Raw genomic sequence first — 55,014 nt, forward strand, 5'->3', positions numbered from 1 at the left:
CCCCGAGCGCGCCGCCGCCTCCGCCCAGCGGCCCGACCGCCGACAACCCGGCGGGCATCCGCTTCTAGCCGTTCGCGCTTCTCAGCCGAAATTGAGCGTCTCGACGCCCGACGATGTGCCCAGCAGGCACACGTGAGCACGCTGCAATGCGAACACGCCGACGGTGACCACGCCGGGCCACTGGCTCACTTCCAGCTCGAAGGCCTTCGGATCGGTGATGCGCAGGCCGCTCACGTCGATGATGTGCTGGCCGTTGTCGGTCACCAGCGGGGCGCCATCCTTTTCCCGCACCTGGGCCACGCCGCCCATGGCGGCGAACTGGCGCATGATGCGCTGCGCCGCCATCGGGATCACCTCGACCGGCAGCGGAAACGCGCCCAGCACCTCCACGCGCTTGGACGCATCGGCAATGCACACGAACTGACGGGATTGCGCCGCCACGATCTTCTCGCGGGTGAGCGCCGCGCCGCCGCCCTTGATCATGTGGCCGCGGCCGTCGATCTCATCGGCACCGTCGATGTAGACAGCCAGTTCTTCAACCTCGTTGCTGTCGAACACCGGAATGCCCAGGGCCTTGAGCCTCTCGGTGGAAGCCACCGAACTGGACACGGCGCCCTTGATCTGGTCCTTCATGCCGGCCAGCGCGTCGATGAACTTGTTGACCGTGGAGCCGGTCCCCACGCCAACGATGGTGCCGGGCTGCACGTAGGCCAGTGCAGCGCGTCCGACTTGCGCCTTGAGTTCGTCCTGGGTCGGGGGGGTGCTGCTCATCGGGGAAAATCCTTGGTTGCTTTCGAACACTGAGAATTATCCGATGTCACTCGTTCCTTACGGCCTCGCTCGCCCTTTCCTCTTCGGCCTGGACGCCGAACAGGCCCACGAGATCACGCTGGAGGCACTGGCGCGCACGCAGAACACGCCGCTTGCCTGCTTCTATTCGCAAACGCGCGTCGACGATCCGGTGACGCTGGCGGGCCTGAAGTTTCCCAACCGCGTGGGCCTGGCCGCGGGCCTGGACAAGAACGCGCGCTGCATCGACGCGTTCGACGCCATGGGCTTCGGATTTGTCGAGGTCGGCACGGTGACACCCAAGGCGCAGCCGGGCAACCCCAAGCCGCGCATCTTCCGCATTCCGGAGCGCGACGCGCTCATCAACCGGCTGGGCTTCAACAACGAGGGGCTGGACGCCTTCGTTCGCAACGTGCAGCGGGCGCGCTTTCGCCGCCCGGGCAACACCCGGCCGGCGCTGCTCGGGCTGAACATCGGCAAGAACGCCGCCACGCCCATCGAGAACGCGGTCGACGACTACCTGATCGGGCTGGCCGGGGTGTATCCGCACGCGGACTACGTCACGGTCAACATCTCCAGTCCGAACACCGCCAACCTGCGCAGCCTGCAAAGCGACGAGGCGCTGGACGGCCTGCTGGCCGCCATCGCGCAGCGCCGCGAGGCGCTGGCGGCGGAACATGGCAAGCGGGTGCCGATCTTCGTGAAGATCGCCCCGGACCTGGACGAAGCCCAGGTGCAGCTGATTGCCGCCACCTTGAAGCGCCATGGCATCGACGGCGTGATTGCCACCAACACCACCCTGGCCCGCGACGCCGTCGCAGGCCTGGCCCATGCGCAGGAAACCGGCGGCCTGTCGGGGCGGCCAGTGCTGGCAGCCAGCAACCGGGTCATCGCGCAGCTTCGCGCGGCGCTGGGCGCGGGCTATCCGATCATCGGGGCGGGTGGCGTGCTGAGCGCGGAAGATGCCCGCTCGAAGATCGCGGCGGGCGCCGATGTGGTGCAGATCTACACCGGCCTCATCTATCGGGGGCCCGCGCTGGTGCGCGAGGTGGCGCGCGCGCTGGCTGCGCGCGCGCCGCGCTGAACCGGGCCCAGGCTGCGGCGGCTCAGCGCCGCAGTTTCCAGACGATGGGCAGCGCCCACGTCGCGACCCGCAGCAGCCGCTTGGGCCCCACCGCCGCCACCACACCGGCGGCCACCGCCGCGGTGGCCAGCGGATGCTCGCGCACGGTCTGCGTCACGAGCGTGCTCAGCGGCGGCTGCCCGGGCGAGGCCGCGCCGGAGCCGCGCGGCGGGTTCTGCAGGGTCATGATGCGCTCGCGCTGACGCTCCATCCGGGCCAGCAGTTCGTCGCGCGTGGCCGGACGCGGCTCGCGCAGCGCCGGATCGCGCGGCCTGGAGCCGATCTGCGCCTGGAACCAGTGCCAGTCGCGGGCGAACTCGCGGCGCGCCATCTCGATGCCCTCGGTCTTGCTGCGCAGCGTGTTGAGCAGCCAGACCACGAAACCGAGCCAGACCACGGCCCAGACGATGGCCACCGTCCATGCGGCAGCCACACGCTGGGGCGTGTCCCAGAAGTGAACCACCACGGCCACCGACAGCAGGGCACACGCCACGGTCGTCAGCCCCATGACGGCCACGACCAGCAGCGTGATCAGGTGCAGGCGGCGCTTTTCCTCTTCCCAGGCCAGGCGCAGCAGCTGCGCCCGGTCTTCGGCCGCCAGCGCGCCTTCGCCCGCCGCCACGCGGATATTTCGCAGCTTGCGATCCAGGCCGGTGAACGCCAGGATGCGCTGGGTCAGCGCGCCGGTCATTCAGGCGCCCCGCCGATCAGGCCGGCCGGCTTCAAGGCCGGCCGCAGGTTCTCAACGGCGGCCAAGCGCCAAGCCCACCAGAATGCCCACGGCCAGGGCCGCTCCGGCAATCTGCCACGGTTCGTCGTGGGCGTAGGCATTGGCCTGGCCGGCAGCTTCGCGCGCCTTCTTGGCGGCGAGCTTGCCCTTTTCGGCAGCCAGTTCGCGGGCGATGGCCAGCTTGGCATCGACGCGCTGGCGCAGCGCCTTGATGTGCGGCACCGACTCCAGTTCCTTGCTCGAGAGCACGCCGCGCACATCGCTGGCGAGGTCTTCGACCACCTGGTTGGCTGCTGCTTCGAGATTGGCGGTAGAAGTGGACATTACTGACGATCCTCCAGGAAAACCTTGATCGGCCACACGCCGACGATGTCACGCGCCACACGTGGCGCATGGCCGCATGTTACAGGCTGGCCGCTTGGCTACGCCAGCATTTCAGCCACGCGCGCGCCAATCGCCAGGCTGCTGGTCAGGCCCGGCGACTCGATGCCGAACAGATTCATCAGCCCTGCGACGCCATGCTCCTCCGGGCCCTGGATCATGAAGTCGGCGGCGGGCTGGCCGGGGCCGGATATCTTGGGGCGCATGCCGGCATAGCCAGGAATCAGCGCTTCATCCTGCAGGCCCGGCCAGTACTTGCGCACCTCGGCATAGAAGGCCTTCCCGCGCGCCGGATTCACTACCAGATCCTCCGGACGGTCGACCCACTGCACGTCGGGGCCGAACTTGGCCTGGCCGCCCAGGTCGAGCGTGAGGTGCACGCCGAGCCCGCCCGGCTCCGGCACCGGATAGACCAGGCGGCTGAACGGCGCCCGGCCACTCAAGGTGAAGTAGTTGCCCTTGGCGAAGTAGGCCGTGGGCACCGCATCGTCCTTCAAGCCCGCAAAGCGGCGCGCCAGCGCAGGCGCATGCAGGCCCGCCGCATTCACCACGCTGGCGCAGCGAAGCTGCGTGCCGTCTTCCATGAAGAGGTCGATCCCTTCGCCCACGCATTCGGCCCGGGCCACGGGCGACTTCAGCGCCACCATGCCGCCGGCGTTTTCCAGATCGCCCTGCAGGCTCAGCATCAGCGCATGGCTGTCGACGATGCCGGTGCTGGGCGAATGCACCGCGGCCACGCATTGCAGCTGCGGCTCCATGGCGAGCGCCTGCTGGCGGGTGAGCACGACCAGGTCATGCACGCCATTGGCCCGGGCCTTGGCGACGATGCCTTCCAGTTCGCCCACCTGTTCCTGCGACGTGGCGACGATGAGCTTGCCGCAGCGGCGGTACGGAACCGCTCGCTCGTCGGCATAGGCATACAGCATCTCCTTGCCCTGCACGCACAGCTGCGCCTTGAGCGAACCCTGCGGGTAGTAGATGCCGGCATGGATCACTTCGCTGTTGCGCGAGCTGGTGCCAGTGCCGATGCCGCCCTCGCTCTCCAGGACCATCACCTCGCGCCCGGCCAATGCCAGGGCCCGCGCCACCGCCAGGCCCACCACACCGGCGCCGATCACGGCGCAATCGATCTTTTCTGCTTCCATGCGCGAAGCTTAGCCGCACGTGCGCACGTGCCACGCTGCTCAATGCGGCGGCGCGATGGGCTCCGCAGGATCGTCGGGCTGGGTAGGCGAAGGCACCGGGCCCTCGTCGGGTTCCACCGGCATCTCGCCCGGGTCCGCCGGACCGGGCTTGTGCGGCGTATGAAGTGGGGCGTTCATGGCCATGCGCTGCTCCTGGCCTGCAAGTGTGCGCCGCTGTGCCCTCGAAGGCAAAGCCTGGGAAACACCGCAAAACGCCGAGGCAGAAAACAAAAAAGGCGGCCTGGATATCCAGGTCGCCTTCTTGTTGGGGAATCTTGGTGGGCGGTGGAGGTTTCGAACCTCCGACCCCAGCAGTGTGAATGCTGTGCTCTACCCCTGAGCTAACCGCCCTCTTTCACATCAATCGCGTTTTTATTTGCGTTTGCTGCGAAGCCTCAGATTATAGCAACATTTTCAGCGCCAACTTGGCGGAACAAAGTTTTTCCATTGCTGGCCTTGTCCAGTTGCAGCAACACCTCTTCGTGAATCGCCAGTTCCTGCTCCGAAGCGGTAAGCACCGGCAGCTGGAATTGCCGCAGGTCGATGGTGGTCACCTGGCCCTGCTGCGGCTCATCGCTCGCCACGTCGATCAGCAGCGCATCCTGCCCGCGGGTGAGGTTGATGTAGACGTCGGCCAGCAGCTGCGCGTCGAGCTTGGCGCCGTGGAAGGTGCGGTTGGAGCGGTCGACGCCGAAGCGGTCGCACAGCGCGTCGAGCGAATTGCGCTTGCCGGGGAACAGCGCCTTGGCCATGGCCAGCGTGTCGGTCACCTCGCCCGCGCATTCGCGCAGCGGCGGCAGGCCGGCACGCTCGAACTCCTTGTTCAGGAAGCCGACGTCGAAGGCCGCGTTGTGGATGATGATTTCCGCATCGCGCAGGTACTCGACGATCTCCTGCGCCATGACGCCGAACTTCGGCTTGTCGCGCAGGAATTCCGTGGTCAGGCCGTGCACCTTGAGCGCGTCCTCATGGCTTTCGCGCTCGGGGTTGAAGTAGATGTGCAGGTCGTTGCCGGTGAGCTTTCGGTTGAACAGCTCCACACAACCCAGTTCGATGATGCGGTCGCCGTCTTCGGCGGACAGGCCAGTGGTTTCGGTGTCGAGGACGATTTGCCGGGTCATTCAGGCTCGCGCTGCGGTTTCTTCTATTTGATCAGTGGTTTTCCTTGGCGTGGTTGATCGAGTACTTGGGGATCTCGATCGTCACGTCCTGCTGCGCAAGGATAGCCTGACAGCTCAGGCGCGATTGCGGCTCCAGGCCCCAGGCGCGATCCAGCAGGTCGTCTTCGCTTTCGTCCGATTCGTTGAGCGACTCGAATCCCTTGCGCACGACCACGTGGCAGGTGGTGCAGGCGCAGCTCATCTCGCAGGCATGCTCGATGTGGATGTCGTTGTCCAGCAGGGCCTCGCAGATGGAGGTGCCCGCCGGCGCGCTGATTTCTGCGCCCTCGGGACAGTACTCGGCGTGCGGAAGGATCTTGATGGTGGGCATGTCGTTGTTTTCGTGATTCAGATGGATTCGATCGTGCGGCCGGCCAGTGCGCGCGCAATGCCCTGGTTCATGCGGCGTGCGGCAAAGGCTTCGGTGCCGTCGGCCAGCGCCTTGGTGGCCGCCTCCACCGTGGCGGCATCGCGGGCGTCCTTGGCCTGGCGCAGCGCTTCCATCAGTGCATCGATGTGCTGGCGTTCCGTTGCGTCGAGCAACGCGCCGTCGGCATCCAGCGCGCTTTGCGTGGCCAGCAGCATGCGATCGGCATCGACGCGGGCCTCGACCAGCGCGCGCGCCTGCATGTCCTGCTGCGCGGTGGCGAAGCTGTCCTGCAGCATGGTGGCGATCTGGTCGTCCGACAGGCCGTACGAGGGCTTGACCTTGACGCTGGCTTCGACACCGCTCGCCTGCTCCTTGGCGCTGACGCTCAGCAGGCCGTCGGCATCCACCGTGAAGGTGACGCGGATGCGTGCCGCACCGGCGGCCATGGGCGGAATGCCGCGCAACTCGAAGCGCGCGAGGCTTCGGCAGTCCTGCACCAGGTCGCGCTCGCCCTGCACCACGTGCAGCGCCAGGGCCGTCTGGCCGTCCTGGTAGGTGGTGAAGTCCTGCGCCATGGCGGTGGGAATGGTCTGGTTGCGCGGCACGATGCGCTCCACCAGGCCGCCCATGGTCTCGATGCCCAGCGACAGCGGAATCACGTCGAGCAGCAGCAGATCGCCGCTGCCGGAATTGCCGGCCAGCTGGTTGGCCTGCACGGCGGCGCCCAGCGCCACCACTTCGTCGGGGTTCAGATCAACGAAGGGGGCGCGGCCGAAGTACTCGGCCACGGCGCGGCGGATCACCGGCATGCGGGTGGCGCCGCCGACCAGTACCACGCCCTGCAGTTCGTCCGGCTTCAACCGGGCATCGCGCAGGGCCTTGCGCACGGCCGCCAGGGTGCGCTCCGTCAGGCCCGCAGAGGCCTTCTCGAACTGTTCGCGCGTGACGTCGACCGTTACGGCACGCCCGCCAATCTCGGCGCTGAAACGAGTCGACTCGGAATCCGTCAGCGCTTCCTTGGCGGCGCGGGCGGCAATCATCCACGCGGCCTTGTCGGCATCGCTTTGCAGGTTGATGCCGCTGCGGGCCAGCACGTCGTCGGCCAGCGCATGGTCGTAGTCGTCGCCGCCCAGGGCCGAGTCGCCGCCGGTGGCGATCACCTCGAACACGCCTTGCGTGAGGCGCAGGATGGAAATGTCGAAGGTGCCGCCGCCCAGGTCATACACGGCGTAGACGCCTTCGGCTGCGTTGTCCAGGCCGTAGGCGATGGCTGCGGCGGTGGGTTCGCTGATCAGGCGCAGGACGTTGATGCCGGCCAGCTGCGCCGCATCCTTGGTCGCCTGGCGCTGGCCTTCGTCGAAGTACGCCGGCACGGTGATGACGGCGCCGTACAGTTCGTCGTCGAAGGTGTCTTCCGCGCGAAAGCGCAGCGTGGCCAGGATCTCGGCGCTGACTTCCACCGGCGACTTGTTGCCGGCCCGGGTCTGCACCTGCACCATGCCGCCCTCGCCCGCCAGCTGATACGGCAGCGATTCGCGGCGGCCGATGTCCGCCAGGCCGCGCCCCATGAGGCGCTTGACCGAGGTGATGGTGTTGGCCGGGTCTTGCGCGCGGGCCGCCAGCGCGTCGTAGCCGATCTGGCGGCGCTCGCCCTCGAGGTAGCGCACCGCCGAGGGCAGCAGCACGCGGCCCTGCTCGTCGGGCAGGCATTCGGCCACGCCGTTGCGCACCGAAGCCACCAGCGAATGGGTGGTGCCGAGGTCGATGCCGACAGCGATACGACGCTGATGCGGGTCCGGGGCCTGGCCGGGCTCTGAAATTTGTAGGAGTGCCATCTTGTTATTGTCCCAAGCGGTCGAGTTTCGTCTCGACGTCCTTGGCAAAGCGCTCAATGAACATGAGGGCTCTGACTTGCGCGGCGGCCTCGGCATAGGCGCCCTTCTCGTCGATCAGCCAATCCAGCGACGACAGCGCACGGCGGCGTGCACCGTCGACCTCGTCGTGCAGCGCCTCCAGCGACCTGGCGTCGTGCGCATCGTCCAGCGACTCGCGCCACTCCATCTGCTGCATCAGGAATTCCGCCGGCATCGCGGTGTTGTGCTCGGCATCGATCGGCGCACCGTTGAGGGTGCACAGATAGGTCGCGCGCTTGACCGGATCCTTCAGCCGCTGGTAGGCCTCATTGATGCGGACCGACCACTGCATGGCCACCCGCTGGGCGACCGCGCCCTGGGCGGCAAAGCGGTCGGGATGCGCCTCGCGCTGCAGTTCCTTCCAGCGGGCGTCGAGCGAGGCGCGGTCCTGCGCAAAGGTGGCAGGCACGTCGAACAGTTCGAAATCGGTGGCGTCGAGCTTCATGAGCAGAAAAAAGCCGCCTGTACGTGACACGGCGGCGCGAGGTCTTCATGCGAGGAACACCGCGGAACCGGCTTTGCCGGGCCGCTGGTGTTTCCCCCTGCAAGGGGTTGGCGAAGCGACACGAAGTGGCGCGCAGCCTGGGGGATGTACCTAAATCCTGAAGCTTTCGCCGCAGCCGCAGCGGTCGCGTTCGTTCGGGTTGTTGAACTTGAAGCCTTCGTTCAGGCCCTCGCGCACGAAGTCCAGCTGCGTGCCGTCGATGTAGGCCAGGCTCTTGGGATCCACCAGCACCTTCACGCCGTGGTCTTCGAAGACCACGTCTTCCGGCGACAACTCGTCCACGTACTCGAGCTTGTAGGCCAGGCCCGAGCACCCCGTCGTCTTCACGCCCAGGCGCACGCCCAGGCCCTTGCCTCGCTTGCCGAGGTAACGGTTGACGTGGCGCGCGGCGGCCTCCGTGAGCGTAACGGCCATGTTCAGTGCGCAGCCTCGGCAGGCGCGGTGGCGCCGTGCTTCTGCTTGTAGTCGTTGACCGCTGCCTTGATGGCGTCTTCCGCCAGGATGGAGCAGTGGATCTTCACCGGCGGCAGCGCCAGTTCCTCGGCGATCTGCGCGTTCTTCAGCGCGGCCGCTTCGTCCAGCGTCTTGCCCTTGACCCATTCGGTCACGAGCGAGGACGAGGCGATGGCCGAGCCGCAGCCGTAGGTCTTGAAGCGTGCGTCTTCGATCACGCCGGTTTCCGGGTTGACCTTGATCTGCAGCTTCATGACGTCGCCGCAGGCCGGGGCGCCGACCATGCCGGTGCCCACCGTTTCGTCGCCCTTGTCGAAGGAGCCGACGTTGCGCGGATTTTCGTAGTGGTCGATGACCTTGGAGGAGTAAGCCATGGGGTACCTCTATCTATCTGTTCGTCTCTTGTGTCTTGATCAGTGCGCCGACCATTGGATGGTGTTCAGGTCGACACCGTCCTTGAACATTTCCCATAGGGGGCTCAGTTCGCGCAGCTTGGCCACGTTGTGCTTGATGGTCGAGACGGCGTAGTCGATTTCTTCCTCGGTCGTGAAGCGGCCGATGGTCATGCGCAGGCTGCTGTGGGCGAGTTCGTCGCTGCGGCCCAGGGCGCGCAGCACATAGCTGGGCTCCAGGCTGGCCGAGGTGCAGGCGGAGCCGCTGGAAACGGCCAGGCCCTTGATGCCCATGATGAGCGACTCGCCTTCGACGTAGTTGAAGCTCATGTTCAGGTTGTGCGGCACGCGGTGCTCGAGGTCGCCGTTGATGAACACCTGCTCCACGTCCTTCAGGCCGTCCAGCAGGCGCTTTTGCAGCTTGCGGGCCTTTTCGATGTCTTGCGCCATTTCGAGCCTGGCCAGGCGGAAGGCCTCGCCCATGCCCACGATCTGGTGCGTGGGCAGCGTGCCAGAACGCATGCCGCGCTCGTGGCCGCCGCCGTGCATCTGCGCCTCCAGTCGCACGCGCGGCTTGCGGCGCACGTACAGGGCGCCGATGCCCTTGGGGCCGTAGGTCTTGTGCGAAGCCAGGCTCATCAGGTCGATGGGCAGCTTGGTGACGTCGATGTCGAGCTTGCCGGTGGCCTGCGCCGCGTCGACGTGGAAGATCACACCCTTCTCGCGGCAGGCATTGCCCAGCGCGACCACGTCCTGCACCACGCCGATCTCGTTGTTCACGAACATGACGCTGGCCAGGATGGTGTCGGGGCGGATGGCTGCCTTGAACTTGTCCAGGTCGAGCAGGCCGTTTTCCTCGACGTCGAGGTAGGTGACTTCGAAGCCCTGGCGCTCCAGCTCGCGCATGGTGTCGAGCACGGCCTTGTGCTCGGTCTTCACCGTGATCAGGTGCTTGCCCTTGCCCTTGTAGAAGTTGGCCGCGCCCTTCAGGGCGAGGTTGTTCGACTCGGTGGCGCCGGAGGTCCAGACGATTTCGCGCGGGTCGGCGCCGATCAGTTCGGCCACGTAGCCACGGGCTTTTTCCACCGCCTCTTCCGCTTCCCAGCCCCAGGCATGGCTGCGCGACGCCGGGTTGCCGAAATGCTCACGCAACCAGGGAATCATCGCGTCGACCACGCGGGGGTCGACCGGCGTCGTGGCGCCGTAGTCGAGATAGATCGGGAAATGAGGGGTGACGTCCATGGCTCTGGCTCGGTGTTATTCGTGAATATCGTGGGGTTCGATCTCGCACGCTCCGAGGCGCCAGGCCCCGGAGCGCCGTGTACGCAGGTTCAGGACTTGGCGAAGGCGTTGCCCAGCGCAAAGACCGAGTTCGGCGCGTTCACGCGGATCGGCTTGACCACCGGCTGCGCCGAGATGGCGCGCTTGACCGCCGGCTTGTTCTCGACCGTGACGCCCTTGGCCAGTTGGTCGTCCACGAGCTTTTGCAGCGTGACGGAATCGAGAAACTCGACCATGCGCTGGTTCAGCGACGCCCACAGCTCGTGCGTCATGCAGCGGCCGGCCTCGCCCAGGCAGTTTTCCTTGCCGCCGCACTGGGTAGCATCGATCGGCTCGTCGACCGACACGATGATGTCGGCCACCGTGATCTCGGAAGCCTTGCGGCCCAGCGAATAGCCGCCCCCGGGGCCACGGGTCGACTCGACCAGCTCGTGGCGGCGCAGCTTGCCGAACAGCTGCTCGAGATAGGAAAGAGAAATCTGCTGACGCTGGCTGATAGCAGCCAACGTGACGGGACCGCTGTTCTGGCGCAGCGCCAGATCGATCATTGCCGTGACCGCAAAACGGCCCTTGGTAGTGAGACGCATCGCAAGCTCCTTATGTGCTTACCGTTGAAACCACACCGGAATTTGTGACTCCGGTGGCTCGTCTCCGCCCTAACCGGCTTCCCGCGGCACTGGAGACCCAGTGAGTTGGAGCCGGCCCTTCATCGCGAAGTTCTTTTGTTGTTGAGTAATTGAGTCAAGTATACCAGAAACCCCGGGGCGCTCGGGGTAAACACCGATGGGAAAGGCCCAATCGGCCCAATTGACCGATTCGGGCACTTTCAATGGCGACTATTTCCCAGGCGTGAGCACGGCGATGTTGTCGCCGCCGGCGCCGCCAAAAGCCTGCTCCCGCAACAGCGCCAGCTGGTCGCGCACCCGCGCCGCCTTCTCGAATTCGAGGTTGCGGGCGTGCTCCATCATGAGCTTCTCGAGCCGCTTGATCTCGCGCGAGATGTCCTTCTCGCTCATGTCCTCGACCTTGGCGCGCTGCAGCTCGAGCTTCTCGGCTTCCTTGCCGCTCTTTTCGCTGTAGACGCCGTCGATGAGGTCGCGCACCTGCTTGACGATGCTGCGCGGCGTGATGCCGTGCGCCTCGTTGTGGGCCAGCTGCTTCTCGCGGCGGCGCTCCGTCTCGCCGATGGCCTTCTTCATCGAGTCGGTCATCTTGTCGGCGTAGAGGATCGCCTTGCCGTTGAGGTTGCGCGCCGCCCGCCCGATGGTCTGGATCAGCGAGCGCTCGGCGCGCAGGAAGCCTTCCTTGTCGGCGTCCAGGATGGCCACCAGCGACACCTCCGGAATGTCCAGCCCCTCGCGCAGCAGGTTGATGCCCACCAGCACGTCGAAGGTGCCCAGGCGCAGGTCGCGCAGGATCTCCACCCGCTCCACCGTGTCGACGTCGCTGTGCAGGTAGCGCACCTTCACACCGTTGTCGGTGAGGTAGTCGGTGAGCTGCTCGGCCATGCGCTTGGTCAGCGTGGTGATGAGCACGCGCTCGTTCTTGTCGACGCGGATGCGGATTTCCTGGAGCACGTCGTCCACCTGGTGGGTGGCCGGCCGCACTTCGACTTCAGGATCGACCAGGCCGGTGGGACGCACCACCTGCTCCACCACCTGGCCGGCGTGCTCCTTCTCGTAGTCGGCCGGCGTGGCCGAGACGAAGATGCACTGGCGCATGCGGCGCTCGAATTCCGCGAACTTGAGCGGCCGGTTGTCCAGCGCCGAAGGCAGGCGGAAGCCGTACTCCACCAGCGTGGTCTTGCGCGCCCGGTCGCCGTTGTACATGGCGCTGAGCTGGCCGATCATCTGGTGGCTCTCGTCCAGGAACATCAGCGCGTCCTTGGGCATGTAATCGGTCAGCGTGGCCGGCGGCTCGCCCGGTGCGGCACCCGACAAGTGGCGCGTGTAGTTCTCGATGCCCTTGCAGTGGCCGATTTCCGCCAGCATCTCCAGGTCGAAGCGGGTGCGCTGCTCCAGCCGCTGCGCTTCCACCAGCTTGCCGTCGGCCAGCAGTTCCTTCAGGCGGCCGTCCAGCTCGAGCTTGATGGTCTCGACTGCGTTCAGCACCTTGTCGCGCGGCGTCACATAGTGGCTGGACGGGTAGATGGTGAAGCGCGGAATCTTCTGCCGGATGCGCCCCGTGAGCGGGTCGAACAGCTGCAGCGAATCCACCTCGTCGTCGAACAGCTCGATGCGGATCGCCAGCTCGCTGTGCTCGGCCGGAAACACGTCGATGGTGTCGCCGCGCACGCGGAAGGTGCCGCGCGAGAAATCCTGCTCGTTGCGCGTGTACTGCATGCGGATCAGCCGGCCGATCACGTCGCGCTGGCCGATCTTGTCGCCGTGGCGCAGGATGAACCGCATCTCGGTGTAGTCCTCGGGCGTGCCGATGCCGTAGATGGCGCTCACCGTGGCCACGATGATGGTGTCGCGCCGCTCCAGCACGCTCTTGGTGGCCGACAGTCGCATCTGCTCGATGTGCTCGTTGATGGACGAGTCCTTCTCGATGAACAGGTCGCGCTGCGGCACGTAGGCCTCGGGCTGGTAGTAGTCGTAGTAGCTGACGAAGTACTCGACCGCGTTCTTGGGAAAGAACTCGCGAAACTCGCTGTACAGCTGCGCCGCCAGCGTCTTGTTGGGCGCGAACACGATGGCCGGGCGCCCCAGGCGGGCGATCACGTTGGCCATGGTGTAGGTCTTGCCCGAGCCGGTCACGCCCAGCAGCGTCTGGAACACCTCGCCGTCGCGCACCCCTTCCACCAGCTGCTCGATGGCCGTGGGCTGGTCGCCAGCGGGCGGATAGGGCTGGAAAAGCTCGAAGGGGGAGTCGGGAAATTGGACGAACTCCCCCTGCTTGGCGGGGCCCACGGAACCGGTGGCGGGCGAGGCGGGCAGGACTTCAGGCAGTTCGGACATAGGGTGTTCCCGCATCAGGTAGGTGGCAAACAGTAAAATTCAAGGGAACTGGATAGGTTAAACCCAGACCGCCAGTTGCAAGAAAGCCCGGCCACCGGCCCGGGTGCCCTCCATCCCAACCGACTTTTTCACCATGTCCATGTTCAACGCCGTCGAAATGGCGCCGCGCGACCCGATTCTTGGCCTCAACGAGCAATTTGCTGCCGACACCAATCCGAACAAGGTCAACCTGGGCGTGGGCGTGTACTACGACGACAACGGCAAGCTGCCCCTGCTGGAGTGCGTCAAGGCGGCCGAGGCGGACATGCTCAAGGCCCCCACCGCCCGCGGCTACCTGCCCATCGACGGCATCGCGGCCTACGACAGCGCGGTGAAGAACCTGGTGTTCGGCGCCGACAGCGAACCCGTGGCCACCGGCCGCATCGCCACCATCCAGGCCATCGGCGGCACCGGCGGCCTGAAGGTCGGTGCCGACTTCCTCAAGAAGATCAACCCGAACGCCAAGGTGCTGATCAGCGACCCGAGCTGGGAAAACCACCGCGCGCTGTTCACCAACGCCGGCTTCCCGGTCGAGACCTACCCCTACTACAACGCCGAAAAGCTGGGCGTGAACTTCGACGGCATGCTCGAGGCCCTGGGCGCCGCCCCGGCCGGCACCATCGTCGTGCTGCACGCCTGCTGCCACAACCCGACCGGCTACGACCTCACCCCGGCCCAGTGGGACCAGGTGATCGGCGTGGTGCGGGCCAAGCACCTGGTGCCCTTTCTGGACATGGCCTACCAGGGCTTCGGCTTCGGCATTGCCGAAGACGGCGCGGTCATCGGCAAGTTCGTGGCGGCCGGCCTGACCTTCTTCGTGTCCACCTCCTTCTCCAAGAGCTTCAGCCTGTACGGCGAGCGCGTGGGCGCCCTGTCGGTGCTGTGCGAGAACAAGGAAGAAGCGGCGCGCGTGCTGTCGCAGCTGAAGATCGCCATCCGCACCAACTACAGCAACCCGCCGATCCACGGCGGCGCCGTGGTGGCGGCCGTGCTGAACAACCCCGAGCGCCGCGCCCTCTGGGAAAAGGAGCTGGCCGAAATGCGCGTGCGCATCAAGGCCATGCGCCAGAAGCTGGTCGACGGCCTCAAGGCCGCCGGCGTGAGCCGCGACATGGGCTTCATCACCCAGCAGATCGGCATGTTCAGCTATTCGGGCCTGACCAAGGACCAGATGGTGAAGCTGCGCAACGAATTCGGCGTGTACGGCACCGACACCGGCCGCATGTGCGTGGCCGCCCTGAACAGCAAGAACATCGACTACGTCTGCCAGAGCATCGCCAAGGTCCTCTGATTTCGTGAACAAGTGAACGCGCCCCCGGCGCGTTCACTTGGTGAGACGTTGGTACCCAGTCACATAGGGAACTTTCGCCTGCAAGCGGCATTCGGCCACTGATATATTGCACTGCAGCGAAGAAGAACCGAGGTCTCCCCGATGCTCTACCAACTCTACGAAGCGCAACGCTCCCTCATGGAGCCGTTTGCAGACTTCGCCCAAGCCGCCTCCAAGCTCTTTGGCGCAGGCACCGGCTTCAGCCAGATGCCCATGGCGCAGCGCGTTTCCGCCGGCTACGACCTGCTCTACCGGCTCGGCAAGGACTACGTCAAGCCCGAGTTCGAGATCAAGACCGTCAAGGTCGAAGACAACGATGTCGTGATCCAGGAAATCGTGGAGCTCGACAAGCCTTTTTGCGAGCTGCGCCGCTTCAAGCGCTTCACAGACGACACGCACACGCTGTCCATCCTCAAGTCGCAACCGGTGGTGCTGATCGTGGCGCCCCTGTCGGGCCACTACGCCACGCTGCTGCGCGACACGGTGCGCACCATGCTGCAGGACCACAAGGTCTACATCACCGACTGGAAGAATGCCCGCATGGTGCCGCTGTCCGAGGGCGAATTCCGCCTGGACGACTACATCAACTACGTGCAGGACTTCATCCGCCACCTGCAGTCCGAATACGGCCACTGCCACGTGATGAGCGTGTGCCAGCCCACGGTGCCGGTGCTGGCCGCCGTCTCGCTCATGGCCAGCCGGGGAGAGCAGCTCCCGCTGTCGCTCACCATGATGGGCGGCCCCATCGACGCCCGCAAGTCGCCCACCGCGGTGAACAACCTGGCGATGAACAAGAGCTTCGAGTGGTTCGAGAACAACGTCATCCACCGCGTGCCGCACGGCTTCCCGGGTGAAGGACGCCGCGTGTATCCGGGCTTCCTGCAGCACACGGGCTTCGTGGCGATGAACCCCGACCGCCACGCCAAGAGCCACTACGACTACTTCAAGGACCTGATCAAGGGCGACGACGCCAGCGCCGAGGCGCACCGCAAGTTCTACGACGAGTACAACGCCGTGCTTGACATGGACGCGGACTACTACCTCGACACCATCCGCACCGTGTTCCAGAAGTTCGAGCTGGTGCACGGCACCTGGGACGTGAGGAGCCCCGAAGGCGCCATCGAGCGCGTGCGCCCACAGGACATCCGCACCAGCGCCCTGCTCACCATCGAGGGCGAACTCGACGACATTTCCGGCTCGGGCCAGACCGAGGCCGCGCACGATCTGTGCACGGGCGTGAAGGCCGACAGCCGCAAGCATATCGAGGTCAAGGGCGCCGGACACTACGGCATCTTCAGCGGCCGGCGCTGGCGCGACCTGGTGTATCCGCAGGTCAAGGAATTCATCACCGCGCACGACCAGCCGCAGAAGCACCGCAGCGCCCGTGCCTCGGCCAGTTCCGAAGACTCCATCCGCGCCGGCAGCCGGCCAGCGGCCCGCAAGAGCTCGACAGCCACCCCTCGCAAGAAGGTGGCAGCGGCGCGGCGCTGAGCGCCGAGATGACTTCCTTTGCCGCACGCATCGACGACGCACTGCCGCAAACGCAGTGCACCCGCTGCGGCTATCCGGACTGCGCCGGCTACGCCCAGGCCATCGCCGGCGGCGAGGCGGACATCCATCAATGCCCGCCCGGCGGGGCCGAAGGCATTGCCCGGCTGGCCCGCATCACCGGCCGCCCGGCCAAGCCGCTGGGCAGCGAGTTCGGCGTGGAAGGCCCCCGCGCCCTGGCCGTGATCGACGAGCACTGGTGCATCGGTTGCACCCTGTGCCTGGATGCCTGCCCCACCGACGCCATCGTCGGCATCAACAAGCGCATGCACACCGTGATCGATGCGCATTGCACCGGCTGCGAGCTGTGCATTCCGGTCTGTCCGGTCGATTGCATCTCGCTCGAGGTTGCCACGCCCGGACGAAGCGGCTGGCAGGCCTGGTCGGCCGAGCAGGCGCAGGCGGCGCGGGCGCGCTACGGCATTCACAAGGCACGGCTTGGAGCTGCTGGCGCCACCGCTTCGGCGCCCTCACAATCCGGCAATGCTGACGCCAAGGCGTCGCCGGCTGCCGCCGACGATGCGGCTGCACGCAAGCGCGCCGTGATCGAGGCCGCCTTGGCCAAGGCCCGGGCGCGCCTGCCTGCCTCCGGAGACAAGAATTGAACACCGACACCCTGCTGATCTTCACGGCCGCCTCCTTCGTGCTGGCGGTCACCCCGGGCCCCACCATGCTGCTGGCTCTGTCCAACGGCATCTCGGGCGGCATGCGCCGTGCGCGCTGGGGCATCGTGGGCGCCTCGCTGGGAAGCACGGTGGTGATCGCCACCGTGGCGCTGGGGCTGGGCTCGCTGCTGGCGGCCTCCGAGTGGCTTTTCAACGCGCTGCGCGTGGCCGGCGTCGTCTACCTGGCCTGGCTGGGCATCAAGCTGTGGCGCAGCCCGCCGTCCGATGTGGCGACCGCCATGGCCACGCCCGACACCGAACCGCAGGGCCGCGCGGCCTTGCTGCGCAGCCTGACGGTGGCGCTCTCCAACCCGAAGTCGGTGCTGTTCTTCGCGGCCTTCCTGCCGCAGTTCATCGACACGGCCCAGCCGCAAGGCCCGCAGTACCTGGTGCTGGGCGCCATCTTCGTGCTGCTGGACACCTGCATCATGCTGGCCTACGCCGGTGCCGGCACGCAGGCCGTGCGCTGGCTGTCGCGCCGCAGCCTGCGCAACCTCAATCGCGGCTGCGCAGCCGGCATGTGGGCGCTGGCGGCCACCCTCGCCTTCTGGCGCCGCCCCGGCGCCTGAGCCTGCTTGCTCAGCTTCGGCGCTGCCACAAAAGCAGCAGCACGCCGGCCAGCACCACGGCCACCGCATACCACTCGAAGCGCGTCACCGTTTCGCCCGCCACCCCGACGCCCAGCAGCATCGCGATCACCGGGTTGACGAAGGTGTAGCTGGCCGCGAGCGAGGCCGGTGCCCGTGCGAGCAACACCATGTAGGCGTTGAAGGCGATGAGCGAACCGAACACCACCAGGTAGAGCCAGGCGGCCGCCGCCACCGGCTGGGGCGGCCAGGCCCAGTCCTCGCCCGCCAGGACCGACAGCAGCATCAGCACCACGCCGCCGCAGATCATCTCGCTGGCGAAGCCCATGGCACCCGGCGCCAGGGGCAGGCTGCGCTGGCTGAGCACGCTGCCCAGGGACCAGCTCAGGCAGGCCACGGCGATGGCGACCAGGCCCGCGGGCGACGCCTGGAAGCCGCTGCCCTGCGTCAGCATCAGCACGCCCGCCAGGCCCAGTGCAATGCCGGCGGACTCCCACTTCCCCGGCGAGATGTCCCAGAACAGGTTGAGCAGCGTGATCATCAGCGGCACCACGGCGATGAAGGCCACCACGAGGCCGGAACCGACCGTCAGCTCGGCATGCGCAACGCCGCCCATGCCGCCGCCGAGCATCAGGCCGCCCACCACCAGCGCGTTGCGCCATTGAACGCGGCCGGGCCACGGCGCGCCGCGCCAGCGCATCCACGCGGCCAGGACGAGGCCAGCCACCAGAAAGCGCGAGCCCATCTGCACGAAGGGCGGGAAGCTCAGCAGGGCGTACTTGATGGCGAGGTAGGTCGAGCCCCACACCACCCAGGTGGCCAGCAGGCACAGCAGCACCAGGGGCGGCAAGGTGCGCCCGGGCCAGCGTGGAGAAGCGCGATCGATGGCGGTGTTCATGGCCGGAAATGGTATGAAGGCGATGCGAACCAAGCCATGCAGAGTCAACGGTTGTGGCCGCAAAATGCCTTCGATTCAAAGGAAATTTATGACCAACGCCTTGAATGCCGAACTGGACGCCCACGACACCCGCATCCTGGCCGAACTGCAGGCCGATGCGCGCCTGAGCATGGCCGAACTCGGCCGCCGCGTGCACCTGAGCCAGCCGGCCGTGACCGAGCGCGTTCGCAAGCTGGAGGCCGCCGGCATCATCAGCGGCTACCGCGCGACCGTCGACCTGACCCGGCTGGGCTACGGCATACGCGCGCTCATCCGCGTCGGCCGCGCCGACTACGACCGGGTCGTCAAGCTGGTGCAGCAGACGCCCGAATGCGTCAATGCCTACAACGTGACGGGAGAAGACAGCTGGGTGCTCGAGATCGCGGTGGAAGACGTCGCCCACCTGGACGCGGTGGTCAGCAAGTTCTGCCTGCTGACCGAGACCGCGACATCGATCATCCTGAACGTGGTGCGCGAGCACCAGCCGATGCTGCCGCCGCAGCCGCCGCCATCATCCGGCGGCAAGGCGGCCCGGCGCAAACCGATCAAGGCCTGAGCGCCAGGGCCTTGAAGGCTGCGGTGACTTCAGGCGGCGCCTGCACCAGCTCGATCAGCACGCCCTCGCCCGCGATCGGAAACTCCTCGCTGGCCTTGGGATGCAGGAAGCAGATGTCGAAGCCTGCCGCACCCTTGCGGATGCCGCCCGGCGCAAAGCGCACGCCCTGGTCCGTCAGCCACTGCACGGCCGCCGGCAGATCGTCGATCCACAGGCCGATGTGATTGAGCGGCGTGGCATGCACCGCCGGCTTCTTGTCGGCGTCCAGCGGCTGCATCAGGTCGACTTCCACCTTGAAGGGGCCTTGGCCGATGGCGCAGATGTCCTCGTCGACATTCTCGCGCTCGCTCCTGAAGGTGCCGGTGATTTCCAGGCCGAGCATGTCGACCCAGAGGCGGCGAAGATGCAGCTTGTCCAGCCCGCCGATGGCGATCTGCTGGACGCCCAGCACCTGGAAGGGACGATTCGTGGTGGTGGTGGTGGTGGTCATGCGCATGGCTCCTCGACTTGCTGCGTCCGGCGCGCCTGCAGGCCCAGCTTGCGCAGCAGCTGCACGTCGGCCTCCACGTCCGGGTTGCCGGTCACCAGCAGCTTGTCGCCATAGAAGATGGAATTGGCGCCGGCCATGAAGCACAGTGCCTGCACGGCCTCGCCCAGCTGCTGGCGGCCTGCCGACAGGCGCACCCGTGCCTTGGGCATGGTGATGCGGGCCACCGCGATCATGCGCACGAACTCGAAGGGATCGACCGGCTCTGAATCGGCCAGCGGCGTACCCGGCACGCGCACCAGGCTGTTGATGGGCACCGACTCCGGATACGGATCGAGATTGGCCAGCTGCGCGATCAGCCCGGCCCGATGCACCGGCTGCTCGCCCATGCCGACGATGCCGCCGCAGCAGACATTGATGCCGGCGGCGCGCACCGCCGCCAGAGTGTCGAGCCGGTCCTGGTACTGGCGGGTCTGCACCACGTCGGTGTAGTACTCGGGCGCGGTGTCCAGGTTGTGGTTGTAGTAGTCCAGCCCCGCGCTCTTGAGCGCCTGGGCCTGGTGCGGCTCCAGCATGCCCAGCGTGGCGCAGGTCTGCATGCCCAGACCCTTCACGGCCTCGATGAGGGCCGCCACCTTCTCCACGTCGCGGTCCTTGGGCGCGCGCCACGCGGCGCCCATGCAAAAGCGCGTGGCGCCGGCGTCCTGCGCGGCCTTGGCGGCACGCAACACCTCGTCGACTTCCATCAGCTTCTGCGCCTTCACGCCGGTGTCGAACTCGGCCGACTGCGGGCAGTAGCCGCAGTTCTCCGGGCAGCCGCCGGTCTTCACCGACAGCAGCGTCGCCAGTTCGATGTCGCCTTCGGGAAAGTGCTGGCGATGCACCGTCTGCGCCTGGTGCACAAGGTCCATGAACGGCATGTCGAGCAAGGCCTGCACGGCCTCCACCGACCACGGGCCTTCGGCGCGGGCAGTCTTCACCGGCCGGTGCAGGGTCACTTCGCTGGCCACCGTCATCAAGCAAACTCCAGGATCACCTGGTCCACCGCGAGCGATTCGCCCTTGCCGGCCGAGACCTTGCTCACCACGCCGTCGCGCGCGGCAAACAGGACGTTCTCCATCTTCATGGCCTCGATCACCGCCAGCTTCTCGCCGGCCTGCACCTGCTGGCCCGGCTGAACCGACACTTCGACCAGCAGGCCGGGCATGGGCGACATGAGGAACTTGCTGAGGTCCGGCGGTGCCTTGTAGGGCATCAGCTTCATCAGGCGGGCGCCCAGCGGCGACAGCACCATGGCTTCCACCTGCGTGCCGTTGTGCGCCACGCGCAGGGCCAGCGGGTTCTTGCCCGCGCCGCGCTCCACCTGTGCGGTGAAGGGCTGGTCATTGACCAGGCCGGTGACCACCACCGCGCCCAGCGACGCGTCGCTGCTCATGCGGTAGGTCTTGCCATTCAGCGTCACGGCGCTGGAGCCGGTGCCGTTCTGGAAGTCGGTGACCGACACGTCGGTGTGATGCTGCTGGCCCTGCGCATCGACGGTGACCACGACGAACTTCTCGCCGATCTTCACGCCGTGGCCTTCCAGCTGGCCGCTGATGCGCGAAGCGCGGGCACGGTAGCGCCGGTGCATGAAGGCGGCCAGCGCCAGCAGGAAATCGGGCTGGCTGTGCGGCACGTCTTCCGCATGGAAGCCCTTGGCGTAATGCTCGGCGATGAAGCCGGTGTTGAACTCGCCCGACACGAACTTGGGATGCGCCAGCAGCGCCGCCTGGAACGGGATGTTGCTGCTCACGCCGCGAATCACGAAGCCGTTGAGCGCCTCGCGCATCTTCGCGATGGCGTCGTTGCGGTCCTTGCCGTGCACGATGAGCTTGGCGATCATCGAGTCGTAGTACATGGGGATCTCGCCGCCGTCGTACACGCCGGTGTCGACGCGCACGCCGCCCAGGTGCTGCGTGTCGGCCGCGAACATGTCGGCCTTGGGCGGCTGGAACTTCACCAGCCGGCCGGTGGAAGGCAGAAAGTTGCGGAACGGGTCTTCGGCGTTGATGCGGCACTCGATGGACCAGCCGTTGCGCTTCACGTCGGCTTGCGTGATCGGCAGCTCCTCGCCGGCGGCCACGCGGATCATCAGTTCCACCAGGTCCAGGCCGGTGATGCACTCGGTGACCGGGTGCTCCACCTGCAGGCGGGTGTTCATTTCCAGGAAGTAGAAGTCCTGGTTCTTGCCGACCACGAACTCCACCGTGCCCGCACTCTGGTACTTCACTGCCTTGGCCAGCGCCACGGCCTGCTCGCCCATGGCCTTGCGCGTTTCCTCGCTGATGAAGGGCGATGGTGCTTCTTCGATGACCTTCTGGTGGCGGCGCTGAATCGAACACTCGCGCTCGTTCAGGTAGACGACATTGCCATGCGCATCGCCCAGCACCTGGATCTCGATGTGGCGCGGCTGCTCGACGAACTTCTCGATGAAGATGCGGTCGTCGCCGAAGCTGTTGCGCGCTTCGTTCTGGCAGGCGGTGAAGCCTTCCAGCGCCTCCTTGTCGTTGAAGGCCACGCGCAGGCCCTTGCCGCCGCCGCCGGCGCTGGCCTTGATCATCACCGGGTAGCCGATGTCCTTGGCGATCTCCACCGCGCGCTCGGCCGATTCGATGGCGTCGTTCCAGCCCGGGATGGTGTTGACCTTGGCTTCGTTCGCGAGCTTCTTCGAGGCGATCTTGTCGCCCATGGCCGCGATCGAATAGTGCTTGGGGCCGATGAAGGCGATGCCCTCTTCCTCCACCTTCTTGGCGAAGGCTTCGTTTTCCGACAGGAAGCCGTATCCCGGATGCACGGCTTCCGCACCGGTGGCCTTGCAGGCGGCGATGATGCGGTCGGCCTGCAGGTACGACTCGCGCGAGGGCGCGGCGCCGATGTGCACGGCCTCGTCGGCCAGCTCGACGTGGCGGGCTTCCTTGTCGGCATCGGAATAGACCGCCACGGTCTTGATGCCCATCTTGCGGGCCGTTGCAATCACGCGGCAGGCGATCTCGCCGCGGTTGGCAATGAGGATCTTCTTGAACATTTTCTTTTTCTCCGCGCCTTACAGGGGAATGTTCCCGTGCTTGCGCCAGGGGTTGTCGAGCTTCTTGTCGCGCAGCATCACCAGGCTGCGGCAGATGCGCTTACGCGTTTCGTGCGGCAGGATCACGTCGTCGATGTAGCCGCGTGCACCGGCCACGAAGGGGTTGGCGAAGCGGGCCTTGTACTCGGCCTCGCGGGCGGCGAGCTTCTCGGCGTTGTTCTTGTCTTCGCGGAAGATGATCTCCACCGCGCCCTTGGCGCCCATCACCGCGATCTCGGCGCGCGGCCAGGCCAGGTTGACGTCGCCGCGCAGGTGCTTGGAGGCCATCACGTCGTACGCGCCGCCGTAGGCCTTGCGGGTGATGACGGTGATCTTGGGCACGGTGCACTCGGCATATGCGTACAGCAGCTTGGCGCCGTGCTTGATGATGCCGCCGTATTCCTGGCTGGTGCCGGGCATGAAGCCGGGCACGTCGACGAAGGTGACCACCGGAATGTTGAAGGCATCGCAAAAGCGCACAAAGCGCGCTGCCTTGATGGAGCTCTTGATGTCCAGGCAGCCGGCCAGCACCAGCGGCTGGTTGGCCACGATGCCCACCGTCTGCCCTTCCATGCGGGCGAAGCCGATGACGATGTTCTTCGCGTAGTCGGGCTGCAGTTCGAAGAAGTCGCCGTCGTCGACCACCTTCACGATCAGCTCCTTCATGTCGTAGGGCTTGTTCGGGTTGTCTGGCACCAGCGTGTCGAGCGACATCTCGGCGCGGTCGGCCGGGTCGCCGCTGGGGCGCACGGGCGGCTTCTCGCGGTTGTTGAGCGGCAGGTAGTTGTACAGGCGGCGCAGCATCATCAGCGCCTCGACGTCGTTCTCGAAGGCCATGTCGGCCACGCCACTCTTGGTGGTGTGGGTGGACGCGCCGCCCAGTTCCTCGGCCGTGACTTCCTCGTGCGTGACGGTCTTCACCACTTCGGGGCCGGTCACGAACATGTAGGAGCTGTCGCGAACCATGAAGATGAAGTCGGTCATGGCGGGCGAGTACACCGCGCCGCCGGCGCAGGGGCCCATGATCATGCTGATCTGCGGCACGACGCCCGAGGCCAGCACGTTCTTCTGGAACACGTCGGCATAGCCGCCGAGGGACGCCACGCCTTCCTGGATGCGGGCGCCGCCCGAATCGTTCAGGCCGATCACCGGGGCGCCGACCTTCATGGCCTGGTCCATCACCTTGCAGATCTTCTCGGCATGCGCTTCGGACAGCGCGCCGCCGAACACGGTGAAGTCCTGGCTGAACACGAACACCAGGCGGCCGTTGATCATGCCGTAGCCGGTGACCACGCCGTCGCCGGGAATCTTGTTGTCGGCCATGCCGAAGTCGGTGCAGCGGTGCTCGACGAACATGTCCCATTCCTCGAAGGTGCCGTCGTCCAGCAGCAGCTCGATGCGCTCGCGCGCGGCGAGCTTGCCCTTGGCGTGCTGCGCGTCGATGCGCTTCTGGCCGCCACCCAGGCGGGCCTGGTCGCGACGTTTCTCGAGTTCGTCGATGAGGTCTTGCATGATGTCTTTCGGAAAGAAAACGTTGGAAGTCTTGTGTGCGTGAGCAGCGAAGCAGCGGGACTAGCCGCCGCTTGCTGCCGCCGCCAGCAGATTGCGTGCGGCGGTCGATGCAGGCAGCTGGCCGTCGGCCACCTGCCGCGAAAGCTGGGGCAGCAGGCCGCGCACCTGCGGATGCTGCTTGAAGGATTGCTTGAGGCCGGCGTCGATGCGCTCCCACATCCAGGCCAGCGACTGCTTCTCGCGGCGCAGGGCCAGGCGCCCGTTGGCGGACTGGATGGCCTTGAAGCGCGACACCGCGCGCCAGAAGTCGGCGACGCCCGTGCCAGTAAGCGCGCTCAGCTGCAGCACCTGCGGCGTCCACTGCGCCAGTTCAGCGCCGGTGGCCGCATCGTGCATGGCCGCGGCATGGTCGGGGTTGCCGTGGTGCCCGAACAGGCGCAGGGCGGAGGTGATCTGCGCCCGCGCGCGGGTGGCGGCGTCGGGGTCCAGGTCGGCCTTGTTGATCGCCACCAGGTCGGCCAGCTCCATCACACCCTTCTTGATGGCCTGCAGGTCGTCGCCGGCGTTGGGCAGCTGCAGCAGCACGAACATGTCGGTCATGCCGGAGACGGCGGTTTCCGATTGGCCCACGCCCACCGTCTCGACGATGACGACGTCGTAGCCTGCGGCCTCGCACACCAGCATGGCCTCGCGTGTCTTCTCGGCCACGCCGCCCAGCGTGCCGCTGGACGGGCTGGGCCGGATGTAGGCACGCTCGTGCACCGACAGGCGCTCCATGCGCGTCTTGTCGCCCAGGATGGAGCCGCCCGACACGGTGGAGGACGGGTCGATGGTGAGCACCGCCACGCGGTGCCCCTGCTCGATGAGATGCAGCCCCAGCGCCTCGATGAAGGTCGACTTGCCCACGCCCGGCACGCCGGAGATGCCGAGCCGGAACGAATGGCCGGTGCGCGGCAGCAGCGCGGTGAGCAGTTCGTCGCCCTGCGTGCGGTGGTCCGCGCGGGTCGATTCGAGCAGCGTGATGGCCTTGGCAATGGCGCGGCGCTGGGCCATGCCCTCGCCCGCCTCGATGCCCTGCTGCAATGCGGCCACCGTGCTCAGCACACACCCTCCGCGCTCACGCGCCAGCGGTAGTGCACGTCGACGCCGTCGGCGCCCTCCTTCTCGAAACCGTGGCGCAGGTAGAAGCGGTTGGAATCGCTTTCCACCAGCGTGGTGACCAGGATGTCCTTGCCCTGCTGCCGCGCCTGCGCCTTGGCCCAGTTCAGCGCCCATTCGCCGATGCCCAGGCCCTGGCAGCCGGTGCGCAGGTACAGGTGATCGAGCCGAAGCGCGTCATCGCCTTCGGGCTTGAGCGAAATGAAGCCGATGCGCTTGTCGCCGTCGAACACGATGTGATGCATGTGCTGCACGGCGAAGCTGGCCGCCAGCCGCTCGCGCGAACTCTGCGCACTGAAGCGGCCCACCCGCTCCAGGCTCGGCTGCATGGCATCGATGCGCAGGGCCAGCATGGCTTCGAAGTCATCCTGCGAAACCGGCTGAAGCGACAACCGTGATGTGAGGTCGGCCACTTGGTTTCTCAGGCGCTGGTCGCCGCGCGGATCTGCTCCAGCACGTCCTTGGCGCTGGCGGGAATGGGCGTGCCCGGGCCGTAGATGCCCTTGACGCCCGCCTCGTACAGGAAGTCGTAGTCCTGGCGCGGAATCACGCCGCCCACGAACACGATGATGTCGTCGGCGCCCTGCTTCTTCAGCTCGCTGATGATGGCCGGCACCAGCGTCTTGTGGCCCGCGGCCAGCGTGGAGACGCCCACGGCATGCACGTCGTTCTCGATGGCCTGGCGCGCGCATTCTTCCGGGGTCTGGAACAGCGGGCCCATGTCCACGTCGAAGCCCAGGTCGGCGAAGGCCGTGGCCACCACCTTGGCGCCGCGGTCGTGGCCGTCCTGGCCGAGCTTGGAGATCATCACGCGCGGACGGCGGCCCTGCTCGGCCGCGAACGCGTCGATCTCCGTCTTCAACTTGTCCCAGCCTTCGGCCGAGTCATAGGCAGCTGCGTACACACCCGTCACCTTTTGCGTATCGGCGCGATGGCGCCCGAAAACCTTTTCCAGTGCGTCGGACACCTCGCCCACCGTGGCGCGCAGGCGCACCGCCTGGATGCTCAGGTCGAGCAGGTTACCCTGGCCCGACTCGGCGGCCTGCGTGAGCGCATCGAGCGCGGCCTGCACCTTGGCACTGTCGCGCGCCGCACGGATCTTGGCAAGGCGTGCCACCTGCTGCTCGCGCACCTTGACGTTGTCCACTTCCAGGATCTCGACCTCGTCTTCCTTGGCGAGCTTGTACTTGTTGACGCCCACGATCACGTCCTTGCCCGAGTCGATGCGCGCCTGCTTCTCGGCAGCCGCCGCCTCGATCTTGAGCTTGGCCCAGCCGGAATCGACCGCGCGGGTCATGCCGCCCATGGCCTCGACTTCCTCGATGATGGCCCAGGCTGCGTCAGCCATGTCCTGCGTCAGCTTCTCCATCATGTAGCTGCCGGCCCAGGGGTCGATCACGTTGGTGATGTGCGTCTCTTCCTGGATGATGAGCTGCGTGTTGCGGGCGATGCGCGCGGAAAACTCGGTGGGCAGCGCAATGGCTTCGTCCAGCGCGTTGGTGTGCAGGCTCTGGGTGCCGCCGAACACGGCTGCCATGGCCTCGATGGTGGTGCGCACCACGTTGTTGTACGGGTCCTGCTCGGTCAGGCTCCAGCCCGAGGTCTGGCAGTGCGTGCGCAGCATCAGGCTCTTGGGGTTCTTCGGCTCGAACTCCTTCATGATGCGGCACCACAAGAGGCGCGCGGCGCGCATCTTGGCCACTTCCAGATAGAAGTTCATGCCGATGGCCCAGAAGAACGAAAGGCGCCCGGCGAAATCGTCCACGTCCAGGCCCTTGGCCAGCGCGGTCTTCACGTACTCCTTGCCGTCGGCCAGGGTGAAGGCCAGTTCCAGCGCCTGGTTGGCGCCAGCCTCCTGCATGTGGTAGCCGCTGATGGAGATCGAGTTGAACTTCGGCATGTTCTTCGCCGTGTACTCGATGATGTCGCCGATGATCCGCATGCTCGGCTGGGGCGGGAAGATGTAGGTGTTGCGGACCATGAACTCCTTGAGGATGTCGTTCTGGATGGTGCCACTGAGCTTGTCCTGCGACACGCCCTGCTCTTCCGCCGCCACCACGTAGCCCGCCAGCACCGGCAGCACCGCGCCGTTCATGGTCATGGACACGCTCACCTTGTCCAGCGGGATCTGGTCGAACAGGATCTTCATGTCCTCCACGCTGTCGATGGCCACGCCGGCCTTGCCCACGTCGCCGGTCACGCGCGGGTGGTCGGAGTCGTAGCCGCGGTGGGTGGCCAGGTCGAAGGCCACGCTCACGCCCTGGCCGCCCGCGGCCAGTGCCTTGCGGTAGAAGGCGTTGGACTCCTCGGCGGTGGAGAAGCCCGCGTACTGGCGAATGGTCCAGGGGCGCACCGCGTACATCGTGGCCTGCGGGCCGCGCAGGTAGGGCTCGAAGCCGGGCAGCGTGTCGGCGTACTTCAGCCCCTGCAGGTCAGCCGCCGTGTACAGCGGCTTGACGGCGATGCCGTCGGGCGTGATCCAGTCGAGCGCTTCGACATTGCCCCCCGGCGCGGATTTGGCGGCGGCCTTGGCCCAGGCCTGCAGGTCGGCGGTTTGGAATTTCGGTTCTGGTTTGGTGCTCATGGCAAAGGGCTCGGCTCGAAGAGGGAAGGACCAGGCAAGAAAGTACGGGGCCGGTCATCAATGTTGCGTAGTCTAACATTCATAATTATGAATTCAAAATGAGATTTTTGAGGTACATTCCGGTTCCATGTCCGCTCTCACCCTGACTCCCCGCGCCTTGTACGAAGAGGTGGCCGAACTGCTGCGCCAGCGCATCTTCAAGCGCGAGCTCGAGCCCGGCAGCTGGATCGACGAGCTCAAGATCGCCGAGGAATACGGCATCAGCCGCACGCCTTTGCGCGAAGCGCTGAAGGTGCTGGCGGCCGAGGGCCTGGTCACCATGAAGATGCGCCGCGGCGCCTATGTGACCGAGGTGTCGGAGAAAGACCTGGCCGACGTCTACCACCTGCTCAGCCTGCTGGAGAGCGACGCGGCCGCCGTGGTGGCTGAACGCACCACGCCGGCGCAACTGGCCGAGCTGGAAGCGCTGCATGCCGAGCTGGAAGCCGCTGCCAAGCCGGGCAAGGTGGATCGCGACCTGTTCTTTGCCATCAACGAGCGCTTCCACATGAAGCTGCTGGCCCTGGCAAACAACCGCTGGCGCGACCAGATGGTGGCCGACCTGCGCAAGGTGATGAAGCTCAACCGCCACAACTCGCTGCTCAAGAGCGGCCGCATCGAGGAATCGCTGGCCGAGCACCGCGCGATCGTGGCCGCGCTGAAGTCGCGCGACCCGAAGGCCGCGGCTGCGCGCATGCATGAGCACTTCAGGAGCGGGCTCGAGGCAGCGGCCTGAAGCCCAGGCGCCGGCATGAGCTGAGCGCCTGATCGCGAGCCGCCACCGGGCCCGCGTCCCGGGACAAATGTCCCGCCTCCCTCGCCATCTCCAGGGCATCCGTCCGCCCTCAAAAAAGGACGGCGCGCTCATGCGTGGGCACCTTCTCGTTAATACATTGGCTTACATCTGAATTCTTTGGATGTAATTCATGAGCGAGTTCGGCGCCCTCCTCGATCTGCTGCGAATGCTGCTGGTGGACCCCCGCACCGCGGTGCTTTTCGCCCTGCTGATCGCCGGCGCATGGAGGGACTGCCTGAGCATGCGCATCCCCAACGGCCTGACCTACGGCGGTGCCACCTTCGCGCTGATCTACAGCGCCATCGTTCCCTTTTCCGCGCACGCCGGCTTCTGGTGGGCCTTCGGCGGCCTGTGCACCGGCCTGCTGCTGATGCTGCCGCTGTACATGCTGCGTGTGATGGGAGCCGGCGACGTCAAGCTGATGGCCATGGCCGGTGCCTTCCTGGGCCTGTCCGAAACGCCCATGGCCGTGCTCTGGGTCTTTCTGGCCGGCGGGCTGTTCGCCATCGGCCATGTGCTGACGCACCGGCTGCTGGGCCGTCTGGCGCACAGCCTGCGCGACATGGCCGGCCAGCTGATGCTGACCGCGACCACCGGAACGCGGCCGGCCAGCCCGGCCGCCCTCAAGCAATCAGTCGGAAAGCTGCCCTACGGCATGGCCATCGCCGCAGGAACGATCAGCTACGTGGTGGCTCGCCAGATCGGCTACGCCTGAAGGAGAAAACCTCATGAGAAACCTCAAAGCCCTTGCTTTCATGGCCCTGGCCGTGATGCTCGGCCTGGCGGCCGCGGTGTATGCGGCCAACTGGGTGGGGCGGCAAAGCGGCATCGCCTCCAACAAGGTCGTGGTCGCCTCGGTCGACGTCCAGTTGGGCAACCGCCTGAACGCGCAGATGCTGAGCACCGTCGACTGGCCCAGCGCTTCGATCCCCGCGGGCGCGTTCCGCGACATCAAGGAAGTCGAGGACCGAGTCTTGCGCACGGCCGTGCTGCGCGGCGAACCCATCCTCGACGGCAAGCTGGCGCCGGTGGGTACCCAGGGCGGCCTGTCCGCGGTGATCGCCGAAGGCAAGCGCGCCATGACCGTTCGCGTGAACGATGTGGTGGGCGTGGCGGGCTTCGCGTTGCCGGGCAACTACGTCGACGTCGTGGTCAGCGCGCAGCAGACCGTATCCAAGGGCGAAGAGCCGCGCCAGATCAGCAAGACCGTGCTCGAGCACGTGCTGGTACTGGCCGTGGCGCAGGAGGCCAGTCGCGACGACACGAAACCCAAGGTCGTCAATGCAGTCACGCTGGAGCTGTCGCTCGAAGATGCCGAGAAGCTCGATCTGGCGCGCAGCGTGGGCACTCTGTCTCTTGTGCTGCGCAATCAGATGGACAAGAAGATGGTCGCGACCAAGGGCATGACCAAGGACGAGTTGTGGGGCCTGAAGCAGCTGCAACCCGTGTCCACCGCCGCCCCAGCGGCACCTGCCGCCGCGAAGCCGCAGGCCCCACGCAACCGTGCGACGCCGGTGCGCTCCTCGGAATGCGTCGAAGTCATTCACGCCCAGCGCACGCTGAACTGTTTCTAACCCGCTGCCGGAGCCACGCACGTGAACACACATTGCTTCCGAATGCTCGCGCTTTCCGCCGCTCTTGCAGCGCCGGTGGCCGTGCGAGCCCAAGCCGCCGCCCCCGCCACGCCTGCTGCACCTGCCGCAGCTGCGGCAGCCCCCGCAGCACCTGCGCCCGTGGTGTCGCAGAGCCAGCGCTGCACACGCATCGTGCCTGACGACGAACCCAGCCAGGTGGTCCTGGGCAAGTCCGCCGTGATACCGCTCAAGCAGCGCGCCACGCGGGTGATCGTCAGCGGCCAGGCCGGGACCGCGCGCCAAGGCGCAGCCACGCCACAAGGCGCACAGGCATCGCAGGGCATGGCCGACGTGGAGGTCATGCTGCTCAGCCCCACCGACCTGTTTTTCCGGGGCCGCCAGGCCGGAACGATGAACGTGGTGCTGCAGGATGCCTCGGGCGCCTGCTACATCAAGGACGTCGTCGTCACCGTGGACGCCAGCGCGCTGCAGGGCAAGCTGCGCGAACTGCTGCCTGAAGAGCGTGGCGTGCGCGTGCTCAGCGCCGACAAGAGCATCGTGCTGGCCGGACAGATCAGCAGCGCCCAGCGCCTGGACGACCTGATGAACCTGGCTCTGGCTTACGGCGGAGACAGCAAGCGCATCGTCAACCTGCTGCGGGTGGGCTCGTCCCACCAGGTGATGCTGGAAGTCAAGATCGCCGAGGTCAGCAAGACCCTGCTCGACCGGCTCGGCGCCAGCGTGGGCGCCTTCCGCGCCAGCTCCGGCGGCGGATACAACTACTCCTTGATCAGCGACTTCCTCAGCGGCGGCGCCGGGCTGGTGGAAGCCCTGAAGGTCGGCCGCTACGCCGTGCGGGTGGACGGCCAGAAGGACGACGGCCTGGTGCGCGTGCTGGCCGAGCCCAACATCATGGCCATCAGCGGCCAGCAGGCCAGCTTCCTGTCGGGCGGAAAGATCTTCATTCCCGTGTCGCAAGCGCCGGCCGCCGGCACGGGCACCAGCACCATCACGCTCGAGGAGAAGGAATTCGGCGTCGGCGTCAAGTTCACCCCCATCGTGCTGGGCGATGGCCGTGTCAGCCTCAAGCTGGTGTCGGAGGTGTCGGACCTGATGCAGACGGGCTCACCTTTCACCGCGGTCAACGGCGTCACCGCCGTGCTTCCGTCGATGCGGGTGCAGCGCGCCGACACCACCGTACAGCTCAACGACGGACAGAGTCTGGTCATCGCTGGCCTCATCAAGAACAACGTCACCGAAGCCATCAAGCGATTCCCGGGTCTGGGCGAAGTGCCGGTGATGGGCGCGCTGTTCCGCAGCACGGAGTTCCAGACTGACCAGACCGAACTGATGTTCGTCGTCACGCCGCGCCTGGTGCGTCCGCTGGCCGGCGAGGTCCGCGTGCCCACCGACAACCATGTGGTGCCCACGCGCGCCGAGGTCTATCTCAACGGCAGCCTCGAGAGCCTGACGCCAGCACAGCCACCGACAGCAGAAGCCGTGCCCGCCCCCTATCGCGCCGCCCCGACGCCCGGTCGTACGGACCAGTGAACAGACAAGCAAGAGGAAGTGCCATGACCCGAACCCTGACAGCCTTGATCATCGCGCCCCTGCTCTCGCTGGCTGGCTGCAACACGATGACGCCCAACTACGACCAGCACTTCGGCGAAGCGCTGCGCAATGCGAAGCGGCAGATGACCATCAACCCGAATGCCGCCATCGACAACCCCGGGCCCGCGCCCAGTCTGGATGGCATGGCTGCGCACGAAACCATGCTTCGCTACCAGCAGAGTTTTCAAACGCCCCCGCCCGCCGTCAACGTCATCAACATCGGTGGATCCATCGGTGGCGGCGATGGCAACGGCGGCGGCCGGTGACGAAAGGAGGATGACGTATCGAGCCACGAACCCCAATCAAATTCCTAGTTCCAGCCGCGCTATCCGCGTGGCCGTCTATCAAGTTTTCGTGTCAGCCAATCAACTCAAGAGGAGTTTTCCATGAACGCATTTCTGCAATCCGCTCGCAACTTCCATCGTGAAGACGAAGGCGCTCAGATCATCGAGTACGCGCTGATCGTTGCCGTAGTTTCACTGGCTCTGATCCTCGGCCTGCAGGGCCTTGCGGGCACCGACTTCACGGCTTGGATCACCAAGGTGGGCACCTGCCTCAAGACCGGCACATGCCCGACGACCTGATCCACGCCGTCTGAGCAGCGGCGCCGGTCACGGCGCCGCTTATCGACGAACCCTCAGCCAAATACATCTGGAGCAAAAATGGCAATGCATAGGCCTGCGCCCGAGCTCGCATGGCGCTTCAGCTTCTCGCGCCGTCCGACGCGCGCGCAACGGCAACGCGGCGCCTACATCATCACCACTGCCCTGATGCTTCTCTTCCTGCTGGGGTTCATGGGGATCGCATTGGACGTCGGGCGCATGTTCGTCGTGCGCGGCGAGCTGCAGACGGCGCTCGATGCCTGCGCCCTGTCGGCAGCGGCCGAACTGGACCGCAGCAGCACCGCCATCGTCAGAGCCAGAGCGTCCGGCATGGCGGCGGGCAACGCCAATTCCGTCAATCTGCAATCGGCCGATTGGTCGGGGCAAGGCCAGATCGTGGAGGCCGACATCACCTTCCGCGACAAGGACTACGTCGCCACCGAGACGCCGACACTGGCGCACTACGCACAGTGCGCCCACGCCCAAGCCAACATCGGCCTCTGGCTGCTCAAGGCCATGAATTCGTTCTCCGGGGACGCGATCATTCCCGCCACGGGCACGGTCGCAGCCAAGGCGATCGCCACCCGCACCAACGCCCAGACCAGTTGTCCCATTCCGGTGGCCTTCAAGCCGGCAGCTGGCGCCACCGCACCGCACTACGGGATGGCGGTGGGCCAATGGGTCAAGCTGCTCAACGGCAACCCGACCAACGGCTACATCGGCTGGGCCAACTTGGATGGCTCCAACAGCGCGTCGGAGACGGTGAAGGAGCTCAACGGCTTCTGCGGCACCGAAGTGGGCGACACGCTGGGTACGCCGGGGGTCCAAACGGCCGTGGCGGACGACTGGAACTACCGCTTCGGCATCTACAAGAACAGTGCGAACCCGGCTGAGCATCGGCCCGACTACACCGGCTTCAGTTATACCCCGACGAGTTGGCCCGATCAGGCCAACGCCTTCTCGAACTTCCTGGCCAAGCGCGCAGCATTCGCCTCCTGCGGCAACACCACCGCGGCGATCAAGGACTGCGAGAACATCACCGGGCTGAAGCTCAACAGCTTCCAGAAGCTGGCCGCGCCCGGGGATACCACCGGCGGGCACAAGCAATACGGCCATGACCGGCGCGTCGTGCTGGTGCCGGTGATCAACAACGGCAATCAGGTGATCGACTACGCCTGCATGCTGATGCTGCAGCCCTTGGAAATTCCCATGGGCGACGTCAACCTCGAGTACCTCGGCAATGCCGGCACGCTGTTCAGCCCCTGCACCACCAGCGGGCTCGCCGGCGGCTCCGCGGGTCCGCTGGTTCCAGTGCTGGTGAGGTGAGCCATGCACAGCAACTGCCCCCACCGCACTCGCAAGCAGCAGCACGGCGCCGCACTGATCGAGCTGGCCCTGATCATTCCGCTCCTGCTGCTGCTCACCTTCATCACGACCGAGTTCGGCCGCGCCATGTACGAGTACCACGCACTGGTCAAGAGCGTGCGCGACGCAGCTCGCTATCTTTCCGTGCACCCTCCCGGTACCCACGTCGAGCAGGCACGTAACCTGATGGTCTACGGCAACCTCACGGCCGGCGACAAGCCGTTGGTGAGCAACCTGACACTGGCCAACGTGCCGGCGGACACCTGCTGCACCTGGCAGCCAACCGGCACGGCCCCCATCTTCCAGACGGTGACGGTGCGCATCACTGGCTATACCTTCGAGCCGATGGTCAGTGGCGCATTCGGCGTGTCGCTGGGCGGCATCCTGTCGTTTCCACCTATCACCGCCACGATGAGGGCGCCCACATGAAGCCCGCCACAATGCCTCGTCGCCGATGCTGTGCAGGCGCCACCACCATCGAGTTCGCGCTCGGGCTACTGATCTTCCTGACCTTCGCCCTGGGCATCATGGACTTCGCGCGAATGCTCTTCACGTGGAACGCCGCCGGCGAAGTCACCCGCTACGGCGCGCGCTACGCCGCCGTCTGCGACGACATGACCAAGCAAGCCGAGGTCCTGGCTCAAATGCAGCAGTTGCTGCCTCAGATCGAGGAGATCGAGGTCCAATGGTCCAGGGCCGACGGAGTCGCCTGCACCCCGAGCACCTGCGAGGGCGTCACCGTCGGAATCAAAGACCTGGACTATCAATGGATCTCTCCCATTGCAGGCGCAGTGGCGCCGCTGATACCCATGCCGAAGTTCTCGACCTACCTGCCTCGCGAAGTGATGCGCAAGGACCCCCACAGCGGCGCCATCTGTCCCTGAAGACCTGGAATCCATCATGAAAATTGCCCTCATCTCCCCCAATCCGCATCACCTGCAAGACCTGCAGCTCAGCCTCGAATCGCAAGGCCATTCGGTGCAGAGCTTCGAGGGCGGCAAGAGCCGGATGGCGCCTGTGGCAGAGCAGTCGCGCCCCGACCTCATGCTGGTGGACGGCATGTGCTGCGACCCGCACGAGCTGGAACTGGTGGAGCAAGTAACGTCCTCGCACCCCGAGATCGCCGTGCTGCTCATGTGCGCCAGGCAGACGCCGGAGTTCCTGCTCCAGGCGATGCGCGTCGGCGTGCGAGAGGTGCTTCCTTCGCCCGTGCCGCCCGAGGCACTGCAGGCCGCCCTGGCGCGCGTAGCAGCCCGCATCGCAACGCGCCAGCCGGCCGCCCCCAAAGGCGACGGCAGGAACAGTGGCGGTGCCGGCCAGGTGATTGCTTTCGTGCCCTGCAAGGGCGGCAGTGGCGCCACCTTCATCGCCTCCAACCTGGCCTGTCTTCTGGCGGCTGACCAGCAGCGGGTGCTGCTGATCGACCTGAACCTGCAGTTCGGCGATGCCCTGTCCTTTGTCAGCGATGCGAAGGCCACGACCACCCTTGCCGACCTGGCCGGCAGCATCGACCGGCTGGACGCCTCCCTGCTGGCCGCCAGCACGATCAAGGCGGACGCCGGGTTCAGCGTCCTGGCAGCACCCGAAGACCTGTCGCGCGCGGCCGAGGTGAAAGCCGAGCACATCGACGCCATCCTGCGCCTGGCCGCCACGCAGTTCGACTTCGTGCTGGTCGACCTGCCGCTAGGGCTCAACGCGCTGTCGATTCGCGCGCTCGACCGCGCACAGCGCATCTTCGCGGTGCTGCAGCCGGGCCTGCCCTACCTGCGCAACGCCAACAAGCTGATGCAGGCCTTCCAGTCGCTGGGCTATCCGCCGGCGCGGGTAGAGGCCATCGTCAATCGGCTGGAGAAGAACAGCGACATCGGACTGTCGGAGGTGCGTCGCCTGCTCGGCAATGTGGAGCTGCACACCCTGCCCGACGCGCCGCGCGACGTGTCGCTCTCGATCAACCGCGGGGTGCCGCTGGCCAGCCTGTCGAAATCGCACCCGGTGAGCCGCTCGCTGGACGATCTGGCGCAGCGGATCAACCCGCGAGAGGAAGGCAGCCCGAGCCTGCTGGGCCGTCTGTTCCGCCGCGCCTGAAGGAGAACACCATGCCATTGCACGCGCTCCGGGAAACGCCCGCCACTTCCATTCGCGACCGGTTCGGAGGCCTTGCCGCCGAACCGATCGCCCGCGCTGCATCGCAGCCGCAGGACGCCGGCGCGCCCCTCAACGGCCCGGGATTCTCGGAGGCCTACAAGTTGCTGAAGGAGCGCATGCACGTGAAGCTCCTGGAGCAGTTCGACCTCACGGCACTCGAGACGCTCAAGCCCGAGCTGCTCCGGCAGGAGATTGCGAGCGTGATCGGCCGCATGCTGCAGGAAGATCCGCAGGCCATCAACGAAAGCGAGCGGCGCACGCTGATCCGCGACATCCAGCACGAGATGCTGGGCTTCGGCCCCCTGGAATTGTTGATGGCCGATTCCGCGGTGTCGGACATTCTGGTCAACTCCTACGACCAGATCTATGTGGAGCGCAAGGGCAAGCTGGAGCTGACCAACGTCAGCTTCACCGACGAAAAGCACCTGCTGCGCATCATCGACAAGATCGTCTCTCTGGTGGGGCGGCGAGTCGACGAGTCCAGCCCGATGGTCGATGCACGCCTGCCGGACGGCTCGCGCGTCAACGCGGTGATCCCGCCCGTGGCGCTGGACGGCGCCATGATGTCCATCCGCCGCTTCGCGCGCATCCCGCTGAAGATGGAGAACCTGGTCAACGACCTGAAAACGCTGACGCCGCAGATGGCCCAGCTGTTGGAGGCACTGTCGCAGGCCAAGATCAACATGCTGATCTCCGGCGGCACCGGTGCCGGCAAGACCACGCTCCTGAACATCCTCTCGGGCTACATCCCGGCCAGCGAACGCATCATCACCATCGAGGATGCGGCCGAGTTGCAGCTGCAGCAGCCCCACGTGGTGCGGCTGGAAACGCGCCCCATGAACATCGAGGGGCGTGGCGAGATCAGCCAGCGCGCCCTGGTACGCAACGCGTTGCGCATGCGCCCCGACCGCATCGTGATCGGCGAAGTGCGTGGCGCCGAGGCCGTGGACATGCTGCAGGCGATGAACACGGGTCACGAGGGCTCGCTCACCACCATCCACGCCAATACCCCCCGCGATGCGCTGGCCCGGCTGGAAAACATGATCGGCATGGCCGACCTGAACCTGCCGCACAAGGCGATGCGCCAGCAGATCGCCTCGGCCATCGGTGTGGTGGTGCAGGTCCTGCGCATGGTGGACGGGCGGCGCAAGATCACCAGCATCCAGGAAGTCACCGGTATGGAAGGCGACGTGGTCACCATGCAGGAGATCTTTACTTTCCAGCAGACCGGCGTTGGCCCCAAGGGCGAAGTGCTGGGGCACTTCCGCGCCACCGGCGTGCGCCCACGCTTCAGTGAGCGCCTGCAGGCATTCGGCGTGCCGCTGCCGGAAGGAATGTTCGACCCAAGCCGCCACTACGAGTAACCGGGGAATGCGATGCTGAACAACATGGGTGGGGACACGCTGATCCCGCTGGCGGTGCTGGTGTTCGTCAGCATGCTGATGCTGATCGAGGGCCTGTACTTGTTCTGGAGAGGACGAAATGGGCCGCAAGCCAAGCGCCTGAGGCAGCGGATTCAGGCGCTGACAGAGGCCGACGACAGTGCAAAGGCACGCGTACTCAAGCACCGGTCCGCGGAAGATCTCTCCCTGCTGGAGCGCACACTGCTTTCGCTGCAACGTGCGCAAAGAATCGAAGCCTGGATCCGCCAGTCGGGCAAGGAATGGAGCCCCTCGCAGTTGATGCTGGGTTGCCTGTTGCTGGGCGTCTCCGGATTGTTGGCGGCCAATGCACTACTGCGCTTTCCACTCCTGATTGCCTGCGCCATCGGTCTGGCGTGCGGCGCGCTACCGCTGCTCTACCTGACGTACCTTCATGGCAAACGGCTGGCCCGCTTCGAACAGCAATTGCCCGACGCGCTGGACCTGATCGGCCGTGCTCTGCGCGCGGGCCACTCGTTCGGTACCGGCATGCAGATGGTCAGCGAGGAGATGCCTGACCCCATCGCTGGCGAATTTCGCCTGGCCAGCGAAGAGGTGAACTTCGGCGTCTCACTGCAGCAGGCACTGAACAACCTGGGCAACAGGGTGCCGCTCACGGACCTGCGCTATTTCGTGGTAGCGGTACTCATCCAGCGCGATTCGGGCGGCAACCTGACCGAAGTGCTGACCAACTTGAGCCGCCTGGTGCGCGAGCGCCACAAGCTGCTGTCGAAGGTGCGGGTGTTGTCAGCCGAAGGCCGACTGTCGGCCTGGATTCTGGGCCTTATGCCCTTCGGGCTGGCGCTGCTGCTCAGCAGCTTCAATCCCGAATTCATGTCGCCGCTTTGGACCGACCCCATAGGCCAAATGATGCTCAAGATCATGGCGGTGATGATGACGGTGGGCATCGTGCTGCTGCGCTACCTGGTCCGCATTCGCGTCTAACGCTGCAGGAGATCGAGATGAACATTTTCCCCATCCTGGTGTTTCTCGCCGTGACGCTGACGGTTGTAGGCGTGTTCTTTTGGCTCATGCCGACACGTGGTGAAGAACGCGTGCGTGCGCTGGTCGAGCCACAGCACAGGCCCGCCTCGGCCTGGACCGAGACGATGGTCAAACTGGTCGGGCCGCTGGCCCAGCTTTCCTCGCCGACCGGCGAGGGCGAGATCACTCCACTGCGCCAACGTTTCCTGCAGGCCGGCATCCGCCATCCGGATGCGCCGCTCATCTATTTCGGCCTCAAGACCCTGCTGCCGCTGGCGCTGGCCGCCCTTGCCTTCTTCGCACTGCGCACGGGCGGCGCTTCGTCCGCCCTGGGCCTGCTGATGAAGGTTCTGATGGCTGCGCTGGTGGCCAGCTACCTGCCCAACCTGGTCCTTCGGCTGGCGATCCGTGCCCGCCGGCGTGAGATCTTCGAGAACTTCCCCGATGCGGCCGACCTGATGCTGGTGTGCGTCGAAGCCGGCATGGGGTTGGACGCAGCACTCAGCAAAGTCACCGAGGAAATCCGGCTCAAGAGCGAGGCCCTGGCCCAGGAACTGCACTGGACCAACCTGGAGATGCGCGCCGGCTCGACCCGCGAGAAGTCGCTGCACAACCTGGCAGTGCGTACCGGTGTGGAGGAGATCGGCACCTTCGCCACCATGCTGACGCAGGCCGATCGCTTCGGCACCAGCATCGGCGAATCGCTGCGGGTGTTCTCGGACGACCTGCGCCACAAGCGCCAGACGCGGGCCGAAGAGCAGGCGGCCAAGGTGCCGACCAAGATGCTGCTGCCGCTGGTGCTGTGCATCTTTCCGGTGGTCTCGATGGTGATCCTGACGCCCGCCGTGATCAAGATGATCCGCCAGCTGGGCCCCATGCTTTCGGGACAGTGAATCCCGCTCGCCCGCAGGCCTTCCCTCAGACCTCGCCCAGCTGATGCTTCACCGCATACACGTACAACTCCAGCCGGTTGCGCACCCCCAGCTTCTGGTAGATCGTGCTGAGGTGGTTGCGCAAGGTGTGCTCGGCTATGCAGAGGCGGTCTGCCAATGCAGCGTTGGAGCCGCCGCTTTGCGCCACCACACAGGCCACGACGCGGCGCTCGCGCGCGGTCAGCCGGTCATGGGGCGCGTGCGGGGCCTTGGGCTGCGCCGGCTGGGCGGCAGCGCCTTGCCCCTGCAGCAGCTGGCTGAACACGCGGCCGAGGTCCTTGCCCTCCAGCCACACTTCTCCGCGGTGCACGGCCTCGATGGCATCGAGCACCTGCTGGGCCGGCGCCGCCTTGTTCAGAACGCCGCGCGCGCCTGACAGCATCGCCTGGTCGAGCGTGGCTTGTTCGCGCACGCCGGTCAGCACAAGGATCTGGGCTGCCGAACGCTCGCGGATGAAGGGCATCAGTTCCAGGCTGCTGCGCCCGCCCAGGTCCATGTCCAGCACGACCACGTCGGCCGTCATCTGCGGCACCCGGGCCTGGGCCTCGTCGAAGCTGGAGGCCGTTCCTGCCACCGCCATGCGCGGCCCGGCACCTTCTATGAGGCGCTCCAGGCCCCACAGCATGGTCGGGTGGTCGTCGACCAGAAAGACTCGAATGTTCTGGGCTGTCATCTGAAGTACCCCGCATCGCGATCGTCAGACGGGAATCTCGACATGCACCTCCGTGCCCGACTGGGCACGCTGCACGTAGGCGCGTCCGCCCAGCGCCGCGGCGCGGGCGGTGATGGACTTGGGCGTGAAGTCGCATTCGTTCGCCGCGCCTTCGTTGTCCACCTGAATGCGCAGCAGGCCGTGGTCGCAACGCACCTGCACCAGGGCGTGGCGGGCCATCGTGTGGCGCACGACGTTGCTCAGTGCCTCGCGCACGATCTGCAGCACCTCGGCCGCGAGCCTGTCGCTGCAGGGCACGTCTTCTTCCAGGTCCACTTCGATGTCCACGCCGTGGAATTCGCGGATGAGCCGCACCTGCTGGCGCAGCGCCGCAGCCAGGGGGTGCTGCGCCTCGGTCGCACGGTTGCGCACGCCCTGGGCGAAGCTGCGCAAGTCACCGATGACCTGGGTCGACATGGCGATCAGCCGATCGAGGTCTTCGTTGAGCGGATTCGCCGGATCGGCCTTGCAGCGCAGGGCGCTCAGGCCGAAGCGAAGTCCGATGTACGGCTGCACCGCACTGTCGTGCAGGTCCATCGCGATCTTCTGGCGCTCGGCGGACGCTGCATCGGTGGCCAGGTGGTCCAGCACGTCGATGTTCTCGATCAGCGGCAGCACCTGGGAGGTCAGCTGGTGCAGGAACAGCGCATCCGCGCGGCCCAGCCGCGGGGTACCGGCGGCGACGTAGATGCGCCCGCCGGCCGAACCCAGCCGGACCGGCGCGCTGATGAAGGAGCCGGCGCCCAGCAACGCGCCGATGATCGAGCCGGTGTCCTCGGCCAGCGGCCACCATTGGCCCTGCTCCAGATCGTGGGCCGCGCCGCGCCAGTTGTCGCCGTTGCGCTGCAACCTGAAGGCCAGCACATGCGCGGGCACATCCAGCAGCAGCGATGCCGCCAGCGAAGCGTCGATCTGATCGTCTCCGCCGCCAGCCGCGGGCCTCTGTTGAGCCAGACGCACGGTAACCGGCCCGCCGTCGTCCTCGCGCAGCACCAGCAGGCACAGCGAGGCATCGAAGTAGTCGCGGGTGGCGTCGAGCAGTCCTTGCACCGTCTGGCCCGCTCCGAAGCGCGGATTGGCGATGCTGCTCACCCTGCGCTGCAGGGCGAGGCGGCGACGCAGTTCCGCCTTCGATTCGCCCCAATAGGAAATCATGAGCCCCAGCACCAGGAGCAGCACCGCGCGCCCGAGCAGGTTGGACGCGTCGCCCGCCCCCTGGACGAAAGGAAGCCCTGCGCCCACGAAAAGCACGACCGCCCCCAGCGTGGACGTCACGCCCTCGCGCCAGCCCCAGCGGAAGGACGCGCTCAGGATCGCAAAATAGAAGAACAGGTAGAACACGCTGTGGGCGCCGCCGCTGCAGGCAACGAGCACCGCATACAAGGGCATGTCGAGCCAGTGCCAGCGCATGGCGGCCAGGGCGTGCGGGCCGCGCTCCGAGAGGAAGAACAGGCCGACGCACACGGCGACATAGGCAACGGCAGCCACCGGCATCCAGCGTTCGAGCGCAGATTCTCCCGGCACATCGATGAACAGGCCGAGCAGGGTGATGAGCACGAGCGCCAGCCGCATGCGAGCCAGCGTGCAGGCTTCCGAAAACTCATCCGGTGTCGGGTCCAGGTTCTTTGCCACGCGGGCCTCCTGTATCAGTCCGCGGCCCGGCGGAATTCGTCCGGGCCAAAATTTAACACCAAGGTAAACATTTGTATCTTGATTGCCTGGGGCTCGCAATGAAAACTTCGTGTGAATGTTTCCCATTGAGACATTTGACACAAAAGTTCGCATCACGAAGAGGGACGAAAGTCCTGCGATATGAACGCGGCGGGCAGAAAAAAGCCCGCATGAAGCGGGCGGCACGGAATGCGGGGCAGCGTCACCCTGCGGGCTGCAGCAGCTCCAGGCCCTTGTCGACACGCGCATGGGCCGCCCGCATCACCTCGTGCGGCGGCAGGTGCTTCATCCGGTGGTCGCTCCACACCTGGCGCCAGCGGCGCGCGCCGGGCAGCCCGTTGCGCAGGCCCAGCATGTGGCGGGCGATGGCATACCAGTGGGTGCCGTGCGCCGCGGCCTCGCGCACCATGTAGTCGCACATGCGCTCCTCGATCTCCTCGCGCGTGAGCGGGCGGGGCTCCTCGCCGAAGAACTCGGCATCCCACTGCGCCAGCCACCAGGGGTTGTGATAGGCCTCGCGGCCCACCATCACGCCGTCGAGCAGGCGCAGCTGCTGGTGGACCGCCTCGGTCTGCGAAAAGCCGCCGTTGATGGAGATGGTGAGGTGCGGAAACTCGTGCTTGAGCCGGTGCACCATCTCGTAGCGCAGCGGCGGAATCTCGCGGTTCTCCTTGGGCGACAGGCCCTTGAGCCACGCATTGCGCGCATGCACAATGAAGGTCTTGCAGCCGGCTTCGCTCACCTGGCCGATGAAGTCGCGCACGAACTCGTAGCGCTCGATCTTGTCGATGCCGATGCGGTGCTTGACCGTGACCGGCAGGCGCGTGGCGTCGACCATGGCCTTGACGCAGTCGGCCACCAGCTGCGGCTCGTTCATCAGGCAGGCCCCGAAGGCGCCGCGCTGCACGCGCTCGCTGGGGCAGCCGCAGTTGAGGTTGACTTCGTCGTAGCCCCATTCCTCGGCCAGGCGCGCGCATTTGGCCAGGTCGTCCGGCTCGCTGCCGCCCAGCTGCAGCGCCACCGGGTGCTCTTCCTCGTTGAAGCGCAGGTGGCGCGGCACGTCGCCGTGCAGCAGCGCGCCGGTCGTCACCATCTCTGTGTACAGCAGCGCGCGGCGGCTGAGCAGGCGGTGCAGGTAGCGGCAATGCCGGTCGGTCCAATCCATCATCGGAGCGACGGAGACGCGGCTGGCGTCGAATGCGGTGCGAGGGTCGGGGGTCTGGAGGTCTGTCACGTGCAAGGGCGGCCAATGCGCACCCTCGATTTTCGCCGACATCGCGGCGGCCGGCGGCCAGGCCGGCCTTTGCCCGTTCAGAGCTGGCCGATCTGGCTGAAGGACGAGCGCAGGCCCAGGTAGTCGGTGGGCCCGTTGCTTTCGGGCGGGCTGCCGTTGGCCGACAGCCAGGCCGAAATGCTGGGCAGCCGCTTGGCGAAATAGGACTGCATCTCGCGCCAGTCGCCGTTGGGCTGGTGCGCGGCCGAGACCTCCAGCGCCTCCACGCCCATGGCGCGAAGGCTGCTCACCATGGCCAGCGCCCTGCCCTCGAGCATGTGCACCGGCACGTTGCGGCCCTGGGACAGGATCTCGTCCAGGATGCGCCGGTTGACCACGAACTCGGGCCAGGAACGGTTGCCGCTCGCATCGTTGAGCCGGCGAAAGGCCCAGTGCAGGTTGGTGGCAAAGACCACCGCCACCCGCGTGGCCTGCAGCACATGCTGGTCGGCCTGCTGCGCCTGCAGCCGCACCGACCACCAGATGGCGGTGACCACGCCGGCCGTCTGCACCCAGGCCGCCCAGCCCAGTGCGTCCATGGGGTAGGCCAGCCAGGCGCCGGCCATCAATAGCAGCAGCGCCGCCCCGCCCATGATCACCAGCTTGTTTCGCATGTTGTTTTCCTTTTTATATTGCCGAAGGCTTCGCGCCTTCAGGTCCGCGGTCCGTCCTTGCCGAACATCTTGCGCAGCGCCGCCACGCCGGCCACCAGGGCGTCGGAGTAGCTGCCGTACGGCGTGCAGGAGGCCTCCAGCGCCACATAGGGCATGCAGTCCTCCATCTGATGATCCGATCCCTCCATCAGCACCCAATAGAACTCCCCCACCTCCAGTTCGTGGACAGTCAGGGCGATGTTGCGCAAGGTCCCCATGAAGAAAAAACTATTCCATTTCAGACAGGGGAATCGTAGGAAGCACCCGGGCCACCGCCTAGGCCACTATTTCACGATTAAACACAAATGTGGCATTTAGTATCAGTTTCGCACACACCGAGCGTCTCGAAAAGGCGTACAGCGTCACTTGTGCAACAAGTCGGGCACAGGGCAAGGAGACACCCATGAAAAGATTCACCTTGGACCACCACATGACCTCGCTGATCGGCGGCGGCTTCTACCCGACCGGCCATTCGATGATCATGTTTCCCAGCCTTGAGGAAGCGAACCGCGTCGGCCACCAGCTGATCGAGGACGGCGTCATCAGCGGCGACGAGATCTACCTGGTCACGCCCGAGGACGTGCTAGAGCAGATCGCGCCCACCACCAAGGGCTCGGACTATCCGCTGCCCTCCGCCGGGACCGAGGCAGCCACCGTGCGCACCTACATCAAGCTGGCCCGGGAAGGTCATGCCGGCCTGCTGGTCAAGACGCGCGACGAAACGGTGGCCGAAAAAGTGATGGCGGTGGTGCGCCAGGCGCCTTTTTCCATCGCCGAGCGCTACCGCCGGCTGGTCATCGAGGACCTGTAGGCCTTCCGCTCAGGCCGTGTGAGCGGCGACCGGCGCCGCGGCCGGGCCGGCCCGCTTCAACACATCGCGTGCCATGGCCTGGGCCAGTTCCTGCTCGCCCAGGAACACGGTGGCCGACGCCTCCTGGCTGAGCAGCTGCGCCTGGGCCTCGTCATGGCTGCGCACCACCACCTGGATCGACGGATTCAAGGTGCGGGCCGTTTCGATCATCTGGCGCACGTTGATGGCGGCGGGCGTGGCAATGGCCAGCACCCGCGCCCGGGCGATGTGGGCCTGCACCAGCACCGCCGGGTCGGCGGCGTCGCCCCACACCGCGGCCACGCCCTGCCCGCGCAGCTTCTCGACCAGCTCGCGGTTCTGCTCGGCCACCACGAAAGGCACGTCGCCGGCGCCAAGCATGGCGGCAATGCGCCGCCCGACCCGCCCGTAGCCCACCAGCACCACCTGGCGCGACAGGTAGCGCGCGTCGGTAGTCATCGGCAGCTCGGCCATCGGGTCGACCCGCGACTCGAAGGCGCGGGCCAGCGCTGAATGCCTGTGCAGCCAGCGCTGCACCGGCGAGATCAGGGCGAACCACAGCGGGTTGGTGGCGATCGAGATCAGCGCCGCGGCCAGGATGAGGTTGCGCCCTTGCACGGGCAGCAGTTCCAGCGCGACACCCAGGCCGGCCAGGATGAAGGAGAACTCGCCGATCTGCGCCAGGCTCGCGCAAATGGTGAGCGCGGTGCCCAGCGGATAGCGGAACAGCAGCACGATCGACAGCGCCGCCAGCGACTTGCCCACCACGATCACCAGCACCACCGCCAGCACCTGCAGCGGGCTGTCGATGATGACCATGGGGTCGAACAGCATGCCAACCGACACGAAGAACAGCACCGCGAAGGCGTCGCGCAGCGGCAGCGACTCCTGCGCGGCGCGGTGGCTGAACTCCGACTCGCGCAGCACCATGCCGGCGAAGAAGGCGCCCAGCGCGAACGACACGCCGAACAGCGCCGCCGAGGCGAAGGCGATGCTCACCGCCGCCGCGACCACGCACAGGGTGAACAGCTCGCGCGAGCCGGTGCGCGTGACCTGCCACAGCACCCAAGGCAGCACCCGCCGCCCCACCACCAGCATCACGGCCACGAAGCCGCCCACCTGCAGCAGCGTGAGGCCCAGCGTCTGCCACACGCTCTGGCCCGGGGCGGTGCCGACGCGGCCCATCGCCTCGGCAAAGGCCGGCAGCAGCACCAGCACGAGCACCATCGCCAGGTCCTCCACCACCAGCCAGCCGACCGCGATGCGGCCGACATAGGTATCGAGCAGCCCCAGGCTCTCCAGGGCACGCAGCAACACCACCGTGCTGGCCACCGACAGCGCCAGACCGAACACCAGCGCCGCGCCCAGGTCCCAGTCCCACCAGTGCGCGAGGCTGCCGCCCAGCAGCGTGGCCACCGCCATCTGCACCAGCGCGCCGGGCACGGCGATCTTGCGCACGGCCAGCAGGTCGTCCATGGAAAAGTGCAGCCCCACGCCGAACATGAGCAGCATCACGCCGATCTCCGCCAGCTGTGCGGCAATGTGCGCGTCGGCCACGAAGCCCGGCGTGAAGGGCCCGATGATGACCCCGGCCAGCAGGTAGCCGACCAGCGCGGGCAGGCGGGCCCGCACGGCCACGAAGCCCAGGATGAGCGCGAGCCCGAGGCCCGCGGCAATGGTGTTGATGAGGGAGGCGGCGTGCGGCATGGCGCCTATGTTGCACGCAAGAAGGGCGAGCGCCGCTGCAATCCCTTCAAATTCCTGCAGTCTTCAGCCGGCAATACCGCTGTCCATGCTCAGCCGGCCATGCGGCTGTCCTTGGCGTTCACCAGTTCTTCGGGCTCCTGGGCTTCGACCCAGGTTTCGTTGTCGAGGCCCGCCTTGAGCCGCTCCTCGTCCAGCGCGCCGGTCCACTTGGCCACCACGATGGTCGCCACGCCGTTGCCCACCAGGTTGGTCAGCGCGCGGGCCTCGGACATGAAGCGGTCGATGCCGAGGATGAGCGCCAGCCCCGCCACCGGCACGTGCCCCACCGCCGACAGGGTGGCCGCCAGCACGATGAAGCCGCTGCCGGTCACGCCCGCCGCGCCCTTGGAAGTGAGCAGCAGCACGGCCAGCAGCGTGAGCTCCTGCGTGAGCGTCATGGGCGTGTTGGTGGCCTGCGCGATGAACACCGCCGCCATGGTCAGGTAGATGGAGGTGCCGTCCAGGTTGAAGGAGTAGCCGGTGGGAATGACCAGGCCCACGCAGGTCTTGTCGGCCCCGAGGTTCTCCATCTTCTCCATCATGCGCGGCAGCACCGACTCGGAGGACGAGGTGCCCAGCACGATGAGCAGCTCTTCCTTGATGTACTTGATGAACTTCCAGATCGAGAAGCCGTGCAGCTTCGCGATGGTGCCCAGCACCACGAAGATGAACAGCAGGCAGGTGAGGTAGAAGGTGCCCATCAGCTTGCCCAGCTGGAACAGCGACGAGATGCCGTACTTGCCGATGGTGAAGGACATCGCCCCGAAGGCGCCGATGGGCGCCAGCTTCATGATGTAGCCGATGATCACGAACAGCACGTGCGAGCTTTTCTCGATCACGTCGAACACCAGCGTGCCGCGCCCGCCGAAGCGGTGCAGCGCGAAGCCGGTGAGCACGGCCACCAGCAGCACCTGCAGGATCTCGCCCTTGGCGAAGGCATCCACCACCGTGTTGGGAATGATGTGCAGCAGGAAGTCGACCGTGCCCTCCATCTTGCCCGGGCCGGTGTAGGCGGCCAGCGCCTTGGTGTCCAGGCTGGCCGGGTCGACGTTCATGCCGGCGCCGGGCTTGAGCAGGTTGACCAGCACCAGCCCCACCACCAGCGCGATGCTGCTGACGATCTCGAAGTACAGCAGCGCCAGCCCGCCGGTCTTGCCCACCTTCTTCATGTCTTCCATGCCGGCGATGCCCACCACCACCGTGCAGAAGATGATGGGCGCGATGAGCATCTTGATGAGCTTGATGAAGGCGTCGCCCAGCGGCTTCATCATCTCGCCCAGCGAGGGCCAGAAATGGCCCAGCAGGATGCCGATGACCACTGCCACGATCACCTGGAAATACAGCGAACGGTAAAGAGGCAGCTTCTGCTTTGTTGTTGTGGCGCCTGATTCCATTTCTTCCTCCTGAGTGCCGAAGGCACAAAAAAGAAAACCCGCCGAAGCGGGTTTCTGACTCAGTTTCTGCGCATTGGCAACTCAATGCATGTGCAGGCCGCCGTTCACGGGGAAGTCGGCACCGGTGGAGTAGCCGCCCTCGTTGCTTGCCAGCCACGAGATGATGGAGGCGATTTCGCTCGGCTCGCCCAGGCGCTTGACCGGGATGGTGCCCACGATCTTGTCCAGCACTTCCTGGCGGATGGCCTTGACCATGTCGGTGCCGATGTAGCCAGGGCTCACCGTGTTCACCGTCACGCCCTTGGTCGCCAGCTCCTGCGCCAGCGCCATGGTGAAGCCGTGCATGCCGGCCTTGGCGGCCGAGTAGTTGGTTTGGCCGGCCTGGCCCTTGGCGCCGTTGACCGAGCTGATGTTGACGATGCGGCCCCAGCCCTTTTCCACCATGTCGCCCACCACCTGCTTGGTGACGTTGAACATGCTGTTGAGGTTGGTCTCGATGACGGCGCTCCAGTCTTCGGGCGTCATCTTCAGGAACATGCGGTCGCGCGTGATGCCGGCGTTGTTCACCAGCACGTCGATGCTGCCGTGCTCGGCCTTGGCCTTGGTAAAGGCTTCTACCGTGGACTGCCAGTCGCCCACATTGCCCACCGAGGCGTGGAACTCGTAGCCCTCGGCTTTCTGCTCGGCCAGCCATTTGGCGTAGTCGCGTGTAGGACCGCAGCCGGCGATGACGGTGAAGCCGTCCTTGTGGAGACGCTGGCAAATGGCGGTTCCGATGCCTCCCATGCCACCCGTGACGTATGCGACCTTCTTGCTCATGATCTTTCCTTCTTCATGTGAACAACTTCCCCTAAGGGCCGAACCACTTTAGCGAGATTGGATGACGCCATCGTCTCAGGAAAACACCGAGGGAATCGGCAACGATATGTCACACACCCGTGCCTAAACTCCGTTGATGTCTTCCGTCGAGCTTTCCGGCATTGCCAAATCCTGGGGCGAGAGTACCGCATTGCATGGCGTAAATCTCACCATCGACCCAGCTTCTTTTTGCGTATTGCTCGGCCCCTCGGGCTGCGGCAAGTCCACCACCCTTCGCATCGTGGCCGGGCTGGAAGGCGCGAGCGCCGGGCAGGTGCGAATCGCCGGGCGCGACGTCACCCACCTGCCGCCCGCGCAGCGCGGCATTGCGATGGTGTTCCAGAACTACGCCTTGTTCCCGCATCTTTCGGTGGCCGACAACATCGGCTTCGGCCTGTCGGTACGCAAGGTTCCTGCCAGCGAACGCGAGCGGCGGGTGAAGGACGCAGCCGACCTGCTGGGCCTGTCGGCGCTGCTGGCGCGCAAGCCCTCCCAGCTGTCGGGCGGCCAGCAGCAGCGGGTGGCCCTGGGCCGCGCGCTGGTGGCGCAGGCCCAGGTTTGTCTCATGGATGAACCGTTGTCCAACCTGGATGCACAACTGCGCCAGGACATGCGGCGCGAGTTGCGCGAGCTGCAGCGCCAGCTGGGCCTGACGGTGATCTACGTCACCCACGACCAGACCGAGGCCATGAGCATGGCCGACCAGGTGGTGCTGCTCAACCGCGGCCGCGTCGAGCAGGCCGGCCCGCCCCGGGACCTCTACGCCCGCCCCGCCACCACCTTCGCCGCCCGCTTCATCGGCACGCCGCCCATGAACCTGCTGGCGCTCGAGGGCGGGCACATCGCCGGCAGCGGCATCCGCACCGGCCTGGCCGCGGCCACGCTCGGCGTTCGCCCCGAGGCGGTGCGGCTGGCCGCGCCCGGCGAAGGCATCGACGCCGTGGTGCGCAGCGCCGAGTACCTGGGCGCCGACCTGGTGCTGCATTGCGCCGTGGGCACCGAGTCGCTGCTGGTGCGCACCCAGGGCCAGCACCGGGTCGAGGCCGGCATGCCGGTGCACCTGGCCTGGCAGGCGGCTGACACCCACGGCTTCGATGCCGAGGGCCGGCGCATCCACTGAGCTCTTTCCTTTCCCTTCGTTTCTCTTCACTTCCAACCAAGGACGAACAACAAGATGCAAAGAAAGACTTTCCTGCGTGCCGCCGTCTGGCAACTCGCGGCGGCCGGCGGCCTGCTCGCCGGCGCATCCGCGGCGCAAGCCCAGGCGCCTGTCGACCTGCAGTTCTACTACCCGGTGGCCGTGGGCGGTCCCATCGCCAAGACCATCGACGGCTTTGCCGAGGGCTTCATGAAGGAGAACCCGGGCATCAAGGTCACGCCTATCTACGCCGGCACCTACCAGGAGAGCATCGTGAAGGCGCTCACGGCCCACAAGTCGGGCACGCCGCCGGTCACCTCGGTGCTGCTGTCCACCGACATGTTCACCCTCATCGACGAAGACGCCATCGTGCCCTTCGACAGCCTGGCCAAAACGCCCGAGGACAAGGCCTGGATGGGCAGCTTCTACAAGGCCTTCATGGCCAACAGCCAGACCGGCGGCAAGACCTGGGGCATTCCGTTCCAGCGCTCCACGGTGGTGATGTACTGGAACAAGGAAGCCTTCAAGGAAGCCGGCCTCGACCCCGAGAAGGGCCCGGCCAACTGGGCCGAGCTCAAGGCCATGGCCGCCAAGCTCACCAAGAAGGACGCCAGCGGCAAGGTCACGCAGTGGGGCGTGCAGATTCCGTCCAGCGGCTTCCCCTACTGGCTGTTCCAGACGCTGACCACGCCCAACGGCGCCATCCTGGCCAACGAGGCCGGCACCAAGGTCACCTTCGACGACCCCAAGGTCATCGAGGCGCTGCAGTACTGGGTCGACCTGGGCAAGGCCGGCGTGCACCCGCCCGGCGTGGTCGAGTGGGGCACCACGCCCAAGGACTTCTTCGAGAAGAAGGCCGCCATCATCTTCACCACCACCGGCAACCTGACCAACATCCGCAAGAACGCCGGCTTTCCCTTCGGCGTGGGCATGATCCCCGGCAACGTGCGCAAGGGCTCGCCCACCGGCGGCGGCAACTTCTACGTCTTCAAGAAGTCTTCGCCGGCGCAGCAGGAAGCGGCCTTCAAGTTCATCAAGTGGGTGACGCAGCCCGAGCGGGCTGCGGCCTGGAGCATGGACACCGGCTATGTGGCCGTGTCGGAAGCCGCCTATGCCACCGACACGCTCAAGAAGTACGGCCAGGAGTTTCCGCCGGCCCTGGTCGCGCGCGACCAGTTGCCGGTGTCGGTGGCCGAGTTCTCCACGCACGACAACCAGCGCGTGACCAAGGCGCTGAACGACGGCCTGCAGGCCGCGCTCACCGGCAGCAAGACGCCTGCCCAGGCGATGAAGGACGCGCAAGCGGAAGCCGACCGCATTCTTCGCAGCTACAAGTGAAGCAGCGCGCGATCCACGCGTGGCTGATGCTGCTGCCGGCACTGGCGCTGCTGGTGGCCTTCACGCACTGGCCGGCGGTCTCCACCTTCGTCGACAGCTTCTACTCCACGCCCAAGGGCGCGCGCCCGGGCGTGTGGGTGGGGCTGGAGAACTACCAGGTGATGGCGGCCGATCCGGTGTTCTGGAAGGCGGTGCGCAACAACCTCATCTTCGCGGGCGCCACCATCCCGGCCTCCATCGGCCTGGCGCTTGTCATGGCGCTGTGGGTCAACGAGCGCATCGCCGGCCGCGCCTTCCTGCGCATGGCCTACTTCACGCCCACCGTGCTGCCGATGATCGCGGTGGCCAACATCTGGCTGTTCTTCTACACGCCGCAGTACGGCCTGCTCGAGCAGATCACCGGCGCGCTCGGCCTGCCCTCGCACAACTGGCTGGGCAGTCCGTCCACCGCCCTGGGCGCGGTGACGCTGGTGGCGGTGTGGAAGGAAGCCGGCTTCTTCATGATCTTCTACCTGGCCGCGCTGCAGACGCTCAACCCCAGCCTGCGCGAGGCCGCGGCCATCGAGGGCGCCTCGCGCTGGTACTTCTTCTCGCGGGTGCAGTGGCCGCTCCTCATGCCCACCACGCTGTTCGTGCTGGTCAACGCCTGCATCAACGCCTTCCGCATGGTCGACCACCTGTTCGTGCTCACGCGCGGCGGGCCGGACAACGCCTCCATCCTGCTGCTCTACCACTTGTACGAGGTGGGCTTCAGCTTCTGGGACACGGCCTATGCCTCGGCCATCACGGTGGTGCTGGTGGGGGTGCTGGCGGGCATCGCGCTGTTCCAGTTCTTCGTGCTGGACAAGCGGGTGCACTACAAATGACGCGCGCACCGCAACGCCTGGCCTACAACGACCCGACGTGGCTCGACACGCTGGCCGCCTGGCTGCTGGCGCTGATGTGGATCCTGCCGCTGGTCTACGCCTTCTGGACCGCCTTCCACCCGGCGCAGTTCTCCACCCGCTTCGACCTCGCGGCGCCGCTCACGCTGGACAACTTCAGCCGCGCCTGGGCGGCGGCCCCCTTTGCACGCTACTTCCTCAACACCACCGTGCTGGTGGTCATGATCCTGGCGGTACAACTGGTGCTGGGCACCCTGGCGGCCTACGCCTTTGCGCGCTACAGCTTTCCGGGGCGCAACATCGCTTTCGCGCTCGTGCTGGTGCAGCTGATGATCATGCCGGACATCCTGGTGGTGGAGAACTACAAGACCATGGCTCGCCTGGGCCTGGTGGACACGCTGCTGGCCATCGGCCTGCCCTACTTCGCTTCGGCCTTCGCCATCTTCCTGTTACGCCAGACCTTCATGGGCATTCCCAAGGAGCTGGACGAAGCCGCCAGGGTGGAAGGCGCCAGCGCCCTGCAGGTGCTGTGGCGGGTGTACGTGCCGCTGGCGCGGCCGGTCTACACCGCCTTCGCGCTCGTCTCGGTGAGCTTTCACTGGAACAACTTCCTGTGGCCGCTCATCGTCACCAACAGCCAGAACGCGCGGCCGCTCACCGTGGGGCTGCAGGTGTTCTCCTCGGTCGACCAGGGCGTGGACTGGTCGATCATCACGGCCGCCACCGTCATGACCTCGGCGCCGCTGCTGGTGGCCTTCCTGCTCTTCCAGCGGCAGTTCGTCCAGAGCTTCATGCGCGCGGGCATCAAATGATGAAACTGATCACCTGGAACACCCAGTGGTGCCGCGGGCTCGACGGCCTCGTCAGCCCCCGCCGCATCGTGGAGCATGCACGCGGCATGGCCGACTTCGACGTGCTGTGCCTGCAGGAAATCGCCCAGGGCTTCGACGCCATGCCCGGCGCGCCGGGCGACCAGCCGGCCGAACTGGCGGCGCTGCTGCCCGGCTTCCAGCTCTTCTTCGGCCCGGCCGTGCACGAGTTCGACAGCAGCACCGGCCGGCCGCAGCGCTTCGGCAACCTGATCGCCACGCGGCTGCCGGTGGCCCGGGTGCAGCATCACCTGTTGCCCTGGCCCGCCGACCCGGCCGTGGGCAGCATGCCGCGCATGTGCACCAGCGTGACGGTGCAAAGCAAGGAGCTGGGCGCCCTGCGCGTGATGACCACGCACCTGGAGTACTACTCGCAAGTGCAGCGCTCGGCCCAGGCCGAGGCATTGCGCAGCCTGCATGTGGAAGCTTGCGCCCAGGCGATGTCGCCGCCCAAGCCCGAGTTCGACGACGCCGGCACGCCCTTCCAGCACAAGGTCCACACCGTGCAGGCCCTGTTGTGCGGCGACTTCAACATGCCCGCCACCGACCCGGCCTATGCCGCACTGCTGCAGCCCTTCGAGCTGGCCGGCGGATCGCGGCAGCGGCTGCACGATGCGTGGCCCGCCCTGCACGGCAGCGCGCAGCCGCATGCGCCCACCTTCCGCCTGTTCGACCGGCGCTACGGGCCGGATCCGGTCGCATGCGACTTCGTCTTCGTGAGCGACGGCCTCGTCCCTCGCTTGCGCCGCATCGAGGTGGACGGCGCCACGCAGGTGTCGGACCACCAGCCGGTGCTGGTCGAACTCGGTTGAATGCCGTCCCGCAATCGGCTTCGCTGAGGTACCCTCCCGCGCGGAGGGATTCAGCTATGCAGCAAGCAGCGGCGCAGGGCCCCGGCGCGGGCTCTCGGATCAAGGTGGCCGTCCTCGGCGGCGGGCCCGGCGGCATTTCGGCGGCGTTCTGGCTGAGCGCGACGCCGGCCTTGCGGGCCCGGTACGAGGTCACGGTGCACACCCTGGGCTGGCGCCTGGGCGGCAAGTGCGCCAGCGGGCGCAACATGGTCGTCGGCGGGCGCATCGAGGAGCACGGCCTGCACGTTCTCATGGGCTGCTACCAGAGCGCCTTCCAGACCATTCGCCAGTGCTACGCCGAATGGCAGCCGCGCGCCTCCAGCCCCTTCAAGCTGTGGACCGACGCGATGACGCCGCAGTGGAAAGTCGCCGCCGAGGAGCAGGCGCCCAACTCAAGCCCGCCACGTTGGTCACCCTGGGAGTTCACCCTGCCCGAGCTTCCCGGCGAACCGGGTGACCCGCGCTTGGCCGACACCGATGCGCTCATCGGCAACCTGGCCGCCTGGCTGCATGGGCTGCTCGATGCGCAGCCGGAGCTGGCCGCCGAGTGGAGCTACGGCCCGGTGCTGGCACTGCTGGGGCGCCTGGCTTCGCCCTCGCTCTGCGAGAACGTCGACGAAGAAGCCGGCAGCCAGCTGCGGCAACTGGCCGAACGGGTGCGCACCCGGCTGGCGACACGCGGCCCCGCGCCGGCCGCGGTCGATTCGGCATTTGCGGACACGCTCTCGCACCTGCTGATCCTCGCGGACCTGGGCCTGTCCGCCGCCATCGGCTGGTTCTTCGACCTGATGGGCAAAGGCCAGGCCGGCTACGACGCGCTGAACGCGCTGGACTTCCGCGCCTGGCTGGGCCGCCACGGCGCCACCGACGCGGCGCTGAACAGTGCCCCCATCCGCGCGCTGTACGACCTGACCTTCGCCTACCGGGGCGGCGACGCATCGACGCTGGCCAACGGCTCCATCGCCGCCGGCGTGACCTTCCGCTTTGCCATGGACATGGTGCTGGGCTACCGACACGCGCCGTTCTGGAAGATGAATGCCGGCACCGGCGATGCCTTGTTCACGCCGCTCTACCAGGTGCTGGCCGCACGCGGCGTGAAGATCGAGCTGTTCCACCGCGTCGCCGGCATCGAGCTGAACGCCGATGCATCGCGCATCGGCACGATCCGCATCGACCAGCAGGCCGATTTCACCAACGGCGAGTACCAGCCCTTCGTGGTGGTGAAGGGTCTGGACTGCTGGCCGAACCAGCCCAACTGGGAGCAGCTCGTGGACGGCGAGCGGCTGCGCCAGGCCGGCGTCAATTTCGAATCCAGCCATGACACGACCGTGGCGAAGCAGCTCACGCTGGTGGACGGCCAGGACTTCGACCAGGTCGTGCTGGCCGTGCCGCCCGATGTGATCCGGGCCGTGGCGCCTGCGCTGGCCGCGGCAGATGCCCGCTGGGCGAGCATGGTCGCGCAAAGCGTGTCGGTGGCCACCGAGGCCTTCCAGCTCTGGCTCCAGCCGGCGCTCGGCGAACTCGGGTGGCCCAGCAGCGCCACCATCGTCTCGGCCTATGCCGAGCGCTTCGATTCGTGGGC

At 66.5% G+C, this 55,014-nt stretch carries 56 protein-coding genes and 1 tRNA gene (1 of these 57 only partly in view); 26 read left to right on the top strand and 31 right to left on the bottom strand.

Annotated elements, in window-relative coordinates:
• Window positions 1-81: 81 nt before the first annotated feature.
• The gene (rpiA, locus tag VSO01S_RS08150; protein WP_068641310.1) at window positions 82-771 is read right to left on the bottom strand and encodes a ribose-5-phosphate isomerase RpiA; all 690 of its coding nucleotides are present in this window, start codon (window positions 769-771) and stop codon (window positions 82-84) included.
• A gap of 43 nt (window positions 772-814) precedes the next feature.
• On the opposite strand from rpiA, the gene VSO01S_RS08155 reads away from it, so the two are divergent.
• On the top strand, window positions 815-1,873 hold the full coding sequence (locus VSO01S_RS08155; RefSeq protein ID WP_068641311.1) for a quinone-dependent dihydroorotate dehydrogenase: 1,059 nt from the start codon (window positions 815-817) through the stop codon (window positions 1,871-1,873).
• Window positions 1,874-1,895: 22 nt separating this feature from the next.
• Here the strand turns inward: VSO01S_RS08155 and VSO01S_RS08160 are convergent, their stop codons facing one another.
• The 14 genes from VSO01S_RS08160 to uvrB all read right to left on the bottom strand — a co-directional run bounded on the left by VSO01S_RS08160 (window position 1,896) and on the right by uvrB (window position 13,241).
• A complete protein-coding gene (locus tag VSO01S_RS08160) occupies window positions 1,896-2,603 on the bottom strand; it encodes a phage holin family protein (RefSeq protein WP_068641312.1) in 708 nt (235 codons plus the stop codon).
• Between the two features lie 51 nt (window positions 2,604-2,654).
• The gene (locus VSO01S_RS08165; protein WP_068641313.1) at window positions 2,655-2,966 is read right to left on the bottom strand and encodes an ElaB/YgaM/YqjD family protein; all 312 of its coding nucleotides are present in this window, start codon (window positions 2,964-2,966) and stop codon (window positions 2,655-2,657) included.
• Window positions 2,967-3,064: 98 nt separating this feature from the next.
• A complete protein-coding gene (locus VSO01S_RS08170) occupies window positions 3,065-4,168 on the bottom strand; it encodes an NAD(P)/FAD-dependent oxidoreductase (protein WP_068641314.1) in 1,104 nt (367 codons plus the stop codon).
• 39 nt (window positions 4,169-4,207) lie between these two features.
• Complete coding sequence (locus VSO01S_RS27070; protein WP_153305175.1) at window positions 4,208-4,345, bottom strand: hypothetical protein; 138 nt, start codon at window positions 4,343-4,345, stop codon at window positions 4,208-4,210.
• Window positions 4,346-4,483: 138 nt separating this feature from the next.
• Window positions 4,484-4,558 (bottom strand) — tRNA-Val (locus tag VSO01S_RS08175).
• 44 nt (window positions 4,559-4,602) lie between these two features.
• On the bottom strand, window positions 4,603-5,328 hold the full coding sequence (gene dnaQ / locus VSO01S_RS08180; protein ID WP_068641315.1) for a DNA polymerase III subunit epsilon: 726 nt from the start codon (window positions 5,326-5,328) through the stop codon (window positions 4,603-4,605).
• A 31-nt stretch (window positions 5,329-5,359) separates the two neighbouring features.
• The gene (gene fdx, locus VSO01S_RS08185; protein WP_068641316.1) at window positions 5,360-5,698 is read right to left on the bottom strand and encodes an ISC system 2Fe-2S type ferredoxin; all 339 of its coding nucleotides are present in this window, start codon (window positions 5,696-5,698) and stop codon (window positions 5,360-5,362) included.
• A gap of 17 nt (window positions 5,699-5,715) precedes the next feature.
• Window positions 5,716-7,572: a Fe-S protein assembly chaperone HscA gene (gene hscA, locus VSO01S_RS08190; RefSeq protein WP_068641317.1), complete on the bottom strand. Its 1,857-nt coding sequence runs from the start codon at window positions 7,570-7,572 to the stop codon at window positions 5,716-5,718.
• A gap of 4 nt (window positions 7,573-7,576) precedes the next feature.
• Entirely contained in the window at window positions 7,577-8,095 is a 519-nt protein-coding gene (gene hscB / locus VSO01S_RS08195) for a Fe-S protein assembly co-chaperone HscB (protein ID WP_068641318.1), read from the bottom strand.
• Between the two features lie 150 nt (window positions 8,096-8,245).
• Window positions 8,246-8,569, bottom strand: coding sequence for an iron-sulfur cluster assembly protein IscA (gene iscA, locus VSO01S_RS08200; RefSeq protein WP_068641319.1), 324 nt, complete (start codon window positions 8,567-8,569; stop codon window positions 8,246-8,248).
• Window positions 8,570-8,571: 2 nt separating this feature from the next.
• The gene (gene iscU, locus VSO01S_RS08205) at window positions 8,572-8,982 is read right to left on the bottom strand and encodes a Fe-S cluster assembly scaffold IscU (RefSeq protein ID WP_068641320.1); all 411 of its coding nucleotides are present in this window, start codon (window positions 8,980-8,982) and stop codon (window positions 8,572-8,574) included.
• A gap of 39 nt (window positions 8,983-9,021) precedes the next feature.
• Window positions 9,022-10,242, bottom strand: a complete 1,221-nt coding sequence (locus VSO01S_RS08210) for an IscS subfamily cysteine desulfurase (RefSeq protein WP_068641321.1) — start codon at window positions 10,240-10,242, stop codon at window positions 9,022-9,024.
• 89 nt (window positions 10,243-10,331) lie between these two features.
• A complete protein-coding gene (gene iscR, locus VSO01S_RS08215) occupies window positions 10,332-10,868 on the bottom strand; it encodes a Fe-S cluster assembly transcriptional regulator IscR (RefSeq protein ID WP_068641322.1) in 537 nt (178 codons plus the stop codon).
• A gap of 249 nt (window positions 10,869-11,117) precedes the next feature.
• Window positions 11,118-13,241 carry an excinuclease ABC subunit UvrB gene (gene uvrB / locus VSO01S_RS08220; RefSeq protein WP_084241750.1) on the bottom strand — a complete coding sequence of 708 codons (2,124 nt, stop codon included), beginning with the start codon at window positions 13,239-13,241 and terminating at the stop codon, window positions 11,118-11,120.
• A 133-nt stretch (window positions 13,242-13,374) separates the two neighbouring features.
• Here uvrB and VSO01S_RS08225 point away from each other — a divergent pair, with 133 nt between their 5' ends.
• The 4 genes from VSO01S_RS08225 to VSO01S_RS08240 all read left to right on the top strand — a co-directional run bounded on the left by VSO01S_RS08225 (window position 13,375) and on the right by VSO01S_RS08240 (window position 17,392).
• Window positions 13,375-14,571: an amino acid aminotransferase gene (locus VSO01S_RS08225; RefSeq protein WP_068641364.1), complete on the top strand. Its 1,197-nt coding sequence runs from the start codon at window positions 13,375-13,377 to the stop codon at window positions 14,569-14,571.
• Window positions 14,572-14,712: 141 nt separating this feature from the next.
• Window positions 14,713-16,101: a polyhydroxyalkanoate depolymerase gene (locus VSO01S_RS08230; protein ID WP_068641323.1), complete on the top strand. Its 1,389-nt coding sequence runs from the start codon at window positions 14,713-14,715 to the stop codon at window positions 16,099-16,101.
• A gap of 8 nt (window positions 16,102-16,109) precedes the next feature.
• A complete protein-coding gene (locus VSO01S_RS08235; RefSeq protein ID WP_068641324.1) occupies window positions 16,110-16,763 on the top strand; it encodes an RnfABCDGE type electron transport complex subunit B in 654 nt (217 codons plus the stop codon).
• Window positions 16,760-17,392, top strand: a complete 633-nt coding sequence (locus VSO01S_RS08240) for a LysE family translocator (RefSeq protein ID WP_068641325.1) — start codon at window positions 16,760-16,762, stop codon at window positions 17,390-17,392. Before VSO01S_RS08235 ends, VSO01S_RS08240 begins: the two co-directional genes overlap by 4 nt.
• 10 nt (window positions 17,393-17,402) lie before the next feature.
• Here VSO01S_RS08240 and yedA read toward each other — a convergent pair whose 3' ends face one another.
• Complete coding sequence (gene yedA, locus VSO01S_RS08245; protein WP_068641365.1) at window positions 17,403-18,308, bottom strand: drug/metabolite exporter YedA; 906 nt, start codon at window positions 18,306-18,308, stop codon at window positions 17,403-17,405.
• Between the two features lie 88 nt (window positions 18,309-18,396).
• On the opposite strand from yedA, the gene VSO01S_RS08250 reads away from it, so the two are divergent.
• On the top strand, window positions 18,397-18,903 hold the full coding sequence (locus VSO01S_RS08250; protein ID WP_068641326.1) for an Lrp/AsnC family transcriptional regulator: 507 nt from the start codon (window positions 18,397-18,399) through the stop codon (window positions 18,901-18,903).
• Here the strand turns inward: VSO01S_RS08250 and VSO01S_RS08255 are convergent.
• Genes VSO01S_RS08255 through scpA form a run of 7 tightly spaced genes read right to left on the bottom strand, consistent with a single transcriptional unit; the run spans window position 18,893 to window position 27,747 of the window.
• The gene (locus VSO01S_RS08255) at window positions 18,893-19,393 is read right to left on the bottom strand and encodes a VOC family protein (protein WP_068641327.1); all 501 of its coding nucleotides are present in this window, start codon (window positions 19,391-19,393) and stop codon (window positions 18,893-18,895) included. The genes VSO01S_RS08250 and VSO01S_RS08255 overlap by 11 nt on opposite strands.
• Complete coding sequence (gene bioB / locus VSO01S_RS08260) at window positions 19,390-20,406, bottom strand: biotin synthase BioB (protein WP_068641328.1); 1,017 nt, start codon at window positions 20,404-20,406, stop codon at window positions 19,390-19,392. The genes VSO01S_RS08255 and bioB overlap by 4 nt, the downstream gene beginning before the upstream one ends.
• Window positions 20,406-22,454 carry an acetyl-CoA carboxylase biotin carboxylase subunit gene (gene accC / locus VSO01S_RS08265; RefSeq protein WP_068641329.1) on the bottom strand — a complete coding sequence of 683 codons (2,049 nt, stop codon included), beginning with the start codon at window positions 22,452-22,454 and terminating at the stop codon, window positions 20,406-20,408. The genes bioB and accC overlap by 1 nt, the downstream gene beginning before the upstream one ends.
• Before the next feature lie 18 nt (window positions 22,455-22,472).
• Entirely contained in the window at window positions 22,473-24,005 is a 1,533-nt protein-coding gene (locus VSO01S_RS08270) for an acyl-CoA carboxylase subunit beta (protein ID WP_068641330.1), read from the bottom strand.
• Between the two features lie 60 nt (window positions 24,006-24,065).
• Complete coding sequence (gene meaB, locus VSO01S_RS08275; protein ID WP_068641366.1) at window positions 24,066-25,058, bottom strand: methylmalonyl Co-A mutase-associated GTPase MeaB; 993 nt, start codon at window positions 25,056-25,058, stop codon at window positions 24,066-24,068.
• Window positions 25,059-25,102: 44 nt separating this feature from the next.
• The gene (locus tag VSO01S_RS08280) at window positions 25,103-25,576 is read right to left on the bottom strand and encodes a GNAT family N-acetyltransferase (RefSeq protein WP_068641331.1); all 474 of its coding nucleotides are present in this window, start codon (window positions 25,574-25,576) and stop codon (window positions 25,103-25,105) included.
• Between the two features lie 8 nt (window positions 25,577-25,584).
• Window positions 25,585-27,747, bottom strand: a complete 2,163-nt coding sequence (gene scpA / locus VSO01S_RS08285; protein WP_068641332.1) for a methylmalonyl-CoA mutase — start codon at window positions 27,745-27,747, stop codon at window positions 25,585-25,587.
• A 127-nt stretch (window positions 27,748-27,874) separates the two neighbouring features.
• Between scpA and VSO01S_RS08290 the strand changes: the two genes are divergently transcribed.
• The 13 genes from VSO01S_RS08290 (at window position 27,875) to VSO01S_RS08350 (ending at window position 39,177) form a co-directional block, all read left to right on the top strand.
• Window positions 27,875-28,522, top strand: coding sequence for a GntR family transcriptional regulator (locus VSO01S_RS08290; RefSeq protein WP_068641333.1), 648 nt, complete (start codon window positions 27,875-27,877; stop codon window positions 28,520-28,522).
• A gap of 190 nt (window positions 28,523-28,712) precedes the next feature.
• The gene (locus tag VSO01S_RS08295; protein WP_068641334.1) at window positions 28,713-29,297 is read left to right on the top strand and encodes an A24 family peptidase; all 585 of its coding nucleotides are present in this window, start codon (window positions 28,713-28,715) and stop codon (window positions 29,295-29,297) included.
• 13 nt (window positions 29,298-29,310) lie between these two features.
• A complete protein-coding gene (cpaB, locus tag VSO01S_RS08300; protein WP_068641335.1) occupies window positions 29,311-30,156 on the top strand; it encodes a Flp pilus assembly protein CpaB in 846 nt (281 codons plus the stop codon).
• Between the two features lie 42 nt (window positions 30,157-30,198).
• Window positions 30,199-31,707, top strand: a complete 1,509-nt coding sequence (locus tag VSO01S_RS08305) for a type II and III secretion system protein family protein (protein ID WP_068641336.1) — start codon at window positions 30,199-30,201, stop codon at window positions 31,705-31,707.
• A 23-nt stretch (window positions 31,708-31,730) separates the two neighbouring features.
• Entirely contained in the window at window positions 31,731-32,033 is a 303-nt protein-coding gene (locus tag VSO01S_RS08310) for a hypothetical protein (protein ID WP_068641337.1), read from the top strand.
• A gap of 120 nt (window positions 32,034-32,153) precedes the next feature.
• A complete protein-coding gene (locus tag VSO01S_RS08315; RefSeq protein WP_068641338.1) occupies window positions 32,154-32,351 on the top strand; it encodes a Flp family type IVb pilin in 198 nt (65 codons plus the stop codon).
• A 78-nt stretch (window positions 32,352-32,429) separates the two neighbouring features.
• Window positions 32,430-33,695: a pilus assembly protein TadG-related protein gene (locus VSO01S_RS08320; RefSeq protein WP_068641339.1), complete on the top strand. Its 1,266-nt coding sequence runs from the start codon at window positions 32,430-32,432 to the stop codon at window positions 33,693-33,695.
• A gap of 3 nt (window positions 33,696-33,698) precedes the next feature.
• The gene (locus tag VSO01S_RS08325; RefSeq protein WP_068641340.1) at window positions 33,699-34,163 is read left to right on the top strand and encodes a TadE/TadG family type IV pilus assembly protein; all 465 of its coding nucleotides are present in this window, start codon (window positions 33,699-33,701) and stop codon (window positions 34,161-34,163) included.
• Window positions 34,160-34,618, top strand: coding sequence for a TadE/TadG family type IV pilus assembly protein (locus VSO01S_RS08330; RefSeq protein WP_068641341.1), 459 nt, complete (start codon window positions 34,160-34,162; stop codon window positions 34,616-34,618). Before VSO01S_RS08325 ends, VSO01S_RS08330 begins: the two co-directional genes overlap by 4 nt.
• A gap of 16 nt (window positions 34,619-34,634) precedes the next feature.
• The gene (locus tag VSO01S_RS08335; protein ID WP_068641342.1) at window positions 34,635-35,819 is read left to right on the top strand and encodes a CpaE/TadZ family protein; all 1,185 of its coding nucleotides are present in this window, start codon (window positions 34,635-34,637) and stop codon (window positions 35,817-35,819) included.
• An 11-nt stretch (window positions 35,820-35,830) separates the two neighbouring features.
• Window positions 35,831-37,243 (top strand): TadA family conjugal transfer-associated ATPase, encoded by a 1,413-nt coding sequence (locus VSO01S_RS08340; protein WP_084241751.1) that lies wholly within the window; start codon window positions 35,831-35,833, stop codon window positions 37,241-37,243.
• Between the two features lie 12 nt (window positions 37,244-37,255).
• Window positions 37,256-38,245 carry a type II secretion system F family protein gene (locus tag VSO01S_RS08345; protein ID WP_068641343.1) on the top strand — a complete coding sequence of 330 codons (990 nt, stop codon included), beginning with the start codon at window positions 37,256-37,258 and terminating at the stop codon, window positions 38,243-38,245.
• Window positions 38,246-38,262: 17 nt separating this feature from the next.
• Window positions 38,263-39,177, top strand: coding sequence for a type II secretion system F family protein (locus tag VSO01S_RS08350; RefSeq protein ID WP_068641344.1), 915 nt, complete (start codon window positions 38,263-38,265; stop codon window positions 39,175-39,177).
• 25 nt (window positions 39,178-39,202) lie between these two features.
• Here VSO01S_RS08350 and VSO01S_RS08355 read toward each other — a convergent pair whose 3' ends face one another.
• From VSO01S_RS08355 to VSO01S_RS08375, 5 genes are all read right to left on the bottom strand, one after another.
• Window positions 39,203-39,889: a response regulator transcription factor gene (locus VSO01S_RS08355; protein ID WP_068641345.1), complete on the bottom strand. Its 687-nt coding sequence runs from the start codon at window positions 39,887-39,889 to the stop codon at window positions 39,203-39,205.
• A 24-nt stretch (window positions 39,890-39,913) separates the two neighbouring features.
• A complete protein-coding gene (locus tag VSO01S_RS08360; RefSeq protein WP_068641346.1) occupies window positions 39,914-41,560 on the bottom strand; it encodes a sensor histidine kinase in 1,647 nt (548 codons plus the stop codon).
• A gap of 241 nt (window positions 41,561-41,801) precedes the next feature.
• A complete protein-coding gene (dusA, locus tag VSO01S_RS08365) occupies window positions 41,802-42,833 on the bottom strand; it encodes a tRNA dihydrouridine(20/20a) synthase DusA (protein WP_281179815.1) in 1,032 nt (343 codons plus the stop codon).
• Between the two features lie 77 nt (window positions 42,834-42,910).
• Window positions 42,911-43,486, bottom strand: coding sequence for a hypothetical protein (locus VSO01S_RS08370; RefSeq protein ID WP_068641348.1), 576 nt, complete (start codon window positions 43,484-43,486; stop codon window positions 42,911-42,913).
• A 38-nt stretch (window positions 43,487-43,524) separates the two neighbouring features.
• Window positions 43,525-43,743 (bottom strand): hypothetical protein, encoded by a 219-nt coding sequence (locus tag VSO01S_RS08375; RefSeq protein ID WP_068641349.1) that lies wholly within the window; start codon window positions 43,741-43,743, stop codon window positions 43,525-43,527.
• A 185-nt stretch (window positions 43,744-43,928) separates the two neighbouring features.
• Between VSO01S_RS08375 and VSO01S_RS08380 the strand changes: the two genes are divergently transcribed.
• Window positions 43,929-44,336 (top strand): hypothetical protein, encoded by a 408-nt coding sequence (locus tag VSO01S_RS08380; RefSeq protein ID WP_068641350.1) that lies wholly within the window; start codon window positions 43,929-43,931, stop codon window positions 44,334-44,336.
• Between the two features lie 9 nt (window positions 44,337-44,345).
• On the opposite strand, the gene VSO01S_RS08385 is transcribed toward VSO01S_RS08380, so the two are convergent.
• The 3 genes from VSO01S_RS08385 to phbB all read right to left on the bottom strand — a co-directional run bounded on the left by VSO01S_RS08385 (window position 44,346) and on the right by phbB (window position 48,313).
• Window positions 44,346-46,061 (bottom strand): cation:proton antiporter domain-containing protein, encoded by a 1,716-nt coding sequence (locus VSO01S_RS08385; protein WP_068641351.1) that lies wholly within the window; start codon window positions 46,059-46,061, stop codon window positions 44,346-44,348.
• Window positions 46,062-46,150: 89 nt separating this feature from the next.
• Window positions 46,151-47,494 carry a dicarboxylate/amino acid:cation symporter gene (locus tag VSO01S_RS08390; RefSeq protein WP_068641352.1) on the bottom strand — a complete coding sequence of 448 codons (1,344 nt, stop codon included), beginning with the start codon at window positions 47,492-47,494 and terminating at the stop codon, window positions 46,151-46,153.
• Window positions 47,495-47,575: 81 nt separating this feature from the next.
• Complete coding sequence (phbB, locus tag VSO01S_RS08395) at window positions 47,576-48,313, bottom strand: acetoacetyl-CoA reductase (RefSeq protein WP_068641353.1); 738 nt, start codon at window positions 48,311-48,313, stop codon at window positions 47,576-47,578.
• Between the two features lie 136 nt (window positions 48,314-48,449).
• Here phbB and VSO01S_RS08400 point away from each other — a divergent pair, with 136 nt between their 5' ends.
• The 6 genes in view from VSO01S_RS08400 to VSO01S_RS08425 are tightly spaced (at most 56 nt apart) and all read left to right on the top strand, a layout consistent with a single transcriptional unit that may run on beyond the window.
• Window positions 48,450-49,472 carry an ABC transporter ATP-binding protein gene (locus VSO01S_RS08400; RefSeq protein ID WP_068641354.1) on the top strand — a complete coding sequence of 341 codons (1,023 nt, stop codon included), beginning with the start codon at window positions 48,450-48,452 and terminating at the stop codon, window positions 49,470-49,472.
• Between the two features lie 54 nt (window positions 49,473-49,526).
• Entirely contained in the window at window positions 49,527-50,828 is a 1,302-nt protein-coding gene (locus VSO01S_RS08405) for an ABC transporter substrate-binding protein (RefSeq protein WP_068641355.1), read from the top strand.
• 26 nt (window positions 50,829-50,854) lie between these two features.
• Window positions 50,855-51,694: a carbohydrate ABC transporter permease gene (locus VSO01S_RS08410; protein WP_068641368.1), complete on the top strand. Its 840-nt coding sequence runs from the start codon at window positions 50,855-50,857 to the stop codon at window positions 51,692-51,694.
• Entirely contained in the window at window positions 51,691-52,524 is an 834-nt protein-coding gene (locus tag VSO01S_RS08415; protein WP_068641356.1) for a carbohydrate ABC transporter permease, read from the top strand. The genes VSO01S_RS08410 and VSO01S_RS08415 overlap by 4 nt, the downstream gene beginning before the upstream one ends.
• Complete coding sequence (locus VSO01S_RS08420) at window positions 52,524-53,393, top strand: endonuclease/exonuclease/phosphatase family protein (protein WP_174544716.1); 870 nt, start codon at window positions 52,524-52,526, stop codon at window positions 53,391-53,393. The genes VSO01S_RS08415 and VSO01S_RS08420 overlap by 1 nt, the downstream gene beginning before the upstream one ends.
• A gap of 56 nt (window positions 53,394-53,449) precedes the next feature.
• Window positions 53,450-55,014 carry the 5' portion of an FAD-dependent oxidoreductase gene (locus VSO01S_RS08425; protein ID WP_068641358.1) on the top strand. The gene runs 415 nt beyond the window's last position, so the window shows 1,565 of its 1,980 coding nt (coding positions 1-1,565); its start codon is at window positions 53,450-53,452; the stop codon falls past the right edge of the window.

Source organism: Variovorax soli NBRC 106424 (assembly GCF_001591385.1).
GTDB lineage: Bacteria > Pseudomonadota > Gammaproteobacteria > Burkholderiales > Burkholderiaceae_C > Variovorax > Variovorax soli.

What these genes read in the sequence shown, in the direction of transcription:
- iscR (WP_068641322.1), bottom strand. Translation starts at nt 10,868, where the DNA reads ATGCGTCTCACTACCAAGGGCCGTTTTGCGGTCACGGCAATGATCGAT.
- VSO01S_RS08400 (WP_068641354.1), top strand. Translation starts at nt 48,450, where the DNA reads ATGTCTTCCGTCGAGCTTTCCGGCATTGCCAAATCCTGGGGCGAGAGT.
- VSO01S_RS08410 (WP_068641368.1), top strand. Translation starts at nt 50,855, where the DNA reads ATGCTGCTGCCGGCACTGGCGCTGCTGGTGGCCTTCACGCACTGGCCG.
- VSO01S_RS08305 (WP_068641336.1), top strand. Translation starts at nt 30,199, where the DNA reads ATGCTCGCGCTTTCCGCCGCTCTTGCAGCGCCGGTGGCCGTGCGAGCC.
- cpaB (WP_068641335.1), top strand. Translation starts at nt 29,311, where the DNA reads ATGAGAAACCTCAAAGCCCTTGCTTTCATGGCCCTGGCCGTGATGCTC.
- VSO01S_RS08340 (WP_084241751.1), top strand. Translation starts at nt 35,831, where the DNA reads ATGCCATTGCACGCGCTCCGGGAAACGCCCGCCACTTCCATTCGCGAC.
- iscU (WP_068641320.1), bottom strand. Translation starts at nt 8,982, where the DNA reads ATGGCTTACTCCTCCAAGGTCATCGACCACTACGAAAATCCGCGCAAC.
- VSO01S_RS08345 (WP_068641343.1), top strand. Translation starts at nt 37,256, where the DNA reads ATGCTGAACAACATGGGTGGGGACACGCTGATCCCGCTGGCGGTGCTG.
- VSO01S_RS08320 (WP_068641339.1), top strand. Translation starts at nt 32,430, where the DNA reads ATGGCAATGCATAGGCCTGCGCCCGAGCTCGCATGGCGCTTCAGCTTC.
- hscA (WP_068641317.1), bottom strand. Translation starts at nt 7,572, where the DNA reads ATGGCACTCCTACAAATTTCAGAGCCCGGCCAGGCCCCGGACCCGCAT.
- hscB (WP_068641318.1), bottom strand. Translation starts at nt 8,095, where the DNA reads ATGAAGCTCGACGCCACCGATTTCGAACTGTTCGACGTGCCTGCCACC.
- phbB (WP_068641353.1), bottom strand. Translation starts at nt 48,313, where the DNA reads ATGAGCAAGAAGGTCGCATACGTCACGGGTGGCATGGGAGGCATCGGA.
- VSO01S_RS08420 (WP_174544716.1), top strand. Translation starts at nt 52,524, where the DNA reads ATGAAACTGATCACCTGGAACACCCAGTGGTGCCGCGGGCTCGACGGC.
- iscA (WP_068641319.1), bottom strand. Translation starts at nt 8,569, where the DNA reads ATGGCCGTTACGCTCACGGAGGCCGCCGCGCGCCACGTCAACCGTTAC.
- VSO01S_RS08225 (WP_068641364.1), top strand. Translation starts at nt 13,375, where the DNA reads ATGTCCATGTTCAACGCCGTCGAAATGGCGCCGCGCGACCCGATTCTT.
- VSO01S_RS08380 (WP_068641350.1), top strand. Translation starts at nt 43,929, where the DNA reads ATGAAAAGATTCACCTTGGACCACCACATGACCTCGCTGATCGGCGGC.
- VSO01S_RS08315 (WP_068641338.1), top strand. Translation starts at nt 32,154, where the DNA reads ATGAACGCATTTCTGCAATCCGCTCGCAACTTCCATCGTGAAGACGAA.
- VSO01S_RS08375 (WP_068641349.1), bottom strand. Translation starts at nt 43,743, where the DNA reads ATGGGGACCTTGCGCAACATCGCCCTGACTGTCCACGAACTGGAGGTG.
- VSO01S_RS08310 (WP_068641337.1), top strand. Translation starts at nt 31,731, where the DNA reads ATGACCCGAACCCTGACAGCCTTGATCATCGCGCCCCTGCTCTCGCTG.
- VSO01S_RS08405 (WP_068641355.1), top strand. Translation starts at nt 49,527, where the DNA reads ATGCAAAGAAAGACTTTCCTGCGTGCCGCCGTCTGGCAACTCGCGGCG.
- fdx (WP_068641316.1), bottom strand. Translation starts at nt 5,698, where the DNA reads ATGCCCACCATCAAGATCCTTCCGCACGCCGAGTACTGTCCCGAGGGC.
- VSO01S_RS08255 (WP_068641327.1), bottom strand. Translation starts at nt 19,393, where the DNA reads ATGACCACCACCACCACCACCACGAATCGTCCCTTCCAGGTGCTGGGC.
- VSO01S_RS08160 (WP_068641312.1), bottom strand. Translation starts at nt 2,603, where the DNA reads ATGACCGGCGCGCTGACCCAGCGCATCCTGGCGTTCACCGGCCTGGAT.
- VSO01S_RS27070 (WP_153305175.1), bottom strand. Translation starts at nt 4,345, where the DNA reads ATGAACGCCCCACTTCATACGCCGCACAAGCCCGGTCCGGCGGACCCG.
- VSO01S_RS08165 (WP_068641313.1), bottom strand. Translation starts at nt 2,966, where the DNA reads ATGTCCACTTCTACCGCCAATCTCGAAGCAGCAGCCAACCAGGTGGTC.
- yedA (WP_068641365.1), bottom strand. Translation starts at nt 18,308, where the DNA reads ATGAACACCGCCATCGATCGCGCTTCTCCACGCTGGCCCGGGCGCACC.
- scpA (WP_068641332.1), bottom strand. Translation starts at nt 27,747, where the DNA reads ATGAGCACCAAACCAGAACCGAAATTCCAAACCGCCGACCTGCAGGCC.
- VSO01S_RS08290 (WP_068641333.1), top strand. Translation starts at nt 27,875, where the DNA reads ATGTCCGCTCTCACCCTGACTCCCCGCGCCTTGTACGAAGAGGTGGCC.
- VSO01S_RS08355 (WP_068641345.1), bottom strand. Translation starts at nt 39,889, where the DNA reads ATGACAGCCCAGAACATTCGAGTCTTTCTGGTCGACGACCACCCGACC.
- VSO01S_RS08210 (WP_068641321.1), bottom strand. Translation starts at nt 10,242, where the DNA reads ATGGACGTCACCCCTCATTTCCCGATCTATCTCGACTACGGCGCCACG.
- meaB (WP_068641366.1), bottom strand. Translation starts at nt 25,058, where the DNA reads ATGGCCCAGCGCCGCGCCATTGCCAAGGCCATCACGCTGCTCGAATCG.
- VSO01S_RS08250 (WP_068641326.1), top strand. Translation starts at nt 18,397, where the DNA reads ATGACCAACGCCTTGAATGCCGAACTGGACGCCCACGACACCCGCATC.
- VSO01S_RS08385 (WP_068641351.1), bottom strand. Translation starts at nt 46,061, where the DNA reads ATGCCGCACGCCGCCTCCCTCATCAACACCATTGCCGCGGGCCTCGGG.
- rpiA (WP_068641310.1), bottom strand. Translation starts at nt 771, where the DNA reads ATGAGCAGCACCCCCCCGACCCAGGACGAACTCAAGGCGCAAGTCGGA.
- VSO01S_RS08170 (WP_068641314.1), bottom strand. Translation starts at nt 4,168, where the DNA reads ATGGAAGCAGAAAAGATCGATTGCGCCGTGATCGGCGCCGGTGTGGTG.
- bioB (WP_068641328.1), bottom strand. Translation starts at nt 20,406, where the DNA reads ATGACGGTGGCCAGCGAAGTGACCCTGCACCGGCCGGTGAAGACTGCC.
- VSO01S_RS08415 (WP_068641356.1), top strand. Translation starts at nt 51,691, where the DNA reads ATGACGCGCGCACCGCAACGCCTGGCCTACAACGACCCGACGTGGCTC.
- VSO01S_RS08330 (WP_068641341.1), top strand. Translation starts at nt 34,160, where the DNA reads ATGAAGCCCGCCACAATGCCTCGTCGCCGATGCTGTGCAGGCGCCACC.
- VSO01S_RS08155 (WP_068641311.1), top strand. Translation starts at nt 815, where the DNA reads ATGTCACTCGTTCCTTACGGCCTCGCTCGCCCTTTCCTCTTCGGCCTG.
- VSO01S_RS08390 (WP_068641352.1), bottom strand. Translation starts at nt 47,494, where the DNA reads ATGGAATCAGGCGCCACAACAACAAAGCAGAAGCTGCCTCTTTACCGT.
- VSO01S_RS08235 (WP_068641324.1), top strand. Translation starts at nt 16,110, where the DNA reads ATGACTTCCTTTGCCGCACGCATCGACGACGCACTGCCGCAAACGCAG.
- VSO01S_RS08370 (WP_068641348.1), bottom strand. Translation starts at nt 43,486, where the DNA reads ATGCGAAACAAGCTGGTGATCATGGGCGGGGCGGCGCTGCTGCTATTG.
- uvrB (WP_084241750.1), bottom strand. Translation starts at nt 13,241, where the DNA reads ATGTCCGAACTGCCTGAAGTCCTGCCCGCCTCGCCCGCCACCGGTTCC.
- VSO01S_RS08295 (WP_068641334.1), top strand. Translation starts at nt 28,713, where the DNA reads ATGAGCGAGTTCGGCGCCCTCCTCGATCTGCTGCGAATGCTGCTGGTG.
- VSO01S_RS08230 (WP_068641323.1), top strand. Translation starts at nt 14,713, where the DNA reads ATGCTCTACCAACTCTACGAAGCGCAACGCTCCCTCATGGAGCCGTTT.
- VSO01S_RS08325 (WP_068641340.1), top strand. Translation starts at nt 33,699, where the DNA reads ATGCACAGCAACTGCCCCCACCGCACTCGCAAGCAGCAGCACGGCGCC.
- VSO01S_RS08270 (WP_068641330.1), bottom strand. Translation starts at nt 24,005, where the DNA reads ATGCAAGACCTCATCGACGAACTCGAGAAACGTCGCGACCAGGCCCGC.
- VSO01S_RS08335 (WP_068641342.1), top strand. Translation starts at nt 34,635, where the DNA reads ATGAAAATTGCCCTCATCTCCCCCAATCCGCATCACCTGCAAGACCTG.
- dnaQ (WP_068641315.1), bottom strand. Translation starts at nt 5,328, where the DNA reads ATGACCCGGCAAATCGTCCTCGACACCGAAACCACTGGCCTGTCCGCC.
- accC (WP_068641329.1), bottom strand. Translation starts at nt 22,454, where the DNA reads ATGTTCAAGAAGATCCTCATTGCCAACCGCGGCGAGATCGCCTGCCGC.
- VSO01S_RS08350 (WP_068641344.1), top strand. Translation starts at nt 38,263, where the DNA reads ATGAACATTTTCCCCATCCTGGTGTTTCTCGCCGTGACGCTGACGGTT.